Below are 57,671 nucleotides of genomic sequence, written 5' to 3' on the forward strand. Positions count from 1 at the left end.
GTCGATCTGCTCGGTAATCCGCATCGTACCGATTTCGGAAGCGATGTTCGACCCGACCTTTCCGGCCAGGATCAGCGCCACGACCGTCGAACTGAACTCCAGCAGCATCGACTCCCGCGCGGCATATCCGATCAGGTATTTCGGAATGAACGGCGACTCGAGGTTCAACGCCATCTGGATCGTAATCACGGCCCCCATGAAAACGGAGATGATCGCCACGATCCCGATCGAATTCAGCCCCAAATCCTGGATTTCGGCCAGTATCCGCTTCCGGTAGATGGCCATCTTCTCGGGCTTCGAGAAAACCTTCCCCATCAGCACGAAATAACGGCCTATCTGTTCAAACAGTTTTTTCATAATCAACATCCAAAATATCCGGCGACGGGTAACTTCCGCGACGGTTTCCACCGGCAAAATCGTCGCGGCGAACAGCCCGGAAGCCTAATTCGCCTCCTCCTTCACCTCCTCGTAATCGACGTAATCGCCGACGTTCCGGTTCACTTTTTTCTGCGCGGAAGCGGTTTGCCGCACGGTCACGTCGCCTTCCGGCTTCGGACGGCTGCTGCGGCCGAAACCCGTCCCCCACGTATAGGTACGCGAAAACCCGCCGCCACCTTCGGCGAACTCCCGCTGTTTCTTGCGGATCCAATAATTCAAAAACAACCGGCCGAGCAATCCGAACAGGTAAAACCCGACAATGATAAAAAACAATACCGTCAGCATAGCTCGTCAACCTAAAAATTCTCCGGAGCAAAAACCCTGCAAAGAATGTCCCCGGAATTTACAAAAGTAACATTTTAATTCCGGATTGCATAAAATTGCCCTCTTTTTGACACAATACGAAGTTGAAGGCACATTTATTGCAGATTACGCGGAGGTTTCGTATATTTGCATGACAGATCGAAAAAACCGGGACGCCAAGGCGCGCCTTGGTTTGTTTGTTTTCTATTGTGTGATTAAGAACCGTAAAAAAATGATGGAATTGTCTGAATTAACCGCCATATCGCCCGTCGACGGCCGTTACCGCAGCAAATGCGAAGTGCTGGCCGACTACTTCTCGGAGTTCGCGCTGATCCGCTACCGGGTGATGGTCGAAGTGGAATATTTTATCGCCCTGTGCGAATTGCCGCTGCCGCAACTCGCCGACGTGGACGCGTCGGCGTTCGAAGGGCTGCGCGACCTGTACCGCGACTTTTCGGAAGCGGACGCGCTACGCGTCAAAGAGATCGAGAAGACGACCAACCACGACGTGAAAGCCGTCGAATACCTCGTAAAAGAGAAAATGGAGCAGCTCGGTATCGGCGCGCACAAGGAGTTCGTGCACTTCGGGCTCACGTCGCAGGACATCAACAACACGGCGATTCCGTCGACACTGCGCGACGCGACCAACGACGTCTACTATCCGCTGATCGAACAACTGGTGGCCAAGCTCACGGCATTGTCGAAGGAGTGGGAAGAGATCCCGTTGCTGGCGCATACGCACGGGCAGCCCGCCTCGCCTACGAAACTCGGCAAGGAGATTTGCGTATTCGTCGAACGGCTGAACAAGCAAATCGCGCTGTCGCGCGCGATTCCGTCGCCGGCCAAGTTCGGCGGAGCCACCGGGAATTTCAACGCGCACGTAGCCGCTTACCCGGGCATCGACTGGATCGAATTCGCGAACCGTTTCGTCAACGACATCCTGCACCTGGAACGTTCGCAGGTCACCACGCAGATCGAGCACTACGACAACATCGCCGCGATCCTCGACAACTTCAAGCGGATCAATACGATCCTGATCGACCTGTGCCGCGATATGTGGACGTACATTTCGATGGAATACTTCAAACAGAAGATCAAAGCGGGCGAAGTCGGCTCGTCGGCGATGCCGCACAAGGTAAACCCGATCGACTTCGAGAACGCCGAAGGCAACCTCGGCGTGGCGAACGCCGTATTCGAACACCTGTCGTCGAAACTGCCGATCTCGCGGATGCAGCGCGACCTGACCGACTCGACCGTACTGCGGAACATCGGCGTGCCGATGGCCCATACGGTCATCGCCTTCAAGTCGATCCTCAAAGGGATGGACAAGCTGATCATCAACCTCGACGCGATCAACGAAGACCTCGAACACAACTGGGCGGTCGTCGCCGAAGGCATCCAGACGATTCTGCGCCGCGAAGCCTATCCGAACCCGTACGAGGCGCTGAAAGCGCTGACCCGCACCAACAAGCCGATCACCGAAGCCGATATCAAAGCGTTTATCGAAGGATTGGACGTGCCGGCAGGAGTCAAGGAAGAGCTCCGCAGGCTTTCGCCGCAGACCTATACCGGCGTGTGCAAATACTAAAACCGTTTTTACGCGACGCAATGTCTCACTCAATAAAATATCGAATACGATGAAAAAGTACAAATGCCAAGTATGCGGGTACATTTACGACCCGGAAGTGGGCGATCCCGACAACGGAATCGAACCCGGAACCGCTTTTGAAGACCTGCCCGACGATTGGGTATGCCCGTTGTGCCAGGAAGGGAAAGAAGTTTTCGAGGCCCTGTAATCCGCCACATGAAATTTCAGGCGGGACACGCTCTCCGGAGCGCGTCCCGCTTTCGTTTCCGGCAACCGCCGGAATCCGCCGCAACGCGTCGTACCGCAGTCCCTTCCTCTTCGGGGAACGGTTTTTACAAAAAATGGTTATTTTTGCGGGATAAAAATCCGACCATGAAAATCCATCGCCGCAACTCCCGCACTTTCCTGCTGATCATTCTCGGCATGCTGTCGGCGTTCGGCCCGTTCGTTACGGATTTTTACCTGCCGGGACTCCCGTCGATCGGCGACTACTTCGACGTGCCCGCATCGATGGTGCAACTGAGCCTGACGTCAAGTATGCTCGGCCTCGCCGGCGGCCAATTGCTGGTCGGCCCGATCAGCGACAAGTACGGCCGCAAACGGCCGATCCTCATCACGCTCGGCCTGTTCGTCGCGGCGACCGTCGCCTGCCTGTTCGCCTGGGACATCTATTCGTTCGTCCTGTTCCGACTGTTCCAGGGAATCGCCGGAGCAGGCGGGATCGTACTGTCGAAATCGGTCGCGGCCGATCTGTACGAAGGCAAGGAACTGCGCCGCTTTTTCTCGATGCTGATGGTCGTCAACGGGCTGAGCCCGATCCTCGCGCCGGTATTCGGCGGATTCCTGCTGAACTTTACCGACTGGCACGGCATTTTCGTGACGCTGCTCGTAATCGGCATCCTGCTTTTCGCCGTCAACCTGCGGATTAGCGAATCGCTGCTGAAACACCGACGGATACAAGGCAGCGTCTGGGGCACGTTCCGAGCTTTCGTTCCGATCCTCAGACACCGCCGGTTCATGTATTACGTACTGACGCAGGCTTTCGGGATGGGCGTATTTTTCACCTACATCGCCTCGTCGCCGTTTATCCTGCAACAGCATTATGGCCTCAGCCCGATCGGATACAGCGTCTGCTTCGCTACCAACGCAGCGGGCATCATCGTCGGCAGCTGGCTGGCCGGCCGGTTCCGCAGGGGAAGCAACGCGCTGTCGGCAGGCCTGTGGGGCCTGGTCGGTTCCGGCGTCCTGTGCGCGACGACCCTGCTGTGCGGACTTCCGTTCGGGTTCCTGGAGTCCACGCTTTTCCTGCTGATGGTCGCCATCGGCATGATCCTGCCGACCTCGACGGCCCTCGCGCTCGACATCGAACGCGAACACTCCGGCAGCGCTTCGGCCGTGATCGGGTTTTTCCAATTCCTCTCCGGCGCGATCGTTTCGCCGCTGACCGGTCTGGGCGATATCCTGTTGCTGACCGGTCTGCTGACCGTATGCTGTAGCGTCGTTTCGCTCTGTTTCGGAGCGCTGGCTTGCCGCCCCTCCCGAAACTGAACATCCCTTTACGCCCCTTCCCGGAAAATCCGTTTTGAGAAACGGTACAAAAAGCGTATTTTAGCACACGAATCAATCTTTTCAGCAATGAAAAACTTTTCGGCGATCCGTTCATACGGACTTTTAGGCATATTGCTGCTGCTCGGAACGGGCGCAGCACAAGGACAATCCTTCGGCGCAGACAAACTCAAATGCGAGCAGGAGACCGACCCGATCGGCATCGAAACCCAAACGCCGCGTTTCAGTTGGCAGTTGTACGCCCCGACGCGGGGCGCCGTACAGACCGCTTACCAGATCATCGTTTCGGACACGCCGGAAGCGGTCGAACGCGGCACGGGCAACGTGTGGGACAGCAAAAAAATCGCTTCGTCGCAATCGCTACTCGTCCCTTACGCAGGCGAACCGCTTGAAGCGGCAAAAAAATACTACTGGAGCGTCCGCGTATGGGACGGCACGAAAAAAGCGTCCCCGTGGGCGCGCACCGCATCTTTCGCAATGGGACTGCTATCGCAGGCCGACTGGTCGGGAGCACGGTGGATCGCATTCGAACCCGACATCGACAGCCTGACGGTGACCGACGGACTGGGACGTCACCTGCCGGTGATCGGCCGCTACAAACTGCCGCAAATGCGGCGCGAATTTCCGGTGAACAAGCCGGTGCGCCGCGCGACGGCCTACGTTTGCGGGCTCGGTCAGTTCGAACTGTTCCTCAACGGCACCAAGACCGGAGATCATTTTCTGGACCCGGCCTGGACGAAATTCGATAAAGAAGCGCAGTACGTGTCGTTCGACGTGACCGACCGACTGAAACAGGGGAAAAACGCCATAGGCGTGATGCTCGGCAACGGTTTTTTCAATATCCCGAACGAACGCTACACGAAATTCGTCGGATCGTACGGCGCTCCGAAAATGCTTCTGAAGATGGAAATCGAGTACGAAGACGGCACGTCGGACACGATCGTATCGGACGCGTCGTGGAAAACCACGCAAAGCCCGATCACTTTTTCGAGCATCTACGGCGGCGAGGATTTCGATGCGAACCTCGTGCAGCAAGGTTGGAAAGAGGCCGGATTCGACGACAGCGGATGGCAGGATGCGGTTCTCACGAAATTCGACAGCCCGCTGCGCTCGCAGCGTACCACGCCGCTGAAAATCCGCCAGGCATTGCCGACCGTGCGCAAATATGAAAACAGCCGGGGCAATTACCTGTACGACCTCGGGCAGAATGCGTCGGGCATCGTCCGCTTGACGGTCAAAGCCAACGGCAAACATACGGTACGGATGTTCCCTTCCGAATTACAAGGCGGCGACAGCACCGCGAACCAACGTTCGTCGGGAGGCCCTTATATACTCAGCTACACGACGCTCGGTACCGGCGAGCCGGAAACCTGGCAGCCGCAGTTCACCTACTACGGTTTCCGCTACGTAGAAGTCGAAGGAGCCGTTCCGGCCGGCGAGCCGAACCCGGACGGACTGCCCGAAATCGTCGAACTGACCGGTCTGCATACGACCAACTCCGCCGCGCCGGTCGGCGCGTTCGCCTGCTCGAACCCGTTGTTTAACCGGATTTACGAGTTGATCGATTGGGCGATCCGCAGCAATTTTTCGAGCGTGTTCACCGACTGCCCGCACCGAGAGAAACTGGGATGGCTCGAACAGTCTCACCTGATCGGACCGTCGGTGCAGTTCGGCTACGACATCTCGCGGGCATTCCCGAAGATCGTCGGCGACATGGCGACGGCGCAGCACGCGGACGGCATGATCCCGACCATCGCCCCGCAATACACGGTCTTCTCGGAAGGTTTCCTGGACACTCCGGAATGGGGAAGCGCCTACATCCTGATCCCGTGGTACCTTTACCAATGGTACGGCGATACCCGCCCGCTGGAAGAGAATTACGACAAAATGGCTCGATACGTAGACTACCTGTCGTCGAAAGCCGACGGTCATATCGTCGCCTACGGCCTCGGCGACTGGTGCGATATCGGCCCCGGCGAACCGGCGCACTCGCAACTCACGTCGAACGGAGTCAGCGCGACGGCCATCTACTACTACGACATCTGCACCATGAAACGGGTCGCCGAACTGTTCGCAAAACGGAGGACGCCGCTCGTTACGACGCGCTGGCCGCACAGGTCAAGCAGGCGTTCAACGACAAATATTTCGATAAAAATACGAAAAAATACGACCGAAACAGCCAGGCGGCCAACGCCATGGCGCTCTACATGGGACTGGTCGAACCCGAAAACAAACCGGTCGTACTGCAAAACCTGATCGACGACATCCGCAGCCGCGGCAACGCGCTGACGGCCGGTGACGTCGGCTACCGCTACGTCGTGCAGGCCCTGCTCGACAATGGGGCGTCGGACGTGCTGTTCGACATGAACAGCCGCTACGACGTGCCGGGATACGGCTACCAACTGGCCTGCGGCGAAACGGCGCTGGCCGAATCGTGGATGAGCAAGGACTACCTGTCGCACAACCACTGTATGCTCGGCCACCTCTATTCGTGGCTGTTCAACGGACTGGGAGGATTGTCGCAGGCTCCGGGATCGGTCGGCTATAAAGAGGTTGTGATCGACCCGCAGGTCGTCGGCGACATCCGCAGCACCCGCGTCGCGTTCGAATCGCCGTACGGACTGATCCGCAGCGAATGGAACGATACGCCGCAGACGTTCCGGCAGACGGTCGAAATCCCGGGCAACGCCTCGGCGCTCGTCTACTTGCCTACAGCCGATCCGGAAGCCATTTCCGAAAACGGGCAGCCGCTGGACAAGATCGAAGGCATTACCGTCGAACGGAAGGGCGACCGCACCGTATTGCACGTCGGATCGGGCGTCTACAACTTCTCGGTACGGAAATAACCGCCGACCGATGAAAACGATCCCGGCCCTACTGACGGCAGGAATCCTGCTGCTGGCATACGACGGCATCCGGGCCGGAACGCCGGACGGAACTTGCGGCGCAACGGGGATTTCGCCGCAGGTCTCGGCTTTCGGCGATCCGCTGGTAGCGACGGACGCTCTCGGGCGCGAGTTGCCGAACTACGCACAGACCGGCGGAGAAAAGCCGAACCGCTACGTCGGTCTGTTCTACTGGCTGTGGCACGGGCCGTTGCGCAACGACACGCCGGACTACGACATTTCGAAAACGCTGCGAAAAGAGCCGGATCGCACGCAATGGCCGCACCTGGCTTACTATTGGGGGGAACCCGAGCTCGGATATTACCGCTCATCGGACGCGTACGTCATGCAGAAACACCTGAGCTTGTTCTGCCTCGTGGGCATCGACTTCCTGTTTCTCGACTTCACGAACCTGGTAATGGACAAGGACGAACTGCGCCTGCTGTTACGGCTGACGGGCAATATGAGGCGCAACGGATACGATCCGCCCCGGCTCGTGCCTTTTTTCAACACGAATCCCGTCCCGAAACTGGAGGAGTTTTACACGGAATTTTACCGCGACACCGCTTACCGGGACGCATGGTTCGTACTCGACGGGAAACCGCTGGTGCTGTCGCCCGTACAGCATCCCTCCGACCGGAAAATCAACGACGCCTTTACATGGCGTCGGATGTGGGCCGGCAAGGACGCCGACGGGTTTTGGCACTATTTCGACGACTATCCGCAGACGCCCGCCCTGCGCCCCGACGGGGCGGCCGAACAGATCGCCGTGGCCGCCGGCAAGGGAGCCCCGTTATGGGACTACCCGGCCTACGGTTCGAAAAGTTCCACGCGGGACAGCACGCCCGCATACGACCGCTACTGGAACAGCCCACGCTCCGGCGAAGGCCTGTTTTTCGAAGAGCAGTGGAAAGGGGCCGAACGTTTCCGTCCGCTGATCGTCTGCGTTACCGGATGGAACGAATGGAAAGCCGAGGCATGGCCGGCCACCGCCGAACTCGTGGCGGGCGGCATCACTTTCCAGAACCGGAAACTGGCCGAGGGCGAGACCTACTTCGTCGACGAGTTCAACGAGGAGTTCAACCGCGACCTGGAGCCGCAGGCCGGAAAAAATTCGGACAACTATTTCTACCAACTGGCCGCCCACGTCCGCCGTTACAAAGGGATGAAACCGCCTCCGGAAGCCTCGCCCCGCAAGACGATCGCGATCGACGGCCGCTTCGACGAGTGGGCCGACGTGCAGCCCCGCTTCGAGGATTTCGTCGGGGAACTTCAAATGCGGGACAACGACGGCGCGCCGCAGGGCATCCGCTACGTCAACCGTACCGCCCGCAACGACATCGCCGAATCGCGTGTGGCCTGCGACGACAAATTCATCTATTTTTATGTCAAAACCGTCGAACCGATGACCTGCTGGCGGGAGCCGAACTGGATGCTGCTTTTCATCGACGGCGACCGGGACAAAAAAACCGGCTGGGAAGGATACGATTTCGCCGTCAACCTGGAGATCCGGTCGCCGGAAAAAACCATGCTGAAACGGCGCGACGGCGACCGCTGGACGACCGTTGCGCCCTGCCGGTACCGGCAGCGAGGGAACGAGATGGAGATCGCCGTCCCGAAAAAGTTGCTCGGCCAAGGCGATCGGCCGGATTTCTATTTCCATTGGGCCGACAATATCCGGAAGCCGGACGACATCGCCGAATTTTTCCTGAACGGGGAATCCGCTCCGGAACGACGTTACAACTACCATTACAAAGCCAAATAATCAGTGGAAAAATGTACCCGATCAAAAAAATATTGTTGATATTTCTGCTGAGTACGCCGGTAATTGCCGTCAGCCGGACGGCAGAGCCATTGCAACCAAATTTTTACGAAGGAGATGCGGTCGCCGGAGCCCACCGGCTCCGGATGCAGTTCATCGTACAAAAAGACCCTTCGGGAAACTTTTCAGCGAAGATGAATGTCCCGGCACAGGGCACATTCGATTATCCGGCGACGGTCGGTTATGAACAAGACAGCGTGGTATTCAGGGTAGAGAAACCCGCAGATGCTTATTTTAAAGGCAAAATAAAGGCGGACAGCATCGTAGGCGAATGGCATAACTACGGTAAAAAATTCCCGCTGACGCTCCGCAAATCCGTCGACCGGATCAAACTGCGCCCGCAATACCCGCAACCGCCTTTCCCCTACGCCGAACAGGATGTCATTTATTACAACGGTGACTCCTCGATCCGCTACGGCGCCACGCTGACGTTGCCGGAAAAAGGGGAGCGATTTCCGGTCGCACTGCTGATCACCGGCAGCGGGCGGCAGGACCGGAACGAAACGCTGTTCGATCACCAGCCGTTCCGCGTAATCGCCGACTACCTGGACGCCGCGGAATCGCCGTACTGCGCGTGGACGACCGCGGATGCGGCCAGACGACCGGGGATCTGCGGCAGGCTACATCCGAGGATTTCGCCCGCGACGTACTGGAAGGCGTCCGTTATCTGAAAAACCGGCCCGAAATCGACCCGGCGAAGATCGGACTGGCCGGACACAGCGAAGGAGGACTGATCGCGCTGATCGCCGCGCAGGACAATCCGGACATCGCCTTTATCGTTTCGCTGGCAGGACCGGGCGTGCCGGGTATCGAAATATTCCTGTCCCAGCAGGAACACGCCCTGAAAAAAATCATACAGGATCAAACGACCATCGATTTGTCACAATCGTTGAACAGGATCATCTTCTCCGACCTGATTGCAAACCCGCAGCAAAAAGCGGAGGTTATTTACTCCCGAAGGCTGAAGGAATGGGTTTCAGGGCAGGACAGCAATACCGTGAAAAAGATGATGCCGACATTCAAAAGCGAACAAGATCTCGAACCGGACTCGCTGACGAAGGCTGTGGGTCGGATGAATCTCCCGTGGTACAGGTATTTTATGGCTTCCGATCCGGGCAAGCTGATCGGGCAGGTACGCTGCCCGATGCTGATTCTGAACGGGGAGAAAGACATGCAGGTCTACTGCGACCTGAATATGGACGGCCTCGAAAAGAGCTGCCGCGAAGCGTGTAAAACGAATGTGGAATTCCGCCGGTTCCCCGGGCTGAACCACCTTTTTCAGCACTGCGAAACGGGAGAACCGGACGAATACGGCAGCATCGACGAAACGTTCGCTCCGGAAGCGCTCGACCTAATCGCCGAATGGATCGGGAAAACGACCGGCAGTTCCCACTGACCTTCCCCCATAACAACGGAACGAGGGCGGAGAGTGCAGAAAACACTGTCTTCTAAAATATTCCCAGTAATTCAGGCAGGGCCGAAACTTCGTAGGTCGCGTCAATCTCGCGGACTTCGCCGAGCGGATTGAACCAGACGGAGTCGATGCCGGCGTTCGACGCGCCGAGGATATCGGTTTGCGGATCGTCCCCGATCATCACGGCCTCATCGGCCCCGACGCCCGCCGCACGGAGGGCATACCCGAAGATTACCGGCGACGGTTTGTTCGCACCGGCCTCCTCCGAGCAGACGACGCCCCGGAAATAACGGTAAAGGCCGCACTCTTTCAATTTGATATATTGCGTCTCTCTGAATCCGTTGGTCACGACGTACAGCGGATAGCGTCCGCTCAGCTCCCGGACTACCTTCTCGGCATACGGAATCAGATTCGTAAAAGTCGGCGCAAGGCGGACGTAATCGTCCCCCAACCGCCGCGCCAACTCCGTATCGTGTACGCCGATCGCAGCCAGCATCTCCTCGAAACGCGCATTGCGCAGGGTCTCGCGGTTCACTTTGCCGTCGCGGTACTCTTCCCACAGCCGGGCGTTGCTCGTTTCGTAATAACCGAAACAATCGTCGAAATCGGGGCAGAAACGCTCCAGCCGGTAACGGTCGTACAACACCCGCAGAGCCTCCTTCTGATTCCGCTCCACATCCCACAGGGTTCTATCCAAATCGAACAGCAAACAATCGTACCTTTTCACTTTATGATTAATTTTGCTCCAAAGATAACACAACCCGAACTCATGGACAAAACGACCGAATTGATCGAACTGCTCAAATCGCACGCCTCGCCCGACCACCTGGCAAAAATGAAACGTTTCGGAATCCCGGACGAACGGGCGCTGGGCGTCCCGGTGCCGCAACTGCGGAAGATCGCCAAGCCTTACAAAAGACAGCACGAATTGGCGTTGAGTCTTTGGGAGACAGGTTGGCACGAAGCCCGGTTGCTGGCTCCGATGATCGCCGATCCGGCCCGGACGACGCCGGAGCTGGCCGACCGCTGGACGGACGGTTTCGACGCTTGGGACATCTGCGATATGTGCTGCCAGAACCTGCTGCGGCATACACCGTTCGCATTCGACAAAATTTACGCTTATGCTCCCCGCGAAGAGGAGTTCGTCCGCCGAACGGCCTTCGCGCTGATCGCCACGCTGGCCGTCGGAGACAAAAAAAGCGGCGATGAAAAATTCATCCCGCTTTTCGATCTGATCGAAACCGCTTCCGCCGACCCCCGGAATTTCGTTCGCAAGGCGGTCAACTGGGCGCTACGGCAGACCGGCAAGCGTAACCTGCGGCTCCACACGCAGGCCGTCGCACTGAGCCGCCGCTTGGGGGCGTCCGCCGACCGGACGGCTGCATGGATCGGCCGCGACGCGCTGCGCGAACTCTCCGACCCGAAAATCATTGCCCGGATCAAGCCGTAGACAGCGGCGGCACGATACGGATTACTCCCCGAAATCGACCCGCACGTTGAACCATTTGCTCTTGTTGCGGTAATAGACGTTGAACCCCTGCTGGTCGAACCCGACCACGCGGTATTTGTCGTCGATCACGATCAACCCGTTTTCGCCGGTCAAGTTTTCGATCGTAAAAGGCTTGTTGGTCTTAAATTTCGCATATTCGGTAGAACTGCCGCCGAGGCTGACCTCGAGCACCTGAGTCATCTTTCCCTTGTGCCGATCGAGCAGCTCCTTGAAGGCGTTGAAATCGGGCAGCCGGTTCGTATAGGCGACGCCCGTAAGGTTCGTCTCGGCCGAACTGGACGAGAAATAACCGATCTTATTGCCTTCGGTGCGCTGGTTGGTCAGGTAGACGGCGTTCGCTCCCATCATCGCAGCCACCATTTTAAGCTTCCGGTACGCCCGGTTCTTCACTCGCTCCTGATTGGACAGTTCGGTGGTTCCCACCGCTTTGGCGCTGACATCCCCCACTTTGAAAAGCCCTTTCACCTCGCTTTCGACGGCCGTCACGGTCACTTTTTCGTAATCGTCGACGCCCTTGACCGCATTGAACGAAGTCGCCTCGGCAAAAACCTGAACCCGGCCGTTCTTAAAGACGATCTTCTGGACGGCATTTTTATAAATACTGTTCAGAAGCTCTTCCCCCGGATGCACGTACACCACAGAGCTCTCCTTGATCTCCTTGACGATACACGGGATCTTTTCGTTGTTCGAGAAAATCGTATCCGTCTGTCCGAAAGCCCGGACGGAGAAAAGCAGCAGGACGAACAAAAACGCACTCTTTGTCATATTCATATAGTTTAACCTTAATCAGTCTTTCAATTCGTCTCAGTCCTGAGGATCGATCTCGATCGTCCGCGAATCCTCGCCGGTCACTTCGATACGTACCGTCATCGCATCGTCCGGCAGCAGGCTTTCAATCTTTTCGGGCCACTCGACCAGGCACAGGTCGCCGCCGTAGAAATACTCCTCGTACCCGAAATCGAAAGCCTCCTCGATCCGGTCGATCCGGTAAAAATCGAAATGATACACCGGCGGAATCCCCTCTCCGCGATATTCGTTGACGATGGCGAACGTCGGGCTGGTCACCGTATCGGTTACGCCCAGCGCATCGCAGATCGCACGGATCAACGTCGTCTTGCCGGCTCCCATTTCGCCGCGGAAAGCCACGACGGAACGTCCGTCGAGCGACTCCAGAATCGCGGCCGCCGCCTTGGGCAGATCGTCCGTCGAACCTATCTTCAGTATCATAAAATCGTTTTATCAAAATTCAGCGACTCGCCGTTTCCGGTACTTTCCGGGATACGGGGCAAAGATAAACGTTTCCTTTCGAATTCCACAACAAACTCCGGTTTCCCGGAACATTCGTTTCGACTTTATTTCCGGGTCGCCGCTTCCAGCGCCTCGCGGGTCTGCCGGCAATACTCGTCGGGCGACACGCCTCCTTCGACGAAATGCCGAATCTTCACTTTATTGCATAACGCATGGAAATCGTCCAGCAGGGTCGTTATTTCGGGACGCACCCTCCAGCGGCCGTCCGCCTGTTCGAACACCCGGTCTTCGGCGGTACCGCGCGCCTTGGCGATCTCGAAAAGCGAAAAGGTCAGCGGCAAGCGAGCCACCCGCACCCGTTCGAGCACGTCGGGTTTCGATACGACCGCTTTTTCGGCTTCGTCGAACAGAACTTCGTAACGGGCAAAAAGCTCCGGACGCATATATCCCTTCTCGTAATGATCGTACGGCTTGCCGTAAATAGTCAGCGGCAGGCCCGACTTTTCGAGTTCGTCGTGCATCAGGTCGATATAAGCCGCAATATGCGGCCCCGCTTCCTCGTAATACCCGGACAGGAAATCGGCCAGTTCGGCGCGGATATCGACATCGGGATTCCACAGCAGCCGGGCCACCAAGTAAGGCCGCAATTCGCAGAATTCACCGCCTTTGCTGATATTGCCTTGCTGAAACTGGGCCGTCACGCCGTTGCGGACGAAATACTGCATGTTCGGCTGCAACGTGCGCAGGTTCGGATACGGGGCCATCAGATTCGAAAACTGAATCACGTAATCCCACATCAGGATACTTTTGGCGATTTTCCCCCACTCCTCGAAATCGGTGCGGAACGCCCGGCTGGTCGGATCGGTTTCGATCGGCCGATGGCGGTTGCACTCGATGTCGCACAGCATGATATTGACGTTGTCGGCCGGGCGAATTCCTTTCGGGGCCGTACGACTGTAACGGTAGGCAAGCGTCGAAATCATTTTGTCCGGGAACCGAGCGGCCACGCGGTTGGCGAAAGCGACGACCGAACCGCTCGGAGCGCCGGCCTGCTCGTCCAACTCCCGGCAGGAGGGACAGGCGCAGTTATAGCCGTGCTCGGCATAAGTGTCGTTCTGACTGACCGACCAATAAAGGGCGTCGGGCTGCTCGCGCATCCTGTCGCCGAGGTTTTCGACGACCGTCTCCAGCACGTCCGGGTCGGTCAAGCACAACTGCGCGCAAAGGTGACCGTCGGCCTGCATGCCGACCCGTTTGCCGTCGACCAGGGCGTAATATTCCGGATGTTCCGCAAAATACCGGTCGGGCGGCAGCAACTGCGCGAACGTATGCACCCACATGCCCCAGTCGGGTTTCATGTGATCGAGCTTATGCCAATCCGCATAGAACGGATCGTCGGCCACTTCGTAAAAGACGTTCCGGTAGAGGTTGACCGGCACCTGGCGGTCGGCGATCCCGGCTGCGACCGTCACCTTCGCGAGCGTCGGATATTTGAACACGGTCGGCGAATAACAGCGGTAACCGAGGTATTTGTCGAAAAACGTATAAACGCCGTACAACACCCCCTTTTCGCTGCCGCCGCGGATCGAGAGCGATTTGCGGTCGGTGCGGATCACGAACCCGTCCTGCTGCAGGCCGGAAGTATCGGCGGCGGAATTCGACCGCGACGTATTGCCGATCACGATCTCCCGCGCCGAAGGACGGCGGGCGTCGGTACAGACGGGCAGTTCGACCGAAGAACTCAGCGCGAACAGCCGCCGGAACTCGTCGGCCGCTTTTTTCTCGACCGGGGTGGCTTTTTCGGGAATGATAATTACATAACCGCTCTTACCGTGCGAGGCGAGCGTCAGTCCGCCGGCGCGGACGAAACCGGTTCCGGCCGCCAGCAGGCAAAAGACAAGCAGAATATTTTTCATAGCGGAAAAGGTTAGTGATTGTAGGCAAACCGACGACGCCCTCGGGCGCGACGCCGGCCGCCGTTTACAAAGCTACGAAAAATTCCGGACGAATCCGTTAAAAACGATCTGTTTCCGGGCGTCGCTCTCCGTAAATGCCGTCGGGCGCGGCGAGGTCGGCGAACAACCGCACCAGCCGGTCGACGACCGCTTCGGCGTAACGCGCCCCCTTTTCGGGCGAAGATTTCAGCGGATTGCCGATGCCCGTATCCTCCGACACCCGGTTCCAATCGCGCGGCACCCATGCCGTCCGGTCGTTCAACGACTCCACGGCGAACGGCTCCGAACGGCCGTCGCCGGCGCGTTCGATATCCACCAGTTCCGGATGGTAATGCATCATCAGCGAAGTCTCCATTTCCCCGGCGTGGTCGTCCCTTTCCTCGAAAAAATCCCGCTGCGGAACGATCCCGAACGAATCGGAAACAGCGATCAGGAAATCGGGGTATTCGAACGCCAGATCGCGCACCATGTTACGGAACGAATTGCCGCCATGTCCGTTCAGCACGATCAGCCGCGAAAGCCCTTGCCGCCGCAGCGAAGCGACGATGTCGCCCAACACGGCGCGCTGGGTTTCGTAGCGGGCATGCAGACAAAACGGCTTGTCCCACTGTCCCGGATTCTGCGCCCCCAGCGTAACGGGCGGCAGCACGACCGCGCGAACGCGGCGTTCGCGCCACAGCCTCGCCGCCGCGTCGACGGCCAGGCTCTGCGCCAGCAAGCAATCGGTCAGATACGGCAGGTGCAGGTTGTGCGGCTCCGTAGCGCCCCAAGGCAACACCGCCAGACGGTACGTTCCGCCCCTGAGGTCGGCATAGCAGCAGCGGGTAAGATCGACGCCGCGTTCATCGGGATTCTCCATAACGGCAAACGGTCGGTTATCGAGGTTTCAACACCAGGAACGGCACGATCATCTCTTCCATCGAAATGCCGCCGTGCTGGAACGTATTGTTGTAATAGCGGACGAACTGATTCGTATTGTTCGGATAAACGAAGAAATCGCGGTTGTAGGCGAAAATGTAAGTCGACGTGATGTTCGACTTCGGCAGGTGCGCCAGCTCCGGCTTGGTGATCGCAAAAACTTCTTTCTGATTGAAGCCGAGGTTGCGCCCGGTCTTGTAGCGCAGGTTCGACGAAGTCGCGCGGTCGCCCTGCACGCGCACCGGATTATCCACCTGGATCGTACCGTGATCCGACGTGATGATGATCGTATGGCCGCGCTCGGCCAGCAGCCGCATCAGCTCCAACAGGTCGGAATGCTCGAACCACGAGCGGGTCAGCGAACGAAAAGCCGCTTCGTCCTCGGCCAGGTCGCGGATAATCTGCGTCTCGGTGCGGGCATGGGACAGAATATCGAGGAAATTGTAGACGATCACCGAGAAATCGGCATTATGTACCTTGTCGATATTCTCGATCAGTCGTTTCCCGGAATCCGTCTTGACGATCTTGTCGAAAAACAGGCTGTATCCCTTCCCCTGCGACTGGATTTGGCGGCGCAGGAAATCCTCTTCGTGCTGGTTTTTACCGCCTTCTTCATCGTCGTTCAGCCACAGGTCGGGCATGATCTTGTCGATCGCGGCCGGCATCAGTCCGGCAAAGATCGCATTGCGCGCGTACTGTGTCGCCGTCGGCAGGATGCTACAGTAAAAATCCTCCTTTTCGACTTCGAACAGGCTATGCAACACCGGCTGGATCACCCGCCACTGGTCGTACCGGAAATTGTCGATCAGAAAAAACGTAGTCTTCGGAGCGGCGTCCACCACCGGGAACACTTTTTTGCGAATCAGGTTCTGCGACATCACCGGCGTATCGTCGTCGGGCTTCGCGAACCAGTCCAGATAACGGTTTTTGATAAATTTGGCAAATTCGTTGTTCGCTTCGTTCTTCTGGTAAGAGAGAATCTCGCGGACGCCCGGATCGGTCGATTCGGAGAGCTCCATCTCCCAGTTATACAGCTTGCGGTAGATCTGCACCCAATCGGCGAACGTCCGCGCATCGGCGAACGACGACGAAATGCGCCCGAACTCGCTGCGGTAATCGGCCGTGGTCTGTTCGGTGACCAACTGCTGGCTGTGGACGTTCTTTTTGATCGACAGCAACACCTGATTCGGATTAACCGGCTTGATCAGGTAGTCGGCGATCTTCGATCCGACCGCTTTGTCCATGATGTTCTCCTCCTCGCTTTTGGTAACCATGATCACCGGGGTCATCGGCCGCAACTCCTTGATCCGGGGCAGCGTTTCGAGCCCCGTCAGCCCCGGCATCATCTCGTCGAGGATCACCAGGTCGAACTGCCGCGCAGCCACCAGGTCGATCGCATCGTAACCGTTGTTGCAGGTCTCCACGTCATAACCTTTTCCCTTCAAAAACAGGATATGGGGTTTCAGCAGATCAATCTCGTCGTCCACCCATAAAATTTTAGCACCGCTCATAACTCCTCCGAATTTTACTAACAAAGATAATTATTTTCCAGCCAACCCACCGAATACAAAGTCCGTAATGCGGCCGTTTGTTTCGATTATAATGCAAAAATCAGCCGTTTATTGCCCGCTGAAAGACTATAAAACGTTTTGCCGCGTTATACTTACGGCAGGCGCCGAAAGACACGAATCTAACAGACAGCGACTTACCCTTCCACAGAACGGTTATTCGTCTCAGAATAAGATTTATAAACGAAAATCGGGCCGGCGTGATTTTTGGGCTGATTTTTGCGAAACCTCAGGGTATAGAAACGAAATAGGACAGAAAGAGTTAGCGCGCTCGGAAATCCAAAAAAAAAAGTTGTTTTTATCGTTGGAATCAAAAATTAAATGTATCTTTGCACTCCAGCGGGAGTTTTGAAAATAAGTTAAACTAAAAATACTTGTAATTATGACTAAGGCGGACATCGTTAATGAAATCGCAAAAAGCACGGGCGTCGAAAAGGCGCAGGTGCAGCAGATCGTGGAATCTTTCATGGAAAGCATCAAAGATTCGCTGACGGCCAATAAGAACGTATACCTGAGAGGTTTCGGCAGCTTCATCGTTAAGAAAAGAGCTGAAAAAGTAGCCCGTAACATCTCGAAAAATACGACGATCACAATTCCTGCCCACAACATCCCGGCGTTCAAACCGGCCAAGAGCTTTGCGGGCAAGGTGAAAGCTAACACCAAATAGTAACCTTATTTATTAAATTTTTCAATCATGCCAAGCGGTAAAAAAAGGAAAAGGCATAAAATGTCTACCCACAAACGGAAAAAACGTCTGAGAAAAGACAGACACAAAAAGAAAAAGTAGGTCGCATATTTTATGCATCTTTAGTATTATAAACCTAAAGAGCCCTTCGGGGTCTTTAGTTTATTGCATAATAAACAGCCAGTGATCACTTCTCCCCCACGACCGCCCGCGCAAAGGATCGCCAAGCGACGACGGCGGATCGTGACGAAACCTCAAACAACTGATGAATAAAGAATTAATAATCAATGTAACCTCCAACGAAATCACCATCGCCCTGTTCGAAGACAAACAGCTTGTCGAACTGAACAAGGAAAAATGCAAAACGGGATTTGCCGTCGGCGATATCTATCTGGGAAAAGTCAAGAAGATCATGCCCGGGTTGAACGCCGCGTTCGTCAACGTAGGATACGAAAAAGACGCATTCATCCACTACCTGGATCTCGGCCCTCAGTTCACCACCCAGCAGAAGCTGGTCAACATACTGACCAACAACAAGAAAATCCCGAACTTCGAAACCATGCGCCTCGACAAGGCGATGGGCAAGAACGGGAAAATATCCGGATTCATCGCCAGCGGACAATCGATCCTGGTACAAATCGCCAAAGAGGCCATCTCGACGAAAGGGCCCCGTCTGACCTGCGACATGTCGCTCGCGGGGCGCAACGTCGTACTGATCCCGTTTTCGAACAAGGTATCCATTTCGCAGAAAATCCGTTCGGCCGAAGAGCGCAAACGGCTCAAGCGCATCGCATCGGAAGTGCTGCCGAACAACTACGGCGTGATCATCCGCACCGCGGCGATGGGACAGCAGGACGAAGAGATCAAGCACGACATCCTGTCGCTGATCGAACGCTGGAAAAAAGTCATATCGGGCGTCCGCAACAGTACGGCTCCCGCCCTGATCCTCAACGAAGAGAACCGAACGACCACCATCATACGCGATCTGCTGAACGGTTCGTTCAGCAGCATTTGCATCGACGACCAGACCGTCTACGAAGAAGTGCGCGAATACATTCGCACGATCGCTCCGGAAAAGGAAAAAATCGTCAAGCTCTATAAAGGCAACGTTCCCATTTTCGACAATTTCGACGTATCGAAACAGATCATGTCGCTTTTCAGCAAATACGTCTCGCTGAAAAAGGGAGCCTACCTGATCATCGAACATACCGAAGCGCTACACGTGGTGGACGTCAACAGCGGCAACCGCGCCAAAGTGGACAACGACCAGGAGCAGACGGCCATGGACGTCAACCTGGCGGCGGCGGCCGAGATCGCACGGCAGTTGCGCCTGCGGGATATGGGCGGTATCATCGTGATCGACTTCATCGACCTGCACAAAAGCGAAAACCGCACGGCGCTGGTCGAAAAGATGCGCGAGATGATGGCGAACGACCGCGCCAAGCACACCATCCTGCCGCTATCGAAATTCGGCCTGATGCAGATCACCCGCCAACGGGTGCGTCCCGAGACGCACATCGACATGCGCGAAACCTGCCCGGCCTGCCACGGCACCGGACTGGTCACGCCGGCCGCGCTGCTCGATACGCAAATCGAAAAACAGATCGCCTACTACGCGAAAGAGAAAAAACTCGACTACATCAAGCTCCGAGTCAACCCGGTCGTAGCCGCCTTCCTGACCAAAGGGGTATTCTCGCTGCGGCTGCGCTGGATGCTGAAATACCGGTGCGCCATCCGCATCGTTAAAAACACGACCACCGGCATCATCGAAACCCGTTATTTCAACCGGAAGGACGAAGAATTGTTCTGAACCGCACCATGACCACCGACGAACTGCTGCAACTTTTTACCGGCGAAAAAGCTTACCGGCAACTGGCCGCGGAGATCCGTCCCGGCCGCAGCGTCGGACTGGCTTCGCTGGCCGGATCGTCGCTGTCGCTGGTCGCGGCAGCAGCCGTGCGGCAAACCGGAGGGCTGCACGTCTTCGTCATGGAAGACCGGGACGCGGCGGGCTACTTGTACAACGATCTGTTTCCGCTGCTGGGCGAAGAACGACTGCTGTTTTTCCCGACCGGCTACAAACGTTCGATCCAATTCGGACAGGAAGATCCGTCGGGGATCGTACAGCGAACGGCGGCGCTGAACGCCGTAAAAAACAACGACGGCGGCGCGCTGGCGCTCTGCACCTATCCGGAAGCGCTGGCCGAAAAAGTCGTCGGCCAGCAGCAGCTCCGCGAAAGCATCCTGACGCTGCGCAGAGGCGACCGTCTCTCGACGGCATTCGTCGAAGAAATCCTCACGACGAACCGTTTCGAAAGGGTCGATTTCGTTTACGAACCGGGACAATACTCGGTACGCGGCGGAATCATCGACATTTTTTCGTTTTCGTCCAACGTGCCGTACCGCATCGACTTTTTCGGCGATGAGATCGACTCGATCCGCCCGTTCGACATTTCGACGCAACTCTCGACCGGGAAACTCGCCGAAGTCGAAATCGTCCCGAACCTGAAGGACATCGCCAATGCGTCGGCCCGCGTTTCGTTCGCCACGTTCGCCGGACAGGCCGTCTACTGGATCGCCGACGGCGAATACACGCTGAAACGATTCAACGACATCCGCACCAAAATACTCGGCGACCTCGAAAATCCGTCCGAAATCGACCGGATGGTCACCAGTCGCAAAGAATTTTTAGAAAACAGCGGCAAGGCGACCTTCATCCTGCTCAACGACAACATCACCGAACGCGCCGCAGACGTCCGGATCGCCTTCAATACTTCGCCGCAGCCGCAGTTCAACAAGAATTTCGAACTGTTGGCCGAAGACATCACACGAAACCGCGAAAACGGATACGAAACTTTTTTCCTGACCGAAAATAAAGCCCAACTGGAACGCCTGGGCAATATTTTCAATTCGATCGGCGCCAAACAGGTCCGGTTCGGATCGGTGCCGTTGACGCTGCACGCCGGATTCATCGACCACATTTCGCAAAAGTGTTTTTATACCGACCACCAGATCTTCGACCGTTATCAGCGCTATCGCATCCGCGGCGAACTGGACCGCAGCGAAAGTCTGACGATCCAGGAGCTTAACTCGCTGAAGGTAGGCGATTACGTGGTACACATCGACCACGGCGTAGGACGCTTCGGCGGACTGACGCGCACGGTCGAAAACGGCAAGGTACACGAAGCGATCAAGCTGGTCTACCGCGACAACGACGTGCTGCTGGTCAACGTACACGCGCTGCACCGCATTTCGAAATACAAAGATAAGGAGAGCGAACCGCCGAAAATCTACAAGCTGGGATCGGGCGCCTGGCAGCGGATGAAGCTGAACACGAAAAAGGCGGTCAAGGACATCGCCCGCGAGCTGATCGCGCTGTACGCCAAACGCAAGGCGAGCGAAGGTTTCGCATATTCGCCGGACAGTTACCTGCAGCACGAACTGGAAGCCTCGTTCATCTACGAAGATACGCCCGACCAGCAGACCGCCACGCAACTGGTCAAGCAGGATATGGAGAGCCGCACGCCGATGGATCGGCTGATCTGCGGCGACGTCGGCTTCGGCAAGACCGAGATCGCGATCCGGGCCGCTTTCAAGGCAGTCACCGACTCGAAACAGGTCGCCGTACTGGTTCCGACCACGATCCTCGCCTTGCAGCATTACCGAACGTTCAACGACCGGTTGAAAGAATTCCCCGTGCGGATCGAGCACCTGAGCCGCGTGAAAAGCGCGAAAGAGGTGCGGCAGATCGCCGACGACCTGGCCGCCGGCAAGATCGACATTCTGGTCGGAACGCACAAACTGCTCGGCAAAAGCATCGAATTCAAGGATCTGGCCTGCTGATTATCGACGAAGAACAAAAATTCGGCGTAGCGGCCAAAGAGAAACTGCGCCACCTGAAAGCCAACATCGACACGCTGACGATGACGGCCACCCCGATCCCGCGTACGCTGCAATTCTCGTTGATGGGTTCGCGCGACTTGTCGGTCATTTCAACGCCGCCGCCGAACCGCCAGCCGATCGCCACCGAGAGCCACCTGTTCGACGAGGAGATCATCCGCGAAGCGATCGGATACGAGCTCTCCCGCAACGGGCAGGTCTATTTCGTCCACAACCGCGTCGAGACGATCGGCAACATCGAACGCCTCGTGAGGAAGCTGTGCCCGGAAGCGCGCGTTGGCGTCGGGCACGGGCAGATGAACCCGCAACAGCTCGAACAACTGATGATGGACTTCATTTACGGGGAGTTCGACGTGCTGGTAGCCACTTCGATCATCGAATCGGGAGTGGACGTGCCGAACGCGAACACGATCATCATTGACAATGCCCAAAACTTCGGCCTGAGCGACCTGCACCAATTGCGCGGCCGCGTCGGGCGGTCGAACCGCAAGGCGTTCTGCTACCTGCTGACGCCGCCGGACGAAATGCTGTCGTCCGACGCACGACGCAGGCTGCGGGCCATCGAAGAGTTCTCCGACCTCGGCGCGGGATTCAACATCGCCATGCAGGATCTGGACATCCGCGGCGCAGGCAACCTACTGGGCGGCGAACAGAGCGGTTTCATCGCCGATATCGGCTTCGAAACCTATCAGAAAATCCTGAACGAGGCGATCGCCGAACTGCGCGAAGAAGAATTCGCGAAAACCGGCGAAACGCCCGGCGAAACGGCGCCGCCGCAACCGGCCACGTACATCTCCGACACGCAGATCGACACCGACCGCGAAGCCTTTATCCCGGACGCTTACATCAGCAGTTCCGCCGAGAAAATCCGCCTGTACCGCGAACTCGACCACATCACAGACGACCGGCGGCTGGCCCTTTTCGAGAAAAATCTGATCGACCGTTTCGGCCCGGTTCCGGAAGCGACCCGCGAGTTGTTCGACATCGTTCGGATGCGGTGGGTATGCATCGAACTCGGGTTCGAGAAAGCGATCGTCAAAAACGGCATCATGATCCTGAAATTCATCGAAAACCAGCATTCGGCCTACTACAAAAGCACGGTATTCGGCAACATCCTGAAAATCGCGACGCGCCCCGACAGTAAATTTATTTTCAAACAGAACAATAATAAGCTGTCTATTGTAGTTAGAAATATAAAAAACATATCCGAAGCGACTGCGAACCTTTGCGAACTGGCAGCCAAAGTCCACGGGGAAGGGGTCGTTTAGCGGGATTTCGTACCGGAGCGGAGAGCGGCGGGAGGTTGCGGGAACGGTTTTTATCACTAATTTTGTACGGATGAATCTTGCTATCGACATAGGAAACACGCTCGCCAAACTGGCCATCATCGACGGTGGCCAGGTCGTCGATTTTCTGAAAACCGAACAGATCGACACGGCCTATATCGAAAAACTGCTCAAAGCGAACCCGGGCATCGACGCCGCGGTGATCGTCTCGTCGCGCGACACGGACGAGGAACTCGAACGGTTCCTGGAACAGCGCATGAAGCGGTTCCTGAGGTTCGACCAAAACGTCCCGGTGCCGATCGTCAACCGCTACGCCACGCCCGGCACGCTGGGCGCCGACCGGCTGGCCGCAGCCGTAGGGGCCAATACGATCTACCCGAACAGCGATATCCTGATCGTCGATTTCGGAACGGCCATTACGATCGACGTCGTCTCGGGCGGCGAATTCCTTGGCGGCAACATCACCCCCGGCGCGGCGATCCGTTTCAAGGCCCTGCACCACTTCACGAAAAAACTGCCGCTGTGCTCGCTGAACGATAACCCGACCGAACTGTTCGGCAACACCTCCGTAAGCGCCATCGAATGCGGCGTGGTCAACGGAATCGTTTACGAAATCGAAGGCTATATCCGCGACCTGCAACGCAAATACAGCGACCTGCGGATAATTTTCACCGGGGGAGACAGTAATTTCTTTGCCAAACGATTAAAAAATACGATATTTGCAACCTACGACCTTGTGGCTTACGGTCTGAACCGAATTTTAGAATATAATGCAGAATAACAAGCGAATTCTCCGGGTTGTCCTGGCATTGTTGCTGGCGTTGCCCGCAGCGGCGTGGGCTCAGAGCAGCAGTCTGAATACTTTCTCTCCTTATACGTTTTACGGAATCGGGGACTTCTCGACCCAGGGCCCCGGGTATATGCGTTCGATGGGAGGCGCCGGTATCGGATTACGCAACGCGCTGAAGATAAACTACCTGAACCCGGCCTCTTACAGCATTTTGAAACAAAAAACGTTCCTGTTCAACGTCGAAATCGAAGGAAACAACACCTACTCGAAAACTTCGGCAGCCAAAACCAGCCACAATTCGTTCAACGTAAGGGATATCGCACTTGCGTTCCCGATAGCCCGTTCGCTGGGAATCGGCATCAGCGTCACCCCGATGAGCAGCGTGGGTTACCGGATCGAAATGCGCGACACCGACCCGTTCTTCCTGGCCAATAATATGGACGTGCTGTATAACTACACCGGAGAAGGGAACGTCACGCAGGCCAAGCTGGGATTCGGCATCCTGCTGACCAAACGTCTGTCGGTCGGCGCCGACATGGTTTATTACCACGGGCGTATCTCGCGGTATTTCAACACCGACATCACTTCGCTGCTGTCCAACGAAACCTTCGTCAACGCCCACGGAACCGCGCGGGAATCCATTTCGCGGCTGGGGGCCAACATCGGATTGCAATACGACCTGATTCAGAGCGATAAACGCGTGCTGACCTTCGGAGCGACTTACCGGCCCAGGACGAATCTCAAGCCGACCACGAGCCGCTCGATCTACTCGACCAGCATTACGTCGGACAAAATTACCGATACGACTTCAAAAGAGAATTTCTCGCTGCCCAATACGTTCACTTTCGGCCTGAGCTACCAATCCGTACGGTTAAGCCTCGGCCTGGATTACTCCATGGAACAGTGGAACAACGTGAACACGAACGATCCGATGAACGGCATAGAATTCAAAAACAACCAGTACATCAAGTTCGGCGTTCAGTACATTCCGAATCCGATGGATGTCCGCCATGTCCTGAACCGGTGGTCTTACCGGCTCGGCTTCCGTTACAACGATTACTACATGCGGATCAACGGGCACAACGTCCGCGACAAGGCCATCACGCTCGGCGTGGGCATTCCGATCAAAGTCCAGGGACTGAGCGCCGTCAATGTCGGAGTCGAATTCGGCCAGCGCGGCAGAACCGCCGACGGCGCGATGGGAACGCGGCAGTTTCGGATGATCCGGGAGAATTACATCAAACTCTCCATCGGGCTGAGCTTGTTCGGCGAGGACGACTGGTTCAAGCGGTTCAAGTACCAATAACACCGGCCCCCGATCGAAATGATTCGCTTTTACCGAAATATCACGGCCGTCGCCGCACTTCTCGGAAGTGCGGCGCTGCTGTTTTCGTGCTCGCGGCAAACGGCCGTCGTCGAAGAGGAGAACAACCAGAATATGATGACCCAGCAGAGCGAGAACCTGACGGTCATCCAGACGAAGGAAGGCAACCTCTCCTTCCGTTTTTCCGCGCCGCTGCTCGAAGAGTACGAATATGCCGAGGAACCCTACATCGAATTCCGCAAAGGGATCGAGATCGAGACCTACAACGATTCGACCCAGACTGTCGAAGCGAAGCTGTCGGCCAATTACGCGATCTTCATGAAACGGCAGCAGCTCTGGGAAGCCAAAGGAAATGTCCGCGGCAGCAATGCCGACGGCAACCAGCTCGAAACCGAGCAGCTGTTCTGGAACCAGAAATCCAAACGGGTCTATTCCAACGTCGATTCGAAAATCACCCAGAAAGGGGACGTCATCTATGCCGACGGGTTCGAATCGAACGAGCGGTTCGACGATTTCGTAATGCGCAAAGTAAAAGGAAAAGTTACGGTCGATACGACTCCGAAGCAGGATTCCGTCGCCGGGACTCCGCCGGCCCCCGAGGCTCCGCAGCAACCGCCCGTAAAACCCGGTTATCCGGTTATCCGCGAAGGCGAAGCGGTGGCCCGCCCGCACGTCGAAGAGACGAAGGCGAAAGAATAAATCAGGAAAAATCTTCCTCCCGGTCCGCTTTGATTTTTCGACCGGAATCTCCCTTGCAGAAGACGGATCAGCCGCGGCGGATCAGATGAATAAACTCCTCCCGGGTCTGCATCTGCCTGAGGAACACGCCTGTAAATGCGGAAGTAGTGGTCAGTGAACTCTGTTTCTGCACGCCTCGCATCTGCATGCACATGTGTCCGGCCTCGATCACCACCGCCACCCCCAACGGATCGAGCGCCTGCTGAATGCAGTCGCGGATCTGGACGGTCAGTCGTTCCTGCACTTGGAGACGGCGCGCATAAGCTTCCACAACCCGGGCGATTTTAGAGAGTCCGGTAATATAGCCGTTCGGAATGTATGCGACGTGCGCCTTCCCGTAAAAAGGAAGCATGTGGTGTTCGCAAAGCGAATACAGCTCAATATCCTTGACGATCACCATCTGTTTGTACTCTTCGTGAAATTTGGCCGACAACAGGATTTCGCGCGGATCTTCATCGTAACCGCGCGTCAGGAAACACATCGCCTTGGCGATCCGTTCGGGCGTCTTGACCAACCCTTCGCGGTCGGTATCCTCGCCCAGCAGTTCGAGGATCGCTCGGTAATGTTCGGAAAGTTTCTCGATGGTTTCGGGATTGTACACCTCTTCTCTGGCGTAATTCTGTTCCATGATCCGTTGTTTTATGCGGAACAAAGGTAACACTCTTGCGGCAGATAACAAAAACGGAAACCGCAACGGCGGACTACTCGCCCCGTTCGAGCGCACTGTGCACGAAACGGATCTCGCTGTACGAATAATCGCTGCCGAGATTTTCCTGTATCAATGCGAATTTCTCTCCGGGATGCTCGTTCAGACAACGGGTAATCGCCCGGATCTTGTCTTCCGGCACGAATCGGTCGGCTTCGAGCGCGCCGCGCCGGATCAGGTCGGCAATATGCCCGTCGATCGTAGCTGCGCTCAATCCGCGTTCGGCGGCGATTTCGCGGCGGGTAAGCCCCTCTTCGAGCAATCCCAGCGTAACCAGCCGCGTGTCCTCCCGCTCTTTTCTCTTCGGTTTCGTCCCCCCTGCATCCGGCCTCACGGCGACCTCCGGAGTCGGGAAATCCATATCGGCTCCCGTTTCGGCCCGGAACTCCCGAACGAATTCCAGCACCGTGTCCCCGTATTTCTCCAGAAACTTATCGCCTATCCCTTTGATACGCGCCAGTTCGCGGAGCGAAGAAGGCAACAGGTTCGACACGCCGAGCAGCGCTTTCTGGCTCATCACCACGTATACCGGAACTTTTTGCCGGCCGGCCTCCTCTTTGCGCCAGCTCCGCAGCGTTTCGAAAAGCGCCGGATGCAGCACGTCGTCGGAAACCGTCACCTTCGCTTCCGCGCCGATCGAAATCCGGGACTCTTCCAGCGAAGCCTTCGCCTTCGCTTCCAGGTAACGGTGCAGGTCGAATCCGTCAGCGGTCGCCTCCAGCACGGCTTTTTTAATCCGCACCTGGTCCCCGGCCGCCGACAGCATCTTCGCAAAATCTTTCCGCAGCTCCTTGCTGTCGATCTCGACGTCGCAGGCCGCCAACAGCGGATCGATAATCTCGCCGCATCGGGCCAGGAAATAGTCCCGTCCTTTGCCGACCCGTTCGGCGAGCCGCGGATCGTCGCGGTAGCCTGCGCTCCCGCCGATCATACGGTCGATCTGTTTTTGGAAACGAATGCCGACATCGCTTATCTCGGTGCTGAAACGCACCGTATGCTGTTGCCACATGGCCGACAATTTCGGATAAAGCGCGCCCAGGTGTTCGTCGACGAACCGGCGGAGTATCCGCAGTCGTTTGCCTACCGCCGCGAAATCGAACAGTTCCAACAACAGCCGCCGGTAATAAGCTTCGGCCTGACGGGCCAGCAGCGCGCCGTCCGGCCGGTGTTCCGCGGCGTAATCCGTAAACGCGCGGACGGTAGGATCGCAGATCATGCAACGCGCGTCGAGCGGGGCGCGCAGCACCAACCCTTCCAAACTCTTGCAGCGACTGAGCGCCACGTACACCTGCCCGTGCGAAAAAGAGTCGGCCGCGTCGATCACCGCGCGTTCAAACGTAAGCCCCTGGCTTTTATGGATCGTAATAGCCCATGCCGCTTTCAGCGGATACTGAACGAAGCGGCCTTCGACCTCTTCGGTCAGCTCTTTCGTTTCGGGATCGATCTTGTATTTGGTATTCAGCCATTCGGCCGGTTCCACGGCGATCGGCTCGGCGGCCCCGTGCGGCAGCACCTCGACCGACCCGTCGTCCAACCCCGTCACGATACCGATTTTTCCGTTATAATACCGTTTCTCGGGCGACGGATCGTTTTTGATGAACATCACCTGCGCCCCCGCCTTCAACGTCAGCGACGCATCGGTCGGATAAAGGTATTCCGGAAACGTTCCTTCCAGCGCCGCCTGGTAAGTACAGGACGCGCCGGGCAGCGCGGCCATTTTCGCCTCGTTGATCCCATGCGCCGTATGGTTATGCGATGTCAACGTAATGTATCCGTCCTTTTCGTCCGGATCGAAAGCGGGCCGGTAACGGCGGTTCAGCTCTTCGAGCATCGCAGGATCGACGCGGCTTTCGCGCACGGCATTCAGCATCGTAATGAAGCGTTCGTCGCTCTGCCGGTAAATATGTTGCAATTCGATGCAGACGTACGACGTCTCCTTCAGTGCCCGGGATTCGAAAAAGAACGGCGACGCATAGAATCGACCGAGCAAGCTCCACTCCTCGTCGCGCACGACCGGAGCCAACTGCTGCAGGTCGCCGATCAGCAGCAGTTGCACGCCGCCGAACGGTTTGCCCGGATCGCGGTACCGCCTGAGCACGTCGCTGACCGCATCGAGCACGTCGGCGCGGACCATGCTGATCTCGTCGATCACCAGCAGGTCGATGCTGCGAATAATGGCTATTTTCTGTTTATTGAAACGGAACTGCTCCTGTCGGTTCTGCGGGTTCACGCCGCGGACGGATTCGGGAATATACGGTGCGAACGCCAACTGGAAAAACGAATGGATCGTCACCCCGCCGGCATTGATCGCTGCCACACCGGTCGGCGCCACGACGATCATCCGTTTCGGCGAGCGTTCCCGCAGCCTGTGCAGGAACGTAGTCTTGCCCGTCCCCGCCCGTCCGGTCAAAAACAGATTGACGGCGGTCTCCCCGATAAAACGGTCGGCCAGTTCCAACTGCGGATTCTCCATCGTTCCCCCATCGGGCATTCGCCCTATCTAACAGTTCATTACATTTTATCGCCGTAGGCCAGATCGCCGGCATCGCCGATCCCGGGAACGATATAGGATTTCACCGTCAGTTCGGCATCCACCGTTCCGCACCAAATCTCGGCCTCTTGCATCGAAAAATTCTTTTTCGCGAACTCGATCCCCTCCTCGCTGGCGATCACCGTAGCGACGATCGTCCGGCGGGGTTTCCCGGCCTTCTCCAGCAACGCCTGATAGGTCAGCGCCAACGACGCCCCGGTAGCCAGCATCGGATCGACGAGCAGCAGCGTCTTGCCGGTCAATTCGCAACTCGATATATACTCAACCTTGATATGGAAACTGCCGTCCTTGCTATACTTCCGGTAGGCCGACACGAACGCATTCTGCGCATCGTCGAAGTAATTCAGAAACCCCTGATGGAACGGGATCCCCGCCCGGAGGATCGTAGCGATCACCAGCTGGTCGTCCGGCAGCGACACTTCGGCTTCGCCGAGAGGAGTCTCCACGACGTGCTTCGTATAGTGCAGCGTCTTGCTGATCTCGTAAGCCATCACTTCGCCGGCCCGCTCCAGGTTGCGCCGGAAACGCATGCTGTCGCCCTGCACGTTCACGTCGCGCATCTGCGCGATAAATCTGTTGAAAATGGTGTTTTCCCGATCCAATACCCGTATCATCATCTGTCCGCCCTTTTTTTTATGTAGCTGTTTTGTGAATTTTCGCAATATCCTTTATTAAAATACATTTTTGTATTTCACAGAAATACGATCAATACAAAAAGTTATTGAACGGATAACGCCCTGCATGGATCTCGCGCACCATGCCGTACAGGTCGTGCCGGAACTTTTCGATATTGATTTTCTCGCGCGCCGAAAGGAAGATACACGGCGTGTTGGCTTTTGCGATCCAGCTTTGCTTCAGATCTTCCAGCGAAAGATTCTCACGCGTGGCCGGGGTCAGGTCGTCCTCGTCCTTGCGGACGAACGTGTAAGCGTCGATCTTGTTAAAGATCAGAAAAACCGGTTTATCGCCCGCCCCGATCTCCTGCAGGGTCTGCTTCACCACGTCGATCTGCTCCTCGAAATTCGGATGTGAAATATCCACCACATGCAGCAGCAGGTCGGCTTCGCGCACCTCGTCGAGCGTCGACTTGAACGATTCGACCAGTTGATGCGGCAGCTTGCGGATAAAGCCGACCGTATCCGACAGCAAGAACGGCAGGTTGTCGAAAACAACTTTGCGCACCGTCGTGTCGAGCGTCGCGAACAACTTGTTCTCGGCAAAAACCTCGCTTTTCGAAACCAGATTCATCAACGTCGATTTTCCGACGTTCGTATAGCCTACCAGCGCCACGCGCACCAGCGACCCGCGGTTGCTGCGCTGCACGGCCATCTGCCGGTCGATCTTTTTGAGCTGCTCTTTCAGCCTGCTGATCCGGTCGCGGATCACGCGGCGGTCGGTCTCGATCTCCCGTTCGCCGGCGCCGCCGCGCGTCCCGGTTCCGCCGCGTTGCCGTTCGAGATGCGTCCACATCCCGGTCAACCGAGGCAACAAGTACTGACACTGGGCCAGTTCGACCTGCGCTTTCGCATAGGCCGTGGTCGCACGCTGCACGAAAATATCGAGAATCAGACTTGTCCGGTCGTAAATCTTATTTTTGAAAATCCGGTCGAGGTTGCGCAACTGCGACGGAGTCAGTTCGTCGTCGAAAATCACGTAGGCGATCTCGTGCTCCTCGACGTAAGCCGCGATCTCGGCCAGTTTACCCTCGCCGACGAACGTTTTCGACGAAGGGTTGGCCAACCGCTGAGTAAACCGTTTGACCGAAGCGATCCCGGCCGTCTCGGCCAGAAACTCCAGTTCGTCGAGGTATTCCACGGCCTGCCGTTCCTGCTGCTGATCCCGGATCACCGCGACCAGCACGGCTTCGCGGGCGGGAACTATCGTTTCGTTTTCCTGTTTCATAAATTCAAAAAAGGCGCTTCGCCACGCGGCCGGAACACCCTCCCCCGTCTCTCGCGCACCAGACTCAATTTACCACAAATTTACAAAAAATACCGTCGAAAAAAAGCCTCCGCCCGTTTTTTTCGTCATCCGGTTTTGCAGATTTTGAAAATATGCCTATATTTGTCCCCCGAAGGGGGATTAGCTCAGTTGGCTAGAGCGCTTGCATGGCATGCAAGAGGTCACCAGTTCGACCCTGGTATTCTCCACCTTGACTTTTACAGGCTGTCGGCGACAGCCTTTTTTTATTTGTACAAACCCGTTGCGCTATGGAAAAGGAATGGTTGTTCGGCAAAACGCTCGGCGAGCTCGCCGAAGTCGCCGCTTCGTTCGGGATGCCGCGCTTCACGGCCACTCAGATCGCGGCATGGATTTACCGGAAGGGAGCGCTGTCGATCGACGAGATGACGAACATTTCGCTGAAAAACCGCCGGGCGCTCGAAGAGAGATATCAAGTAGGCCGCATCCCGTCGGCTGCCGTACAGCAATCTGCGGACGGCACGAAAAAATACCTTTTCCCGACGTTGCGGGATCGCTTCGTCGAATCGGCCTACATCCCGGACGGCCAGCGGGCGACGCTGTGCGTTTCGTCGCAGTCGGGCTGCCGGATGGGCTGCCGCTTCTGCATGACGGCGCGCCAAGGTTTCGCGCACAACCTGACCGCCGGCGAAATTCTGAATCAAATCCGGTCGATCCCCGAAAGCGCGCAACTGACCAACGTGGTCTACATGGGCATGGGCGAACCGCTCGATAACGCGGATAACGTACTGCGGTCGCTCGAAATCCTGACCGCCGACTGGGGTTACGCCTGGAGTCCGACCCGTATCACGCTGTCGACCGTCGGCGTCATCCCGGCCATGCGCACGTTCCTGGAGAAGACGAAAGTGCACCTGGCGGTGAGCCTGCACAACCCGTTCGCCGCCGAACGGCTCGAAATGATGCCGGTACAAAACCGGTATCCGATCGAAGAAGTGGTGAAGGAGTTGAAAAAATGGGATTTTTCGCACCAGCGACGCATCAGTTTCGAATACATCATGTTCCGGGGAATCAACGATTCCGACCGGCATGTAGCAGCGCTCGTCCGACTGCTGGCGGGGCTGAAATGCCGCATCAACCTGATCCGCTTCCACGCCATCCCCGACGCCCCGATGCAAAGCCCGGACGAGACGACCCTGGTCCGTTTCCGCGACGCGCTGACCCGCCGGGGGATCACGACGACGATCCGCGCTTCGCGCGGCGAAGACATCCAGGCGGCCTGCGGACTGCTGTCCACCCGCGAGCGGGAAAAACGAGAGGCCGGCTCCGGGCAGCGACCGACCGGAAACGCAAAATAACGAAGGAAATGCACAACTAAACGGACGGTTTTTCCGTTCTGTTATGGAACGACAATTGCAAACGACAACCGATACGAATCATTAAAAACCGAAAAATTATGAAAAAATGGATTGCAATGACGATGTTGGCGCTGTTCTCGGTAGCGGCATTCGCTCAGAATAACACGAAGGAGACAGCCCCGGCCGCCAAGGAGATCAAAGGAACGGTGTTCGAAAAAGGGACGCTGAAAGAGTTGCTGGCAAAAGCCGCCAAGGAGAAAAAATACCTGTTCGTGGATGTTTACGCCACCTGGTGCGGCCCGTGCAAAGCGATGGCCACGCAGGTCTTTCCGCAGGAAAAAGTGGGCAACTACTTCAATAAGACGTTCGTCAACGCCAAATTCGACGCAGAAAAGGGCGAAGGCATCGACGTCGCTAAAAAATACGGCGTGCGCGCCTACCCCACCTTCCTGATCCTCGATAAGGACGGAACGGAAGTAGGGCGAATCGTCGGAGGAGCCGACGGCGACATGTTCATCGAAAAAGTACAGGAAGCCCTCGACAACATCGGCAAGGAATAACCGCCGACAAAACCTTTTCCAGAAAGGCCGTCGCTTCGTGCGGCGGCCTTTTTTGTTTTCGAAGCGGAACGTTCCGGACGTTTCGACCGAAAAAACCGGGGCGAAACACACGGAATATTAAAAACGGGCAGACATCGCATCGTATCGCATATTTCGCTATTTTTGTGAAAAATTAACCCGATATGCTGAAACAACTGGCGGGACAGACGGCGATCTACGGGCTAGGGACGATCGTGCCCCGTTTCCTGAATTACCTGCTGTTCCCGTACCTGACCCGCGTGATGACCGTCGGCGAGTACGGAGTCGTCACCGACCTCTACGCGCTGATCCCGTTCGTGCTGGTGCTGCTGACGATGGGCCTCGAAACCGGTTATTTCCGCTTTGCGGGAAAGGCCGGCAGCGAAGCGGAAAAGCGGACGATCTTTTCGAACGTATGGGGCGCGGTGACCGCCGTCAGCATCGTTTTTTTCGTACTCGCGCTGCTGTTTACGCCACAACTGGCCCGGGTCATGGAATACACCGACCATCCGTCGTACATCCGGCTGGTCGCCGCCATCGTTATGCTGAATACCGTCACGGCGATCCCGCTGGCGCGGTTGCGGCAGCAAGGCCGGGCCAAACGGTTCATGATCCTGCGGCTGCTGTTCGTGATCGTCAACCTCGCGCTGACTTTCTTTTTCTACTCGGGACTGCCCGGACTGGCCGAACTCGGCATCTGCGCATCGTGGTACGACCCGCAATACGGGGCCGGATACGTGCTGCTGGCCGACCTGCTGGCCAACATCGTGCTGCTGTTCGCACTGATACCGGACTTCCGGGACGCCATGCCGCGCATCCGGTGGCGGCAGTTGCGGACGATTCTGGCGTACTCGTTCCCGCTGCTGGTCAGCGGCATCGCCGGCGTATCGAACCAGTTCATCGACCGGCAGATGATCAAATACCTGCTGCCTTCGGGCATCTCGATGGACGCGTTGGGCATCTACGGCGCCGTTTCGAAGTTAGCCGTCATCATCTTCCTATTCACCCAGATGTACCGTTACGCCGCGGAGCCCTACTTTCTGTCGGGGTTTAAAAACGACGATTTCAAACGGCAAAACGCAGAGGCCCAAAAATATTTCATCATCGTGTCGATCTTCATGTTTCTGGGCATCACGCTCTTCACGAACTTGTTCGCGCTGATGATGGGGAAAGACTTCCGCGAAGGGGTTTACATGCTGCCGGTCATCCTGCTGGCGAATATTTTCGCAGGGATCTGGCTGAACCTGTCGTTCTGGTACAAAAAGACCGGCGAAACGAAATACGCGATCTGGATCACCGGAACGGGGCTCGTTTTCACGCTCGGGTTGAACCTGGCGCTGACTCCCGTCTTGGGATATTTCGGAGCCGCGCTCGCCCGGCTGGGCTGCGAAACCGCCATGGTCGCCGTCAGCTATTACCTGAACCAGAAACACTATCCCGTCCCGTACGACTTGCGCCGGATCGGGACCTACTTCCTGGTCGGCGGGGCGATTTACGGGGCGTCGCTGCTCACGTCCGCGCTGCCCGCCGCGCTGGAGTACACGCTGAACCTCGCGATGCTGGCGGCTTTCGGACTCTATGCGATCCGTCTCGAAAAAATCGACCTGAAAGGTATATTACACTCGATCATTAAACGTTAACGACATGAAAATAAAAGTCATAAATCGATCGGCATTCGAACTGCCGCATTACGAAACGGTCAGCGCGGCCGGCCTCGACGTCCGGGCCAATACGACCGAAAGCATCGTGCTCGAACCGCTGCAAAGGGCTCTCGTTCCGACGGGCCTTTACGTCGAAATCCCGGACGGTTACGAGATCCAGGTGCGTCCGCGCAGCGGGCTGGCCGCCAAACACGGCATTTCAATAGCCAACGCGCCGGGGACAATCGACCCCGACTACCGCGGCGAAATCAAAGTGATCTTGGTCAACCTGTCGAACGAGCCGTTCGAACTGAAACCGGGCGAGCGGATCGCGCAACTGGTCGTCGCGCAATTCACGCGCATCGAATGGGAAAGCGTGTCGGAGCTGAGCGAAACGGAGCGCGGCGCCGGCGGATTCGGATCGACCGGACGCAAATAATAAACTCCGCGGTTTTTCGTATCTTTGCAGGGAGGGTTGCGCCGCCGCAGTCCGCGCAAACGCCACACCGGAGCGGAAACGGCCGCCGCGACGGAAAACCCGGTCATTTTCAAACAACGAAGCCATGCAGTTTAAAGAGATCACAGGACAGCAAGAAACCGCCGCCAAACTGGTTCAGGGCGTAACGCGCGGACGAATCAGCCATGCCCAGCTCTTCATTGGCGGCGAAGGCGTCGGCGCACTGCCGCTGGCGATCGCCTATGCCCAGTACCTAAACTGCACCGACCGCCGCGACGGGGACTCTTGCGGGCAATGCCCGTCCTGCCGCCAGATCGCGCAATTGGCCCATCCGGATGTCCATTTCGTCTTTCCGGTCAACACGCCGAAAGGAAAATCGTCGGGCGAGAAGCCGCTGAGCGACGCTTTCCTGTCGCAGTGGAGGCGGCTGTTCGAAAAAACCGGCGGGTATTTCAGCGAACCGATGTGGTATTCGGCCATCGAAATAGACAACAAACAGGGAAATATCAGCACGTTCGAAGCCGACGAGATCATCCGCAAACTGTCATTCAAAGCGTTCGAATCGGAATACAAGGCGGTCATTATCTGGCTGCCCGAGCGGATGAACACGCAGGCGGCGAACAAACTGCTGAAAATCATCGAGGAACCGTGGGAAAAGACCCTCTTCCTGATGGTCTCCGAATCGCCCGAACGGCTGCTGCCCACCATCCTGTCGCGGATGCAGGTCGTCGACGTACCGGCCATCGCGGACGAACGGATGGCGGCGTGGCTCGCCGCCCGCAAAGGGTTGCCGACGGACGATGCGGCCAAAGTCGCGCGGCTCGCGCGCGGCAGCATCCTCGAAGCGTCGCGGGTGCTGGAACAACGCGAAAGCAGCGACGAATATTTCGAACTGTTCGTGCGGCTGATGCGGCTCAGCTATGAAAACCGCCACATGGAACTGCTGGAATGGGCCGAAACGGTCGCCGCCCTGGGCCGCGAAGAACAGAAACAACTGCTCGAAAACGCCATCCGGCTGCTCCGCGACAGCTACATGCTGACGGCCGGCGTCGAACGGATCGCCTACCTGTTCGGCCGCGAATACGAATTTTGCAGGAAATTTGCTCCGTACGTCAACAACGGGAACATCGAGCAACTGATCGCCGAAATGGAACTGGCGATCCGACAGGTCGCCCAGAATGGCAACCCGCGCATCCTATTCCCGCACTTTGCATTAACAATCAGCAAATTGATCCGTAAAATCTGATGTCGAAAGCAGTCTTGATCACCGGCGGAAACCTCGGGTCGGTAGCGGAAAACCTGGAAGCGGCGCGGGAGGCGATCTCCCGCGAGGTGGGCGTCGTCGAACGATGTTCGTCCGTACTGGAGTCCGAAGCGTGGGGATTCGAAGCCGAGGAACGTTTTCTGAACCAGGTGCTCGTAGTCGCTACGGCGCTTCCGCCTGAACAACTGTTGGAGCGCTGCCTGCAGATCGAACGGCAGTTGGGGCGGGTTCGCCGGCCCGGGCTCGGTACGGTTCGCGCACGATGGATATCGACCTGCTGTTCTACGACAACCGGGTCGTCGACAGCGACCGGCTGACGATTCCCCACCCGCGGATCGCCGAAAGGGATTTCGTGCTGGCGCCGCTCGAAGAGGTACTTCCCGACTACGTGCACCCGGTGCTGAAGAAAACAATCCGGCAACTGCGCCGCGAACTGCTACAGGCCGCAAATCCGCCGGGCGCGGACGGCATGAAAAACTGACGAAAAATCACTACCTTTGTTTCCTATTCTCCGATTAAAATGAGCGTGACCGAAATAAATATCTGTAAAACAATCGCCCGCTTCGGGATCCTGGCTTTTTTCTGCTTCGGGATCCTGGCCCGCTGCGCCAGCGTCGGCACCCCGCAGGGAGGCCCGCGCGACTCGCTGCCGCCGAAAGTCGTCATGATGACCCCCGCTTTCGGGACGACCAATTTCAAAGACAAACGGATCACGATCCAGTTCAACGAATACGTCCAGCTCAAAGACCAGCAGAAGGAGTTTTTCACCTCCCCGTTCATGAAGAAAAAACCGACCCTCATGCTGCGGGGGCGGGGTATCCAGATCGACCTGAAGGAGGATCTGGATTCGAACCAGACCTATTCGCTGAACTTCGGCAAAAGCGTCGTGGACAACAACGAGGGGAATCCGTATACCGGCCTGCGCTACGTCTTTTCGACGGGCGACCACATCGACTCGCTGCTGATGTCCGGCTACACGACCGACGCCATGACGACGGATACGGTGGGCAACGTCTACATCCTCTTTTACGACGCGAAAACCGACTCGATCCCGCAGTACGATTCGACGCTGCTGAAAAGCAAACCGATCGCCGTCGGGAAATCTTTCCCGAACGGAATCTTCATCGCTGAGAACCTGAAACCGATCGACTACCGGATCTACGCGCTCGAAGACAACAACGGGAACCTCGAATACGAACCGGGAGTGGACCGCGTGGCATTCCTCGACTCGACCTACAACCCGCTGAACCAGCCGGGATTCGACATCTGGTACGACACCACGCGCCGCTACATGCAGGCCGACCCGCAGGTCATGATGCGGATGTTCATGGACAAACCGTTCAGACGGCAGACCTACACCGGATCGAAGCGCACGCACGGCAACCGGATCGTACTTACCTTTACGGCTCCGCATCCCGACATCAAAGAACTTTCGTTCGAAGGAATCGACCCCGGAAAGATCGTCACCGAATACGGAAATTCGAAGCGGGACACCATGGAACTGTGGTTCGACTCCAGATCCGAAGACCTGCCCGACACGCTGCGCGGCAAGCTGATTTACATGAAGCACGACAGCCTGTTCCGCTTGCAGCCCGACACCCAACTGCTGAAACTGGGCTGGAGGGCCCCGGTGGAAAAAAGAAAAGAGGAGAAAAAGAAAAAAGAGGACGACCTTCCGGAACCCAATCCGTTCAAAGTCCGCGTAGCGGGCGGAACGACGCTCAATCCGGAGAAAAACATCGTTTTCGAATTCGATTATCCGCTGACGGGAGTCGACAGCGCGGCCATGTCGTTGCTGAAACTCGGGGAAGGCGACCAGACGACGCCGGTCGGGCTGACTTTCCGGCAGGATACCCTGAAACTCCGGAAATGGACTCTCGCGGCCCCGTGGGAAGCCGATCAGAAATACCGGCTGCTTATCCCGGCCGGCGTATTCAAGAACACCAACGGCGAGAGCAACGATACGCTGCGATCCGAGTTTACGATCGAATCGCCCGAAAAGTACGCCACGCTGGTGCTGAATATCCAGGGTAAAACGCCCGAAAGCGAATACGTCGTACAGGTGATCTCCCCGCAGGGCTCCGTTCTGAAAGAGGTCGCCCATCTGAAAACGGGGAGCCATACGCTGCAATACATCGACGTAGGTACCGTAAAAATCCGTTTCATCGAGGATCTCAACGGGAACGGCCGATGGGACACCGGATCGCTGGTCGAAAGACGGCAGCCCGAACGGGTCGGGATGTACGTCGACGACAATAATTCGGAGGAAATCACGACCAAGGAGAACTGGGAATTGGTCTTCGACGTGGACATGAACCGGATTTTCGGCCCCATTACGATGGAAAGCATGACGGCGAAAATCAACCGGGACAACGAAGCGCGGCTGAAAGCGATCGCCAAAAAACGGGCCGAAGACGCCGCCAACCAGAAGAAACAGCATAACAGCGGCGGCGGCATGGGCATGGGCAGCATGGGAGGTATGGGCAGCATGATAGGCCGGTAACGAAAGCTGTCGCGGAACAAACGAATGCGGAACAAGAAACGAAATATGTGGAAAATAGCTAAACTGTCTTTACTCGTGATCCTGCTGGGATGCGGAACGCTCCGGGCCCAGCATTATATCGGCGTGCGCGGCGGATGGGGCGGCGGTTCCGCACGGTTCACCCCGTCCCGGGAGACGGGCACCGAATGGGGGCTCTATTCGGGCGGGATTTCGTATAAATTCTATACCGCGCAAAAATTCGTCGGGGCCATCCAGGCCGATTTGCAGTACATGGGACGCGGATTCATGTACGACCTGCAAAGCAAAGGCGACACGAGCTACCACCGCACGATCAATTCGTTCGAACTGCCGCTGATGTGGCAGCCGCATTTCTATTTCATGCAGCGGCACGGACGTTTCTTCGTCAACCTGGGCGTCTACCTCTCTTATTTCATGGACTCGAAATACTATTATAAATCGAAACGGGCGGGGATCTACGAACAGGGACCGTATACGATGAAACTGACCCGCGATACGCGGTGGGGATACGGACTTTGCGGCGGAGCGGGACTTTCGTTCCTGATCCGTCGGTTCGAGGTGGCTTTCGAAGGCCGCTACTATTTCGGTTACTCGGACGTTCTGCGGAACGGAACCAAATACCAGGGCAATCCGACCCATTCGCCGCTGGACAACATCAACGTTTCGATGGCCTTCTATTACCGCCTGAGCAAAGAAGGCATCCGCGCCGAGCCGAGCAAGGGCGTCGCGAGACGGATGCAGGAGGCCGAAATGCGCCGGGCCGAAAGACTGATCGAAAAAGCGAAAAAGCATGGGGACAGCCTGAGCGCAGCGGACCTTTCTGCCGACAGTCTGCCGTCCGGACTACGGCAAGCGCTCCCGGACACCCTGCAACGAATGCTTCCGGACTCCCTGCTGCGGCAAAAACCGGAAAAGCGGAAGACGAAACGGGAAAAAACGAAAAAGGAGTATCCCACACCCGCCGGAACGCCCGGACAAACGGCCGGCCAACCGACGGTAAAAGAGACCGAATCGATACAGGAATCACAAAAAACAGATAAAAAATGAACGACCGCATCGAATCCACCCGCCAGCAAAAAATCGGGCGGCAAATCCAACGCGACATCAGCGAAATTTTTTCCAAAGAGGCCGCTTCGCTGCTGTGCGGAGCCATGGTATCGGTAACGCTGGTACGGATGAGTCCGGATTTCGAACTGGCTAAGATTTACCTGAGCATCTTCCCGTTCGAAAAACATGCGGAGGTGATGGCCTCGCTGCAGGAAAACAACTGGCTGATTCGCAAAACGCTCGGCGCGCGGGTTAGGAACCAGTTGCGGCACGTGCCCGAACTGGCCTTCTACATCGACGACTCGCTGGAATACATCAGCGCGATCGACAAACTGCTGAAATAGAAAATCCGGATCATGCCCCGTCTACCGCTCTTTTTCGCACGGCGTTACCTTTTTTCGAAGAAATCGCACTCGGTGATCAACATCGTCTCGGGAGTGAGCGCCTTTTCCGTGGCGATCCCGGTGATGGCGATGGTGATTCTGCTGTCGGTATTCAACGGTTTCGAGGGGCTGATCAAAAGCATGTACCGGTCGTTCGACCCGGATATCCGGATCACGCCGGTACGGGGCAAGGTATTCCCGATCGACTCGCTGCCGCGCGAACGCTTTCTGGCAATCGACGGAGTGCGGGACGCGGCGTATGCGCTCGAAGACAATGCGGTCTTCGAGTACCGCGACCGGCAGGCTTTCGGCACGATGTGCGGGGTCGATTCGCTCTACCGGCAGGTGGTGCCGCTGGACAGCCTGCGAACCGAAGGCGTATTCCAATTGCAGTTCGGAGATTTCCCGGAAGCCTACGTCGGACAGGGCATGGCCTACGCGCTGGGCATCCGGGTCAACTTGAACAGCCCGATCTCGGTGTACGTCCCCCGGCGCGGGCGGGTTTCGCCGCTGCTGCCGTACAGTTTCTACAAAAAACAGAATATTTTCCCGTCGGGCGTATTCGCGCTGGAAGCCGAAGTGGACGGGAAATACGTGATCGTCCCGCTCCACTTCGCACAGGAACTGCTCGACTATCCGGGACAAGCTTCGTCGGTAGCCATCCGTCTCGAAGCGGACGCTTCGCCGCAGCGGGTGCAGCAACAGATCGGGCAATGGCTCGGCGACGATTACAAAATCCAGTCGCGCTACCAGCAAAAAGAGTCGTTCTACCGCATCATGATGTACGAAAAATGGGGGATCTATTTCATCATCCTGCTGGTACTGGTGATCGCTTCGTTTTCGCTGATCGGTTCGCTGGTAATGCTGATCATCGAAAAACGCAAGGATTCGCAGACGCTCGTCACGATGGGCGCCGATACGAAGCTGCTCCGTAAGATCTTCGTCGCCGAGGGGATGCTGATCTACCTGATCGGCGCCGGCGGCGGATTGCTGCTCGGCGTCGCGCTGGCGCTGGCCCAGCAGCATTTCGGGTTCCTCAAACTCTCCGGAGAGACGTTCCTGATCGACGCCTATCCGGTCGAAGTCCATCCGAGCGACCTGGCGTGGGTAATCGTAACGTTCGTTTCGGTCAGCTACCTGATTTCCGTGCTGACGGTGCGCGCGATGATACCGAAAAAAGAGATAAGTCAGAACCGACCATGATAAAACGATTGATCTGCCTGTTGTGCGTCGCCGTCACGGCGGCCGCCTGCAACCGGCCCCGCAACATACCGGACGAGAAATTGATCGCCATCACCCGCGAGATTTTCCTGGCCAACGCCTACCGCGACTCGCCGAAAAGCGGATTTTCGCAGGCGGACACGGTGGATTTCTACACCCCGATTTTTGAAAAATACGGATACAAACCCTCGGATCTCAGCTACACGATCAACAACCTTTCGCGGCGCAAAAGCGTCCGATTTACGGACATTCTGGAAGAAGTGGCCCGGCGGCTGGATCGGGAAGACTCCCTGATGAAAGCGCGGATCGCCACGCTGGACACCGTCGACAGCCGCACCATGAACCGCTACCGACGCGTCGTCTACTCCGACTCGACCCGGCGGCTCCGGCGCCTGTCCGATCCCGACAAACCGGACATCGTCCTTCCGGTACGTCCGGGACGCTACCAGGTCGCATTCAAGTACGACCTGGACACTTCGAGTCGTAACGGAAACCTCCGCTATACGCACTACCAGTTCGATACGACGGACGGCACGAAAGGCAGTTTCTACTACCTGGGGTATATCAAAGGGGCTCAGAAACAGGAAATTTTCAGTTTCGACGTCACCGATCCGAAAACGAACGAAGTACGGATCAGCCTGGCGACCTCCCCGTCCGACAAGGAAAAGAGCATCGCCCTGCGCATCGACTCGATGACGATCACCTACTTCCTGCCGCTGCGGGAAGCCGCCGATTCGCTGATCCGCGAAATATTCCGGTTCAACCCGAGCCTGGCAGCGTACAACTTACCTTCAAACGCCTCCCATGTCGCAGATAAAAAGGAGATTATCGGCGCACTTTATCCTGACACCACAGGGACTGCTGCGCAACGGGATTCTGTCGTTCGACGCTGACGGCGTCCTACGGGAAATCGCCGCCTCCGACGCGGTCGATTCGCAACAGCGGGTGGAGTTTTTCGGCGGCCTGCTGATCCCTGGCATGGTCAATGCGCATTGCCATCTGGAACTGTCGTACCTGCGCGGCCGGATCGCCCGCGGCTGCGGGTTCGCCGGGTTTGCCGACACGATCGCGCGGGCGCGCAACGAAACCGCCCCGCAACAACGTATCGAAGCGGCCGCTTATTGGAACGCCCGGATGGAACACGACGGCATAGTGGCCGTCGGGGATATTTGCAACGGCACGTCTACGTTCGAGCTGAAACGGAATAGCCGCATCCATTACCACAATTTCATTGAAGGTTTCGGCCTGCGCACGACCGACTTTTCATTCCTACGCCGAATCGCCGCCGAATCGGAAGCGCTCGGACTCTCCGCCTCGGTCACCCCGCACGCCACCTATTCGCTGCAGGACGCCGCGTTCCGGGCGATCGCCGCAGCGGGAAACCCGCTGTCGGTACACTTTATGGAAAGCCGCGGCGAACAGGAACTTTTCGAAGACGGGGCCCCTTCACGAACGGAACCTCCGGGAAGGCGTAACGATCGATTTCGCCGGATACGGATCGCCGGCCGGACGCATCGCAGGCTCGGTCCCGAAAGAAAAAAATATGCTGCTGGTGCACAACACGTTCGTCACCGAACAAATCGCAGACACTCTTCAACATCGTTTCGGGAACCGGCTCACATGGGTATTGTGCCCTCGGTCGAACGATTTTATCGAAAGGGCGACGCCTCCCGCCGAGTTACTCCATAGGTTATCGGGGCGGATCGCCGTCGGCACCGACAGCCTCGCGTCGAACGATTCGCTGTCGATGATCGACGAACTGAAAAGGTTCCCGGAAATCCCGCTGCCCGAACGGCTGCAATGGGCCACCCGCAGCGGCGCCGAAGCGCTCGGAATCGACGCATGGGCCGGCAGTTTCGACATAGGCAAACGTCCCGGAGCCGTACTGATCACCGGCATCGACTGGGACACCCTGACCCTGCTGCCGCACGCCGCCAGCCGCCGCATCCTGTAAACCCTTCCCCCAGGCCGTACCGCGCCCCGAATCGTCCGATCGGGACGAACGCGGCGAAAAATTAAGTATTTATACCCATTCAAAATAGGTCTATCCTCTCTGTTCCGTGCTACACATTGGATGTAAATTTGTTACGTGTAAAAATATGCACGTTATCGGACAAGAGTTATGGGGAAATATTTCGATATGCTGATGGAGGATGTCCGCATGAAAGAGGGCCTGACGGCCTGCATGAACTGCGGGATCTGTACGGGAGTCTGCCCCGCGGCCGAGTTTTACAACTACGACCCGCGCCAGATCGTCAACATGGTGCAAACCAAGGACGACGACGCCATCGAAAAGCTGCTCAAAAGCGATACGATCTGGTACTGCGGGGAGTGCATGTCGTGCCGCCCGCGCTGCCCGCGCGGCAATACGCCCGGATATATCATCCAGTCGCTGCGCACGCTGTCGCAAAAACTCGGTTTCTTCACCGAGTCCGAGAAAGGACGCCAGCAACTGGCCATCAAACGCACCATCGGGCAGAATATCCTGACGTCGGGTTACTGCGTCAAGCCGAATTTCGTCGATCCGGATCTACATCCCGAACAGGGGCCGGTATGGCGGTGGATCCACGACAACGACAAAGACGTCTTCGAACGTTTCGGCGACAACTACTGCAAGGTAGGCGTCGGAGCCGGACGCAAGATCGACGACCGCAGCATGGAGGAGATCCGCAGCATTTTCGAAGTGACCGGGGGTATGCGTTTTTTCGAGAACATCGAAACGTGCTCGGATAAAAAAGCGAAGGAAATGGGATACGAAAAAGCCGGGGACGACTATTTCCACGACGTATTCACGACTAACAGCGGCCAACACTCCGGAAAATAAGAGGCCGAAACAAAAAACGAACGCGATGAAAACACCCTGGAAAGAGTATCAGAAACAGATCGCCGACAACGATTACTACTATGCGCGCAGCTGCATCCGGCAGAATTTTTTTCCCGGATCGGAAGCGGCCTTTTTAAATATCCTGCGCAACGACCTGGGTCGGGACATCCACGAAGACCCGCGTCACACCTCCTGCACCGGCATCGGCTACCATACCGACATCGTGCCGCTCGAAACGATCATGACGGTCGTGGCGCGGCAGTTCTCGCTGATGACCGAATCGGGGTACGAGAATTTCGTCCCGTCGTGCATCACGTCGTTCGGCATCTATTCCGAAGCGCTCGAAATGTGGCACGACTTCCCGGAACTGGAAGAGAAGGCCCGCGACTACCTTTATAAAGCTACCGGCCGCGAATTCAAAAAGCCGAAAAACCTGGCGCACACGTCCGACGTGATTTTCCACCACCGCGAAGAGATCGCCGCGAAAGCCAAACACAAATTGGTCAACGTCGAAACCGGAAAACCGCTGCGCGGCGTCGAACACATCGGCTGCCACTATGCGAAGATTTTCCCGAAGGTCGGTATCGGCGGATCGGAATTCCCGTACGTGCTGGCCGGAATGATTGAGGCGTGGGGCGGCGAAGTGGTCGACTATCCGGAGCGGCGGCACTGCTGCGGATTCGGATTCCGCAATTACCTGGTGATGGCCAACCGCGGCTATTCGGTCGCCAACTCCAAGAAAAAGTTCGAATCGATGGCCCCGTACAAGCCCGACTTCATCCTGGCCAACTGCCCGGGCTGCGCGATGTTCCTCGACAAATGGCAATACACGATCTCCGAAATGGAGGGAACGTTTTACGGGCAGGACAACCGCGGCATCCCCGTGCTGACCTACGAAGAGTTGGCCGGGCTGGTGCTCGGATACGATCCCTGGGAACTCGGTATGCAGATGCATCAGGTTGCCGTCGAACCGCTGCTCGACAAGATGGGCGTCCAGTACGACCCGTCGGCGAAATACCTCGGCAAAAATGGAAAATACATCGGGCAACCGGCCCCCGCGGCGATCGGAAGCTACACGAAAAACATACTGTAACGGATTATGGGAAAAAAGGTAATTATCATCGGCGGAGGCGTCGCAGGGATGCAGACGGCCATTACGCTCAGCAAACTGGGCATCAGCCCGGTGATTATCGAGAGAGAGGAGACGATCGGCGGCAAGTTGAACCGCTGGGACCGGCTCTTTCCGACCATGACCCCCGCGAGCGAAGTACTCGGATCGCTTCGCGAACAGGTCGACGCTTCCGGCGCCGAAATCCTCACGTCCCGGGAGGTGAAGGAGATCGGACAGGAGGGTAAAAACGTAACGCTGAACGACGGCACCCGGCTTCGCTCCGACGCGGTGGTCGTCACTTCGGGTTTCGACCTTTTCCCGGCCGAACTGAAAGAGGAGTACGGTTATAAAATCTACGACAACGTATATACGACGGTAGACGTCGAACGGATGTTCCGCAACGGCGGCATCCGCACGGCCGACGGCCGGATACCGAAGACGATCGCCTTTCTGCATTGCGTCGGATCGCGCGACGAGAAGGTGAACCAGCGCCACTGCTCGCGGGTCTGCTGCATCACCGGCGTCAAACAGGCGATCGAAATGAAACAGGCGATCCCCGACGCCGAGGTATACAGCTTTTACATGGACATGCGAATGTTCGGCCCCGGCTACGAGGAACTCTACCGGCAGGCGCAGCAGGAGTTCAATATCCATTTCATCCGCGGCCGCATCTCCGAGGCGAGCCAAACGATCGACAACCGAGTGCAGATCAAGGCCGAAGACACGCTGATCGGCCTGCCGCTGAAAATGACCGTCGACATGCTGGTGCTGATCGTCGGCATGAAAGCCGGAGCATGCAACCTGCAGTGGAGCCGCTGCAACGGCGTCGACCTATACCCCAGCGGATTCGTCAAGCCGAAAGATCAGTTTACCGGAAGCGTCGACTCGGGGTCGCCGCATATCTTCTATGCCGGAACGATCACGGCGCCGAAAAACATCGGGGAGTCGATCAACGAAGCCGTCGCCGCCGCACACCGGGTGGCCGAATCGCTAAAAGAATAACGCCATGAACTGGGGATTTTCCATCAGCCAAACGCGCGGCGTAGACATCGACCGCAACGACATGCAGTACTCCCGCCGGCTGCTGGCCGAACATCCGGAACTACAGACCTGCATCGCGTGCGGCAACTGTACGGCGACCTGTACGGCCGGCAATCTGACCAAGTTCAACGTGCGTAAACTGCAAACGCTGGTGCGGCGCGGCGAATACCGCGGCATCCGCGAAGAACTGGCCAAATGTATGCTGTGCGGCAAATGCCGGCTGGTCTGCCCGCGCGGAATCAACATCCGGCAATTGGTGCTGACTCTGAAAAAAGAGGTGCCCGAAAAGTAACGGACCGTTTCCGCGAACCCGGACGAAGAAAAACGAAGTTGTAAACAACCGCACGCGGCACCGCGTGCACCGTTATCGGAATAAAACATGGAGCATTTCAGACTATTCGTCTTGCCGTTCTGGCTGGGAGCCTTCTTCCTGCTGGTAACGCTTCTGTATAAATATATCGGCTGGTTCGTCGGACTGACCGCGGCGGAGCGCCGTCTGTTCGTCCGGTCGCTGTTCACCCGCTCGACGTTCCGCTCGGTCGGGGAGGTTATCAGCGAATCGCTGCTGCACCGCAAGATATGGCGCACCAACAAACTGCTGGGTTACATGCACACCAGTTTCGCGCTGGGATGGTTTCTGTTGATCCTGACCGGCTGGATCGAAACGCTGGTCTACTTCAAGGGCGAAAACGTTCCGCTGTACGTCGATATCTTCTTCTCTTATTACGTACACCCTATTTTCGAGCATAATTTCAATTTCTCGCTGATCAAAGACGCGCTGCTGCTGCTGATCCTGATCGGTATCGGCCTGGCGCTGTTCAAACGAATCCGTTCGCGGATGATGGGTATGCGCCGAACGACCCGGCATACGCCGGCGACCGGATCGCCCTGTCGGCGCTGTGGCTGATCTTCCCGGCCCGGCTGCTGGCCGAGAGCATGACCAGCGGCGTAATCTGGAAATTCGGCGGCATCGTATGGGCGCTCGGCGAAGAGCACCACCTGATTCCCCCGGGAGTCGGCTGCGGCAGCTTCCTGACCAATTCGACCGGCGAACTGCTGGCCCGCATACTGCCGCCCGACGTGCTGATGGCCGGCGAACTGCCGACCTGGTGGTTCTACTCGATCACGCTGGGCGTCTTTTTCGTCGCGCTGCCGTTCTCGCGCTATATGCATATTTTTACCGAGATTCCGCTGATTTTCCTACGAAACGCGGGGCTGCGCAGCAAAGAAAAACCGTCGAGCTACGACCATTTCCAGACCAACGCCTGCTCGCGCTGCGGCATCTGCATCGACCCCTGCCAGTTGCAACGGGCCGCCGGGATCAACGGCGTGCAGTCGGTCTACTTCCTGCGCGACCTGCGGAGCGGCAACCTGACCGATGCGGTGGCCAACAACTGCTTGATGTGCGGTCGCTGCGAACAGGCCTGCCCGGTCGGCATCGAACAAAATACGCTGCGGCTGAACAGCCGCCAGCGGACGGCCGTACCGGTCGGCGAAAACCGTTACGGATATATCCGGGGAATCGACCGTTCGCAGGGAAACGGCAAAGTCGGCTACTTCGCCGGCTGCATGACGCTGCTGACCCCGAAGATCCTCCGCGCGATGGACGACATTTTCAAAGCGTCCGGCGATGAAGTGTGGTGGGCCGACAAAGAGGGGGGCGTATGCTGCGGCAGACCGCTGAAGCTCTCGGGCGAAGTGGACGCCGCACGGAAAATGATGGAATACAATACGGAACTTTTCCGCCAGCACGGCATCGAAACGCTGGTTACTTCGTGTCCGATCTGCCTGCGCGTTTTCCGCGAAGACTACCGGCTGGAAGGCATCGAGGTGCTGCACCATTCGGAGTACATCCAGCGATTGTTGAAAGCGCACCGGATCGACCCGAAAATCGGCGACCTGAATTTCACCTACCACGACCCCTGCGAGCTGGGACGCGGTTCGGGCATTTACGACGCTCCGCGCGAAGTGATCGCCGCAGTCGGTCGGCTGACCGAAGTGGCCGAAAATCGTGAAAAAGCGCTCTGCTGCGGTTCGAGCCTGGCGAACATCGCCATCGACGACGACGGACAGCGGAAAATCGGCGAAAGCGTCGCGGCAGCCTTTGCCGCCACCGGGGCCGATGCGGTCGTCACGGCCTGCCCGCTGTGTAAGAAAGGGATCGCCCGGGGCAATTCGATGCCTGTTTACGATCTTGCGGAAATCGTCGCCCAAGCATTATGATCCGAACGTTCCGGAGGATGCTGCGACAGGCGGCAGGAGTCTCCCCCCGTTACGAATCCGTCCCGACACTGTAAAACTTAAAAAAGAATATCGTCTCGCCTCGAGCGGAACTTTTTCATTCACCGCCGTACGGATAACTCGATCACGCTGTCGATTTCGTCGGCCGGTATCCCGGACAAATCCAGCGACACGGAGTCTGTGGCCACCGAAAAAGGCACTTCCGCCCGATCCGCAAAACGAACGGCCGAACGGACGACACCGCCGGTCAGCGGCAGGGAAAGCGTATCGCCGTCGCGTCGGAGAACATGCACGAAGAGCCGGTCGCCTTTGCGGGTGGAAACGCCCCACGCACCGGGAGCGATCTCTCCGGCCCGGGTTCCGTAGACGGTCTCCCCGTAAGTTTTCATCCACCGGCCGACTTCCCGGAGCCTTTCGAGGGAAGCCTGCGGTATCTCGCCGTCCGGCTGCGGGCCGACGTTCAGCAACAGATTAGCGTTACGTCCGGCGGCATTGACCAGCAGATGGATCAACGCAGCGACCGACTTATAGTTCCGGTCGGTAATGCTGTAACCCCATGTCCCGTTCATCGTCGCGCAGGTTTCCAGCGGCAAGGCGCTGATCGTCTGCCCAGCCGAGTGCCCGGCGGTATTCTGTCCCGGAAGATCCTGCTCGAACGCTTGAAAATCCTCTCCGGGGAACGGTTCGCGATGGTGATTGTTCCCGACCAAACAGCCGGGTTGCAACCGGTGGATCGTCGCGTAAATTTTATCCAGTTGCCAGTCGGCATCCGCCTTGTCCCACCAACCGTCGAACCAAACGGCTCCGACCGGCCCGTACCCGGTCAGCAGTTCGGTCAGTTGGTTATTCATGAAACCGAGGTAATCGTTCCAATCCCCGTGAGCCGTACGCCCGGTACCCTGCCCCGTAGTGCCCAACGGATAGTAATCTTCGCGCGTCCAGTCGAGCAATGAATAATAGAAATGCAGCCGGATCCCCTGTTTGCGGCACTCTTTCGCCAGTTCCCTGACAACGTCCCGTCCGTAAGGGGTGGCTTCGACGATGTTGTAATCCGAATACCGGGTGCCGAACATCGAGAAACCGTCGTGATGGCGCGAGGTAATGCAGATGTATTTCATGCCGGCATCTTTAGCTGCCTGCACCCACGCCTTCGCATCGAATTTCGACGGGTAAAATCCTCCCGCCAGTTTCGCATACTCGCGGCAATCGATGTTTTTGTTCGTCATCGCCCATTCGCCGTCGCCAAGCATACTGTAAATGCCCCAATGGATAAACATCCCGAAACGGCTATCCTGAAACGCTTCCCGGCTGCGGAGATTCTCCGGCGCGGCTGGTAACCGGACTGCGCGGCCAGCGGCCGGCCCCCAGCCATAAAACGACAAACAAGCAAACGTATTTCATGGGCGTATTCCTTAGTTTTATAAAAAACAATAACAAATATTAATGAAGTATAAATTTTAATATACAGAAATACACCCCCTTACAGATTACCTGTTCCGGAAGAAACCACCGTAACCTTAATCTTATCGATCCGTCTGCCGTCCATCTCTTCGACTTGCAGAACCAGATCGCGGCAGGTCAGCGTTTCGCCCCGGTGCAGAAAATCCTTCCGGATCTCCAGCATCAGCCCGGCGATCGTCTCCGCGCCGCCTTTCATGGCGTCGAGATAATCGTCGTCCAATTCCAACACTTCGAGGAAATCATTGATATGGGTTTTACCGTCGACAGGTACGTATTCGGAGAGAGCTTCGTATAAAAAGCCTGATCGCGGTCGGATTCGTCCGAAATTTCGCCGACGATCTCCTCCAGGATATCTTCCAACGACAGCAACCCCATCGTGGAACCGTACTCGTCGACCACGATCGCCATGTGGATCTTACTGTCCCGGAACTCCTCGAGCAATTCGTTGATTTTCTTGTGCTCCGGCACGAAATAAGGCTTGCGGATCAGATTCTGCCACTCGAAATCCCGCTCGTGCGAGACATACGACAGCATATCTTTTACATATAGCACCCCTTTGATATGATCGATACTCTCTTCGTAGACGGGAATCCGCGAGAAACCGGACGAAACGATCGTCTCGCGCACCCGATCGAAATCGGCCTCGATGTCGAGCGAAACGATGTCCAGACGGGGTTTCATGATCTCCACCACTTCGGTATGAACGAAATCCACGATCTCGGACAGCATCCGCTTCTCCTCGGGGCTCTGTCCGGAGGTCATCTCGATCGCATTCGACAGTTCGTCGATCGAAATGTTCTCCCGCTTCCGCGTCACGCTCCGGTTGATATAACCGCCCGAACGAATCAGCAGGAACGAAACCGGCCTGAACAGCGCCTTGAGCAACAGCAACGGTACGGCCATCATCCGCGCGATACGCACCGGATGGTACGATGCGAGGATTTTCGGCATGATCTCTCCGAACAGCAGCAACAGGAACGTAACGATCACCATCTTCATGACGAACTCCAGCCCCGCGGCGCCGGCGAACCCGACCAACGAGTCGATCAGTCCGTTGGACAGGATCACGATGCAGATATTGACCAGATTATTGACGACCAGAATCGTCGCCAACAGATACTCGTCCGCCGACAGCAACCGCAGGATCGCATTGCTCCTACGATCCGGGCTGTTCTTCAGCCGGACGACATCCCGCGGCGAAAGGGAGAAAAAAGCGGTTTCAGAAGCCGAAACCGACGCCGAAACGCCCAGCAACAAAATTACGACCAGCAGGATCACGGAATCCTGCAGCGTAAACGGGTTGAACGTCACGGCTTGGATAAAACACGCTGTCAAAATTACAGATATTTAGCCGGCCCGATCCATAACCGGAACGGCTTAGTCAAACAACGAACTGCTCTGCCCCTTGTCGCTCTGCTGTGCGGAATCGTCTTTCAACACGACCCTCGCGCTGCGGTTACCTTCCGCCGAAGTGTCTTTGACGAACTTGATATTCCGGCGAACGAAGGCGGGACGGTTCTCCAGTTCTTCGATATCGATATCGGAACCTTCGTCCTTCTTGGATTCGATGGCAGGTTGCGAAACCGGCGCGCTGAACGGTTTGGGCTGCGGTCTCGGCGGAACCGGGACGGGACGGTTCGGCACGATCCGGCGGGCGGCATCGGGCTGCCCCCCCGGCGCGGCGGACACCGGACGCACGGACGGCTCATGCGGCACGAACGCCGGTTTTTCGGCCGGCTCGGGCGACTCGGCAACCGGTTCGCCGGCAACCGCATCGTTCTCCGACTCGCCGCGAACGTTCGCCTTGCGAAGCGAATCCTTGTAATCCTGCAGAGGCGAATAGCTGACCATGTTCATCTGCGCATAATCGAATCCGGTCGCGATGATCGTCACCTCGATATCCTGTCCGAGAGCATCGTCCTTACCGGCTCCCCAAATAATATCGGCGTTGTTCCCGGCGCGTTCCTGAATGTACTCGGTAATCATATAGGTCTCCTCGAGCGTGATCTCTTCGTCGCCCGAGGTGATGTTGATCAAGATATTTTTCGCCCCGGCGATGTCGTTGTGGTTCAGCAACGGGGACTCCAGCGCCATGTTGGCCACCTTCATCGCCCGGTCTTCGCCGGAAGCGCGGCCCGAACCCATCAACGCTACGCCGCTGTCGCTCATCACGGTCTGCACATCGGCGAAATCGACGTTCACCGTATTTTCGCGCGTAATCACCTCGGCAATCCCGCGGGCTGCGGTAGCCAAAATATCATCGGCCTTGCCAAACGCCTCGGTCAGCGTCAGCTTGCCGAAGATCTCCTGAATGTTCTCGTTGTTGATCAGCAGCAGCGAATCGACGCAGCCGCGCAGCTCCTCGATCCCCTGCTGGGCCTGCCGCATCCGTTTCGGGCCCTCGGTCTTGAACGGAAGAGTCACGATGGCCACCGTCAGGATACCCAGCTCCTTGGCAGCCCGGGCGATCACCGGCGCCGCGCCGGTTCCAGTTCCACCGCCCATACCGGCCGTGATGAAGACCATCTTGGTGCCTTCGCGCTTGTAAATCTCGATGATCTCGTCGAGGCTCTCCAAAGCCGCCTGCCGTCCTTTTTCCGGATTGTTGCCGGCGCCCAGGCCGTTCTGTCCGAGACGCACCTTTACCGGGACGGGACTGTTGCGCAGCGCCTGCGGATCGGTATTGCACACCATGAACGAAACGTCGGCGATCTCCAGCTCGAACATGTGGTTGACGGCATTGCTACCGCCGCCGCCGACACCCGTAACCATGATGATCGAAGGCGACAGCTTCGGAATTTCAAAATCGATTATATCTTTTACGTCAGACATATACTAAATCTTTTACGCTTTTCACACTCGTTCCTCTACGACCGACGCGGGCCGAAACCGATCCGCCCGCGCCGATAAACCTAAATCTCGTTATCTTCAATCTCCTCGTCAAACATGTTGATCACTTTCTCCCTGAGCTTCGAGAACAATCCCGGCTTGCGCTTGGGTTTGTATTCCGGTTCGTAAGCGTCGTCCTGCAACCCGGCGCCTTCCTCTTCGTGCGGCCGGCTCCCGCTCCGGTAAAAATCGTTCAACTTCCGCTTGACCGGCGAAGCGGGCTCGGTAACCGGCTTTTCCTCCCTTGCCGGACGAACGACCTGCTGTTTCGACCGGGAAGTCTTGTTCTGGGCCCGTTCGTCGAATGCCCGCGCCAGGATGCCGACGGCAGTCGCCATGGCCGGCTGTCCGGCCGTTTCGAGACTCTCCCCGTCGAGCGTGCTCTCCGCCCCCGCTACGCGAGCATCCATCCCGGTGTAACCTTTAAACAAGGTTTCGACATGCTTCAACTGCGCGCCGCCTCCGGTCAGCACCACCCCGGCGGCAAGCCGATCCTGAAACCCGGATTTTTTCAGTTCCTCGACCACAAAGTCGATGATGTCGAGCATCCTCGCCTCGATGATCGCCGCCAGATTCTGAGACGAAATCTCTTTCGACGCCTTCGCGCTCAGTCCCGGCGTGGTAATGTATTTGTCGGGCTGCGCCGCATCGCGCATGGCTTCCCCGTAACGGGTCTTCAGGTTCTCGACATGCTTTTCGAGAATCCCGTACGAGCGGATATCCTTGTTGATCACGTTGCCGCCCATCGGGATGATCCCTACGTGACGGATGATATTTTTCTGATAAACGACCACGTCCGTCGTCCCCGCTCCGATATCCACCACGGCGACGCCTTCCTCCTTTTCGTCGGGCGTCAGCACGGCCTCAGCCGAAGCGATCGCATTCAGGAAAAGCCCGAGCGGAACGATATCCACCCGTTTGAGGGCCATCTCCAACCGGTTGATCGCGACCGAATCGCCCAATATGATGTTGAACGTCGACGCCAGTTTGTTGCCGAACGTCCCGACCGGATTGGCCGTCTCCTCCTCGTCGTCGACAATGTAGTTCTGCGGAATGATCTGCAGGATTTTCTCCCCTTCGGGAGCCGGAACGTTGCGCATACTGTCGTGCAACTGGCGGACGTCCTCCTGGCGGATCTCCCCGCCGCGGCTGGCAAATACGTAATAGGGCTGCTTTACGCTGCGGATGTGCTGTCCCGATATACCGGCATAGGCTTCGGTGATCCGGATTCCCTGGCGCTCTCCGATCGCATCGACGGCCTCCTTGATGCTTCTGGAAACCAGGTCGATATTTTTGATTTCGCCGCGGATCATCCCCGCCCCCTGCACGGCGGAAACTTCCCGGTCGATAACCCGGATCCGGCCGTCCTCGCCTTTCGTGCCGATCATCGCGACCACGGTATTCGTCCCTAAATCGATTGCAACAATATAATCCCCGTTTTCCACTTTCATTCCTGTTTATTCGATGCAGACAATCTGATCTTTATATTTCAAATTTATGTAGCTACAACAATTCCACCCCTCGTAGGCGACGGCATGCCGGTAAAAACTCAATAACTTTGCCAGTTTCTGTTCGTAACCGTCGACGCTGCCGAGCATGATCACCTGGTCGCCCGCCCTGGGCACGATCTCGATATCAGGATCGTACCCGTCCCCGGCCTGCGGGCCGACGACATGAACCTGAACGATAAACGCTTTCCAGAAGTCGTCACTATCCACGAATTTCACAAAATTAATCAGTTTCACCAAAAACGAGTAATTTTTCTGCACTTTTTTTTCGGGATTTCCGGCGAACCGGTCGAGCGGGCCGACATAGTCCGGTTTGAACGGGAACGGCACATAACCGGTAACCACCGGAACATAGACCACGAAATAGCGCTGCTGCGGCAGGACATAGCCGTCGTCGGTCACGTAGAAATTGTACCCGTTTTGCGTATTGAACCGCACCACCGGACGCCGTTGCGTCAATTCCACGTTCAGCCGCCCATCCATCGAAGTGTAGACGCGGGCCGTGCGGACGAACCCGCGCCGCCGGACGAAACGCTCCAGTTCGAGGGTATTGATCGACGACAGTTCGGTTCCGACCAACTTCATCTTTTCGGCTGCGAACCACGCCCTGACCATCGCCGGCGTAATGAAATTCCGCTCGGCGCTGTCCAGCACCGTCACCCGTACCTCCCGGCACAACTGTTCCTTTTTCCGCTGCGACGTATATCGCAACGAAAACGACAGGTAGACCGCAAGCAGCGTCCACGTCAGCAGATTCAGGGTGATAACCAGCGACCGTTTCACGATTCTCCGTTTTATCGGGTTCCTATTTTTCTGCGAACAAACCGGCGATCTGCGTGCAGAAGCGGTCGATATCGCCCGCCCCGAACGTCACCAGCAATTCCGGGTTCTTCGATTTCAGCACGTCCGTCAGATCCTCCTTGCGGACGACCCGTGCCGGACAACCGATCAGCGGCAGCAGCATTTCGGAAGCCACCCCTTCGATCGGCTCCTCGCGCGCCGGATAGATCGGCAGTAGCAACACCTCGTCGCACAAAGACAACGCCTCGGCGAACTCCCGGTAAAAATCGCGCGTCCGGGTGTACAGGTGCGGCTGGAACACCACCGTCAGCTTCCGCGCCGGGAACATCTCCCTGACCGACGTGATCGCGGCCCGCAGTTCGTTCGGATGGTGCGCGTAATCGTCCATATAAATATGCTTCGGCGTATTGACGTAAAAATCAAACCGACGCTTCACGCCGCTGAACGACGCGATCGCGGCCCGCAGCTTCGCTTCGTCGAACCCGGCCACCCACAGCATCGCCGCCGCCGCCACGCAATTTTCGACATTCACCCATCCCGGAACGCCCGGCGTGCAATCCCGGATCACGCGGTCGGGACAAACAAGGTCGAACGTGTGCCGCCCGTCCGGCTCAAGCCGGATGCGGTCGGCGTAAAAGTCGCAGGGCGTATCGTATGCATACCGGTAAACCCGGATTCGGTCGTTACGGATATTCAGTTCGACCCCCTGTTTGAGAATCAGCGCGCCGCCCGGTCTGATCTGCCCGACAAACTCCGAAAAAGCCTCTTTGACCGCTTCGTGCGTCCCGTAAATGTCGAGATGGTCGGCATCGACCGCCGTCACGACCGCGACGTCCGGATAGAGCTGCAGAAACGACCGATCGAACTCGTCGGCCTCGACGACCAACCGTTCCCCCGGGCCGAGCACCAGGTTACTACCGAAATTCTTGGAAATCCCGCCGAGAAAAGCGCTGCCGCCGCCCCCGGCCTCGCGATCGAACCACGCGGCCATCGTACTGGTCGTCGTCTTGCCGTGCGTTCCGGCGACGGCCATCAGGTATTTCCCCTCGGCCATCACGCCGAGCATCCGCGAACGCTTGACGATCTCGAATCCTCCATCCCGGAAAAATCCGAACTGCAAACTATCGGACGGGATCGCCGGCGTATAAACCACCAGCGTATCGGCCTTGTCCCGAAACGGCTCCGGAATCGTATCCGCCTCGTCCTCATAAGTAACGGTCGCTCCTTCGCACTCCAATGCCCGGGTCAGTTCCGACGCGGTGCGGTCGTATCCGGCCACCTGTTTCCCCTCGTGCAGGAAATAACGTGCCAGGGCGCTCATCCCGATCCCTCCGATTCCTAAAAAATATACTTTACTAAAGTTCATTATTTCCCGTTTACAACATCCATAACTTCATTCACAACCCGATCTGCGGAATCGCCGATCCCTAAAGTCAATATATTACGCTCCATTTCAGCGAGTTGCTTCGGATCGGCCAACAATTCCTCCACGACCGGAAAAACTCCGTTCACCGCATCTCGGTCGGGAATCATCCGGGCGGCCTGCTTCCCGACGAGAGCCATCGCATTTTTGGTCTGGTGATCCTCGGCCACATTCGGCGACGGCACGAAGATCGTCGCCGGCCGATCAGGCACAGTTCCGAAACGGTACAGGCTCCGGCCCGCGCCACGACGATGTCGGCCGCAGCATAGGCCAGATCCATCCGGTCGATAAAAGCCCCGCGCCAGATACCCCGGTCGGAGCGCCCCTGCATAAACTCCGTCATCTCCCGTTCGTAATATTTACCGGTCTGCCAAATCACCTGTATCTTCCCTTCGGCAACGATCCGATCCACGTTGGCTTTCATCATTTCGTTCAGCGTCCGGGTACCGAGGCTGCCGCCGACGACCAGCGTCACCGGCTTGCCCTCTTCCAAACCGAAATGCCGAAGCGCCTCCGCGCGCAGATCCGGATTGCGCCAAAAACGCCCCCGGAGCGGATTGCCCGTCAGGACGATCTTCTCTTTCGGGAAAAAGCGTTCCATCCCTTCGTAAGCCACGCAGATACGCCTGACGCGCGAGGACAGCATCTTATTGGTCATGCCCGCATAGGAGTTCTGCTCCTGAATCAGCGTCGGAATTCCCATCCGCTGCGCGGACCACAGCACCGGCGCGCTGGCATACCCGCCGAAGCCGACCGCTACGTCGGCCCCGAATTTTTTGACGATTCGCCGG

Annotated in this window: 52 protein-coding genes, 1 tRNA gene and 3 pseudogenes (2 of these 56 cut by a window edge); 36 read left to right on the plus strand and 20 right to left on the minus strand. The window is 57.2% G+C overall.

Annotated features, from left to right (window positions below):
* Nucleotides 1-357 carry the beginning of an ABC transporter permease gene (locus DW082_RS01465; protein WP_055203506.1) on the minus strand. It extends 387 nt beyond the left edge of the window, so only the first 357 of its 744 coding nucleotides appear in the window; its start codon is at nt 355-357; the stop codon falls past the left edge of the window.
* A gap of 84 nt (nt 358-441) precedes the next feature.
* On the minus strand, nt 442-723 hold the full coding sequence (locus DW082_RS01470) for a DUF4834 family protein (protein WP_055202541.1): 282 nt from the start codon (nt 721-723) through the stop codon (nt 442-444).
* A 250-nt stretch (nt 724-973) separates the two neighbouring features.
* Between DW082_RS01470 and purB the strand changes: the two genes are divergently transcribed.
* The 8 genes and pseudogenes from purB (at nt 974) to DW082_RS01500 (ending at nt 9,998) form a co-directional block, all read left to right on the plus strand.
* Nucleotides 974-2,329, plus strand: coding sequence for an adenylosuccinate lyase (gene purB, locus DW082_RS01475; RefSeq protein WP_101571768.1), 1,356 nt, complete (start codon nt 974-976; stop codon nt 2,327-2,329).
* 49 nt (nt 2,330-2,378) lie between these two features.
* Nucleotides 2,379-2,537 carry a rubredoxin gene (rd, locus tag DW082_RS01480; protein WP_055202543.1) on the plus strand — a complete coding sequence of 53 codons (159 nt, stop codon included), beginning with the start codon at nt 2,379-2,381 and terminating at the stop codon, nt 2,535-2,537.
* A gap of 164 nt (nt 2,538-2,701) precedes the next feature.
* Nucleotides 2,702-3,877, plus strand: coding sequence for a multidrug effflux MFS transporter (locus tag DW082_RS01485; RefSeq protein ID WP_101572051.1), 1,176 nt, complete (start codon nt 2,702-2,704; stop codon nt 3,875-3,877).
* Nucleotides 3,878-4,504: 627 nt separating this feature from the next.
* Nucleotides 4,505-6,339, plus strand: a pseudogene (locus DW082_RS01490) (family 78 glycoside hydrolase catalytic domain); the annotation flags it as partial.
* Between the two features lie 27 nt (nt 6,340-6,366).
* Complete coding sequence (locus tag DW082_RS14825; RefSeq protein ID WP_259335469.1) at nt 6,367-6,741, plus strand: alpha-L-rhamnosidase C-terminal domain-containing protein; 375 nt, start codon at nt 6,367-6,369, stop codon at nt 6,739-6,741.
* 10 nt (nt 6,742-6,751) lie between these two features.
* Complete coding sequence (locus DW082_RS01495; RefSeq protein ID WP_101571771.1) at nt 6,752-8,545, plus strand: hypothetical protein; 1,794 nt, start codon at nt 6,752-6,754, stop codon at nt 8,543-8,545.
* Between the two features lie 11 nt (nt 8,546-8,556).
* On the plus strand, nt 8,557-9,273 hold the full coding sequence (locus tag DW082_RS14410; protein WP_182424058.1) for a hypothetical protein: 717 nt from the start codon (nt 8,557-8,559) through the stop codon (nt 9,271-9,273).
* A complete protein-coding gene (locus DW082_RS01500) occupies nt 9,177-9,998 on the plus strand; it encodes a S9 family peptidase (RefSeq protein ID WP_182424059.1) in 822 nt (273 codons plus the stop codon). The genes DW082_RS14410 and DW082_RS01500 overlap by 97 nt, the downstream gene beginning before the upstream one ends.
* 52 nt (nt 9,999-10,050) lie before the next feature.
* Here the strand turns inward: DW082_RS01500 and DW082_RS01505 are convergent, their stop codons facing one another.
* Nucleotides 10,051-10,743: a YjjG family noncanonical pyrimidine nucleotidase gene (locus DW082_RS01505; protein ID WP_182424060.1), complete on the minus strand. Its 693-nt coding sequence runs from the start codon at nt 10,741-10,743 to the stop codon at nt 10,051-10,053.
* A gap of 42 nt (nt 10,744-10,785) precedes the next feature.
* Here DW082_RS01505 and DW082_RS01510 point away from each other — a divergent pair, with 42 nt between their 5' ends.
* Nucleotides 10,786-11,466: a DNA alkylation repair protein gene (locus tag DW082_RS01510; protein WP_055202554.1), complete on the plus strand. Its 681-nt coding sequence runs from the start codon at nt 10,786-10,788 to the stop codon at nt 11,464-11,466.
* A 21-nt stretch (nt 11,467-11,487) separates the two neighbouring features.
* Here DW082_RS01510 and DW082_RS01515 read toward each other — a convergent pair whose 3' ends face one another.
* From DW082_RS01515 to DW082_RS01535, 5 genes are all read right to left on the minus strand, one after another.
* Nucleotides 11,488-12,291: a hypothetical protein gene (locus DW082_RS01515; protein ID WP_145996519.1), complete on the minus strand. Its 804-nt coding sequence runs from the start codon at nt 12,289-12,291 to the stop codon at nt 11,488-11,490.
* 39 nt (nt 12,292-12,330) lie between these two features.
* Nucleotides 12,331-12,753 carry a tRNA (adenosine(37)-N6)-threonylcarbamoyltransferase complex ATPase subunit type 1 TsaE gene (gene tsaE / locus DW082_RS01520; protein ID WP_055202558.1) on the minus strand — a complete coding sequence of 141 codons (423 nt, stop codon included), beginning with the start codon at nt 12,751-12,753 and terminating at the stop codon, nt 12,331-12,333.
* Nucleotides 12,754-12,878: 125 nt separating this feature from the next.
* Nucleotides 12,879-14,690 carry a DUF4838 domain-containing protein gene (locus DW082_RS01525; protein ID WP_101571778.1) on the minus strand — a complete coding sequence of 604 codons (1,812 nt, stop codon included), beginning with the start codon at nt 14,688-14,690 and terminating at the stop codon, nt 12,879-12,881.
* Nucleotides 14,691-14,787: 97 nt separating this feature from the next.
* Entirely contained in the window at nt 14,788-15,588 is an 801-nt protein-coding gene (locus DW082_RS01530; RefSeq protein WP_118457026.1) for a creatininase family protein, read from the minus strand.
* A gap of 16 nt (nt 15,589-15,604) precedes the next feature.
* A complete protein-coding gene (locus DW082_RS01535) occupies nt 15,605-17,158 on the minus strand; it encodes a PglZ domain-containing protein (RefSeq protein WP_055202564.1) in 1,554 nt (517 codons plus the stop codon).
* A gap of 439 nt (nt 17,159-17,597) precedes the next feature.
* Here DW082_RS01535 and DW082_RS01545 point away from each other — a divergent pair, with 439 nt between their 5' ends.
* From DW082_RS01545 to lptC, 6 genes and pseudogenes are all read left to right on the plus strand, one after another.
* Nucleotides 17,598-17,882, plus strand: coding sequence for an HU family DNA-binding protein (locus DW082_RS01545; protein WP_055202566.1), 285 nt, complete (start codon nt 17,598-17,600; stop codon nt 17,880-17,882).
* A gap of 283 nt (nt 17,883-18,165) precedes the next feature.
* On the plus strand, nt 18,166-19,710 hold the full coding sequence (locus tag DW082_RS01550) for an Rne/Rng family ribonuclease (RefSeq protein ID WP_101571782.1): 1,545 nt from the start codon (nt 18,166-18,168) through the stop codon (nt 19,708-19,710).
* Nucleotides 19,711-19,718: 8 nt separating this feature from the next.
* A pseudogene (gene mfd, locus DW082_RS01555) lies at nt 19,719-23,068 on the plus strand (transcription-repair coupling factor).
* Between the two features lie 70 nt (nt 23,069-23,138).
* The gene (locus DW082_RS01560; RefSeq protein WP_055202574.1) at nt 23,139-23,867 is read left to right on the plus strand and encodes a type III pantothenate kinase; all 729 of its coding nucleotides are present in this window, start codon (nt 23,139-23,141) and stop codon (nt 23,865-23,867) included.
* Nucleotides 23,857-25,182: a hypothetical protein gene (locus tag DW082_RS01565; RefSeq protein ID WP_101571786.1), complete on the plus strand. Its 1,326-nt coding sequence runs from the start codon at nt 23,857-23,859 to the stop codon at nt 25,180-25,182. The genes DW082_RS01560 and DW082_RS01565 overlap by 11 nt, the downstream gene beginning before the upstream one ends.
* Nucleotides 25,183-25,200: 18 nt before the next feature.
* Nucleotides 25,201-25,899: an LPS export ABC transporter periplasmic protein LptC gene (lptC, locus tag DW082_RS01570; protein WP_055202580.1), complete on the plus strand. Its 699-nt coding sequence runs from the start codon at nt 25,201-25,203 to the stop codon at nt 25,897-25,899.
* 67 nt (nt 25,900-25,966) lie between these two features.
* On the opposite strand, the gene folE is transcribed toward lptC, so the two are convergent.
* The 4 genes from folE to hflX form a co-directional block, all read right to left on the minus strand.
* Nucleotides 25,967-26,566 (minus strand): GTP cyclohydrolase I FolE, encoded by a 600-nt coding sequence (gene folE, locus DW082_RS01575; RefSeq protein WP_101571788.1) that lies wholly within the window; start codon nt 26,564-26,566, stop codon nt 25,967-25,969.
* 73 nt (nt 26,567-26,639) lie between these two features.
* Nucleotides 26,640-29,135: a helix-turn-helix domain-containing protein gene (locus DW082_RS01580; RefSeq protein WP_228385748.1), complete on the minus strand. Its 2,496-nt coding sequence runs from the start codon at nt 29,133-29,135 to the stop codon at nt 26,640-26,642.
* Between the two features lie 20 nt (nt 29,136-29,155).
* On the minus strand, nt 29,156-29,812 hold the full coding sequence (gene upp / locus DW082_RS01585) for a uracil phosphoribosyltransferase (protein ID WP_055203514.1): 657 nt from the start codon (nt 29,810-29,812) through the stop codon (nt 29,156-29,158).
* A gap of 88 nt (nt 29,813-29,900) precedes the next feature.
* Nucleotides 29,901-31,097, minus strand: coding sequence for a GTPase HflX (gene hflX / locus DW082_RS01590; protein WP_101571792.1), 1,197 nt, complete (start codon nt 31,095-31,097; stop codon nt 29,901-29,903).
* A gap of 174 nt (nt 31,098-31,271) precedes the next feature.
* Here hflX and DW082_RS01595 point away from each other — a divergent pair.
* From DW082_RS01595 to DW082_RS01680, 21 genes are all read left to right on the plus strand, one after another.
* Nucleotides 31,272-31,345, plus strand: a tRNA-Ala gene (locus DW082_RS01595).
* 60 nt (nt 31,346-31,405) lie between these two features.
* Nucleotides 31,406-32,470: a 23S rRNA (adenine(2503)-C(2))-methyltransferase RlmN gene (gene rlmN, locus DW082_RS01600; RefSeq protein ID WP_101571794.1), complete on the plus strand. Its 1,065-nt coding sequence runs from the start codon at nt 31,406-31,408 to the stop codon at nt 32,468-32,470.
* A 98-nt stretch (nt 32,471-32,568) separates the two neighbouring features.
* A complete protein-coding gene (locus DW082_RS01605) occupies nt 32,569-33,030 on the plus strand; it encodes a thioredoxin family protein (RefSeq protein ID WP_055202588.1) in 462 nt (153 codons plus the stop codon).
* Nucleotides 33,031-33,212: 182 nt separating this feature from the next.
* On the plus strand, nt 33,213-34,688 hold the full coding sequence (locus tag DW082_RS01610) for an oligosaccharide flippase family protein (RefSeq protein ID WP_118457030.1): 1,476 nt from the start codon (nt 33,213-33,215) through the stop codon (nt 34,686-34,688).
* A gap of 4 nt (nt 34,689-34,692) precedes the next feature.
* Entirely contained in the window at nt 34,693-35,127 is a 435-nt protein-coding gene (dut, locus tag DW082_RS01615) for a dUTP diphosphatase (RefSeq protein WP_055202594.1), read from the plus strand.
* A gap of 124 nt (nt 35,128-35,251) precedes the next feature.
* A complete protein-coding gene (locus DW082_RS01620) occupies nt 35,252-36,391 on the plus strand; it encodes a DNA polymerase III subunit (RefSeq protein ID WP_118457032.1) in 1,140 nt (379 codons plus the stop codon).
* Complete coding sequence (gene folK / locus DW082_RS01625) at nt 36,391-36,726, plus strand: 2-amino-4-hydroxy-6-hydroxymethyldihydropteridine diphosphokinase (protein ID WP_259335455.1); 336 nt, start codon at nt 36,391-36,393, stop codon at nt 36,724-36,726. The genes DW082_RS01620 and folK overlap by 1 nt, the downstream gene beginning before the upstream one ends.
* Nucleotides 36,672-36,890, plus strand: a complete 219-nt coding sequence (locus tag DW082_RS14830) for a 2-amino-4-hydroxy-6-hydroxymethyldihydropteridine diphosphokinase (protein ID WP_259335456.1) — start codon at nt 36,672-36,674, stop codon at nt 36,888-36,890. The genes folK and DW082_RS14830 overlap by 55 nt, the downstream gene beginning before the upstream one ends.
* A 39-nt stretch (nt 36,891-36,929) precedes the next feature.
* The gene (locus tag DW082_RS01630) at nt 36,930-38,912 is read left to right on the plus strand and encodes an Ig-like domain-containing protein (RefSeq protein WP_118457034.1); all 1,983 of its coding nucleotides are present in this window, start codon (nt 36,930-36,932) and stop codon (nt 38,910-38,912) included.
* Between the two features lie 45 nt (nt 38,913-38,957).
* On the plus strand, nt 38,958-39,977 hold the full coding sequence (locus DW082_RS01635; RefSeq protein ID WP_182424061.1) for a porin family protein: 1,020 nt from the start codon (nt 38,958-38,960) through the stop codon (nt 39,975-39,977).
* On the plus strand, nt 39,974-40,321 hold the full coding sequence (rbfA, locus tag DW082_RS01640; RefSeq protein ID WP_182424062.1) for a 30S ribosome-binding factor RbfA: 348 nt from the start codon (nt 39,974-39,976) through the stop codon (nt 40,319-40,321). Before DW082_RS01635 ends, rbfA begins: the two co-directional genes overlap by 4 nt.
* A gap of 12 nt (nt 40,322-40,333) precedes the next feature.
* A complete protein-coding gene (locus DW082_RS01645; protein WP_101571808.1) occupies nt 40,334-41,563 on the plus strand; it encodes an FtsX-like permease family protein in 1,230 nt (409 codons plus the stop codon).
* Nucleotides 41,560-42,474 carry a DUF4296 domain-containing protein gene (locus DW082_RS01650; RefSeq protein WP_101571810.1) on the plus strand — a complete coding sequence of 305 codons (915 nt, stop codon included), beginning with the start codon at nt 41,560-41,562 and terminating at the stop codon, nt 42,472-42,474. The genes DW082_RS01645 and DW082_RS01650 overlap by 4 nt, the downstream gene beginning before the upstream one ends.
* Nucleotides 42,386-43,270, plus strand: coding sequence for an amidohydrolase family protein (locus DW082_RS14835; protein ID WP_259335457.1), 885 nt, complete (start codon nt 42,386-42,388; stop codon nt 43,268-43,270). The genes DW082_RS01650 and DW082_RS14835 overlap by 89 nt, the downstream gene beginning before the upstream one ends.
* A complete protein-coding gene (locus DW082_RS14840) occupies nt 43,161-43,535 on the plus strand; it encodes an amidohydrolase family protein (RefSeq protein ID WP_259335470.1) in 375 nt (124 codons plus the stop codon). The genes DW082_RS14835 and DW082_RS14840 overlap by 110 nt, the downstream gene beginning before the upstream one ends.
* Nucleotides 43,536-43,703: 168 nt before the next feature.
* A complete protein-coding gene (locus tag DW082_RS01660) occupies nt 43,704-44,405 on the plus strand; it encodes a 4Fe-4S dicluster domain-containing protein (protein WP_055202609.1) in 702 nt (233 codons plus the stop codon).
* A 25-nt stretch (nt 44,406-44,430) separates the two neighbouring features.
* Entirely contained in the window at nt 44,431-45,498 is a 1,068-nt protein-coding gene (locus DW082_RS01665) for a CoB--CoM heterodisulfide reductase iron-sulfur subunit B family protein (protein ID WP_055202610.1), read from the plus strand.
* Between the two features lie 6 nt (nt 45,499-45,504).
* Nucleotides 45,505-46,518 carry an FAD-dependent oxidoreductase gene (locus DW082_RS01670; protein ID WP_055202612.1) on the plus strand — a complete coding sequence of 338 codons (1,014 nt, stop codon included), beginning with the start codon at nt 45,505-45,507 and terminating at the stop codon, nt 46,516-46,518.
* Nucleotides 46,519-46,522: 4 nt separating this feature from the next.
* A complete protein-coding gene (locus tag DW082_RS01675) occupies nt 46,523-46,849 on the plus strand; it encodes a 4Fe-4S dicluster domain-containing protein (protein ID WP_055202614.1) in 327 nt (108 codons plus the stop codon).
* 87 nt (nt 46,850-46,936) lie between these two features.
* Nucleotides 46,937-47,464, plus strand: a complete 528-nt coding sequence (locus DW082_RS15275; protein WP_310648289.1) for a hypothetical protein — start codon at nt 46,937-46,939, stop codon at nt 47,462-47,464.
* A gap of 29 nt (nt 47,465-47,493) precedes the next feature.
* Entirely contained in the window at nt 47,494-48,780 is a 1,287-nt protein-coding gene (locus tag DW082_RS01680; protein WP_310648290.1) for a (Fe-S)-binding protein, read from the plus strand.
* A 119-nt stretch (nt 48,781-48,899) separates the two neighbouring features.
* Here the strand turns inward: DW082_RS01680 and DW082_RS01685 are convergent, their stop codons facing one another.
* The 8 genes and pseudogenes from DW082_RS01685 to murG form a co-directional block, all read right to left on the minus strand.
* Nucleotides 48,900-50,180, minus strand: a complete 1,281-nt coding sequence (locus DW082_RS01685) for an alpha-L-fucosidase (RefSeq protein WP_310648291.1) — start codon at nt 50,178-50,180, stop codon at nt 48,900-48,902.
* A 98-nt stretch (nt 50,181-50,278) separates the two neighbouring features.
* A complete protein-coding gene (locus tag DW082_RS15280) occupies nt 50,279-50,479 on the minus strand; it encodes a transporter associated domain-containing protein (RefSeq protein WP_310648292.1) in 201 nt (66 codons plus the stop codon).
* Entirely contained in the window at nt 50,452-51,594 is a 1,143-nt protein-coding gene (gene gldE, locus DW082_RS01690) for a gliding motility-associated protein GldE (protein WP_310648293.1), read from the minus strand. Before gldE ends, DW082_RS15280 begins: the two co-directional genes overlap by 28 nt.
* A 42-nt stretch (nt 51,595-51,636) precedes the next feature.
* Nucleotides 51,637-53,091, minus strand: coding sequence for a cell division protein FtsZ (ftsZ, locus tag DW082_RS01695; RefSeq protein ID WP_055202623.1), 1,455 nt, complete (start codon nt 53,089-53,091; stop codon nt 51,637-51,639).
* An 80-nt stretch (nt 53,092-53,171) separates the two neighbouring features.
* The gene (gene ftsA / locus DW082_RS01700) at nt 53,172-54,599 is read right to left on the minus strand and encodes a cell division protein FtsA (protein WP_055202625.1); all 1,428 of its coding nucleotides are present in this window, start codon (nt 54,597-54,599) and stop codon (nt 53,172-53,174) included.
* A 6-nt stretch (nt 54,600-54,605) separates the two neighbouring features.
* Nucleotides 54,606-55,439, minus strand: a complete 834-nt coding sequence (locus DW082_RS01705) for a cell division protein FtsQ/DivIB (protein WP_118457039.1) — start codon at nt 55,437-55,439, stop codon at nt 54,606-54,608.
* A gap of 22 nt (nt 55,440-55,461) precedes the next feature.
* Nucleotides 55,462-56,823 carry a UDP-N-acetylmuramate--L-alanine ligase gene (gene murC / locus DW082_RS01710; protein ID WP_118457041.1) on the minus strand — a complete coding sequence of 454 codons (1,362 nt, stop codon included), beginning with the start codon at nt 56,821-56,823 and terminating at the stop codon, nt 55,462-55,464.
* Nucleotides 56,823-57,671, minus strand: a pseudogene (murG, locus tag DW082_RS01715) (undecaprenyldiphospho-muramoylpentapeptide beta-N-acetylglucosaminyltransferase); it runs 266 nt beyond the window's last position. Before murG ends, murC begins: the two are co-directional and overlap by 1 nt.

The sequence above is a fragment of the Alistipes sp. AF48-12 genome (assembly GCF_003477565.1).
GTDB lineage: Bacteria > Bacteroidota > Bacteroidia > Bacteroidales > Rikenellaceae > Alistipes_A > Alistipes_A hominis.

Bases quoted from the DNA above. Each gene is read 5' to 3' on its own strand.
- DW082_RS01470 (WP_055202541.1), bottom strand. From the start codon at position 723: ATGCTGACGGTATTGTTTTTTATCATTGTCGGGTTTTACCTGTTCGGA.
- purB (WP_101571768.1), top strand. From the start codon at position 974: ATGATGGAATTGTCTGAATTAACCGCCATATCGCCCGTCGACGGCCGT.
- rd (WP_055202543.1), top strand. From the start codon at position 2,379: ATGAAAAAGTACAAATGCCAAGTATGCGGGTACATTTACGACCCGGAA.
- DW082_RS01485 (WP_101572051.1), top strand. From the start codon at position 2,702: ATGAAAATCCATCGCCGCAACTCCCGCACTTTCCTGCTGATCATTCTC.
- DW082_RS14825 (WP_259335469.1), top strand. From the start codon at position 6,367: ATGCTCGGCCACCTCTATTCGTGGCTGTTCAACGGACTGGGAGGATTG.
- DW082_RS01495 (WP_101571771.1), top strand. From the start codon at position 6,752: ATGAAAACGATCCCGGCCCTACTGACGGCAGGAATCCTGCTGCTGGCA.
- DW082_RS14410 (WP_182424058.1), top strand. From the start codon at position 8,557: ATGTACCCGATCAAAAAAATATTGTTGATATTTCTGCTGAGTACGCCG.
- DW082_RS01510 (WP_055202554.1), top strand. From the start codon at position 10,786: ATGGACAAAACGACCGAATTGATCGAACTGCTCAAATCGCACGCCTCG.
- DW082_RS01515 (WP_145996519.1), bottom strand. From the start codon at position 12,291: ATGACAAAGAGTGCGTTTTTGTTCGTCCTGCTGCTTTTCTCCGTCCGG.
- tsaE (WP_055202558.1), bottom strand. From the start codon at position 12,753: ATGATACTGAAGATAGGTTCGACGGACGATCTGCCCAAGGCGGCGGCC.
- DW082_RS01525 (WP_101571778.1), bottom strand. From the start codon at position 14,690: ATGAAAAATATTCTGCTTGTCTTTTGCCTGCTGGCGGCCGGAACCGGT.
- DW082_RS01530 (WP_118457026.1), bottom strand. From the start codon at position 15,588: ATGGAGAATCCCGATGAACGCGGCGTCGATCTTACCCGCTGCTGCTAT.
- DW082_RS01535 (WP_055202564.1), bottom strand. From the start codon at position 17,158: ATGAGCGGTGCTAAAATTTTATGGGTGGACGACGAGATTGATCTGCTG.
- DW082_RS01545 (WP_055202566.1), top strand. From the start codon at position 17,598: ATGACTAAGGCGGACATCGTTAATGAAATCGCAAAAAGCACGGGCGTC.
- DW082_RS01550 (WP_101571782.1), top strand. From the start codon at position 18,166: ATGAATAAAGAATTAATAATCAATGTAACCTCCAACGAAATCACCATC.
- DW082_RS01560 (WP_055202574.1), top strand. From the start codon at position 23,139: ATGAATCTTGCTATCGACATAGGAAACACGCTCGCCAAACTGGCCATC.
- DW082_RS01565 (WP_101571786.1), top strand. From the start codon at position 23,857: ATGCAGAATAACAAGCGAATTCTCCGGGTTGTCCTGGCATTGTTGCTG.
- lptC (WP_055202580.1), top strand. From the start codon at position 25,201: ATGATTCGCTTTTACCGAAATATCACGGCCGTCGCCGCACTTCTCGGA.
- folE (WP_101571788.1), bottom strand. From the start codon at position 26,566: ATGGAACAGAATTACGCCAGAGAAGAGGTGTACAATCCCGAAACCATC.
- DW082_RS01580 (WP_228385748.1), bottom strand. From the start codon at position 29,135: ATGCCCGATGGGGGAACGATGGAGAATCCGCAGTTGGAACTGGCCGAC.
- upp (WP_055203514.1), bottom strand. From the start codon at position 29,812: ATGATGATACGGGTATTGGATCGGGAAAACACCATTTTCAACAGATTT.
- hflX (WP_101571792.1), bottom strand. From the start codon at position 31,097: ATGAAACAGGAAAACGAAACGATAGTTCCCGCCCGCGAAGCCGTGCTG.
- rlmN (WP_101571794.1), top strand. From the start codon at position 31,406: ATGGAAAAGGAATGGTTGTTCGGCAAAACGCTCGGCGAGCTCGCCGAA.
- DW082_RS01605 (WP_055202588.1), top strand. From the start codon at position 32,569: ATGAAAAAATGGATTGCAATGACGATGTTGGCGCTGTTCTCGGTAGCG.
- DW082_RS01610 (WP_118457030.1), top strand. From the start codon at position 33,213: ATGCTGAAACAACTGGCGGGACAGACGGCGATCTACGGGCTAGGGACG.
- dut (WP_055202594.1), top strand. From the start codon at position 34,693: ATGAAAATAAAAGTCATAAATCGATCGGCATTCGAACTGCCGCATTAC.
- DW082_RS01620 (WP_118457032.1), top strand. From the start codon at position 35,252: ATGCAGTTTAAAGAGATCACAGGACAGCAAGAAACCGCCGCCAAACTG.
- folK (WP_259335455.1), top strand. From the start codon at position 36,391: ATGTCGAAAGCAGTCTTGATCACCGGCGGAAACCTCGGGTCGGTAGCG.
- DW082_RS14830 (WP_259335456.1), top strand. From the start codon at position 36,672: ATGGATATCGACCTGCTGTTCTACGACAACCGGGTCGTCGACAGCGAC.
- DW082_RS01630 (WP_118457034.1), top strand. From the start codon at position 36,930: ATGAGCGTGACCGAAATAAATATCTGTAAAACAATCGCCCGCTTCGGG.
- DW082_RS01635 (WP_182424061.1), top strand. From the start codon at position 38,958: ATGTGGAAAATAGCTAAACTGTCTTTACTCGTGATCCTGCTGGGATGC.
- rbfA (WP_182424062.1), top strand. From the start codon at position 39,974: ATGAACGACCGCATCGAATCCACCCGCCAGCAAAAAATCGGGCGGCAA.
- DW082_RS01645 (WP_101571808.1), top strand. From the start codon at position 40,334: ATGCCCCGTCTACCGCTCTTTTTCGCACGGCGTTACCTTTTTTCGAAG.
- DW082_RS01650 (WP_101571810.1), top strand. From the start codon at position 41,560: ATGATAAAACGATTGATCTGCCTGTTGTGCGTCGCCGTCACGGCGGCC.
- DW082_RS14835 (WP_259335457.1), top strand. From the start codon at position 42,386: ATGTCGCAGATAAAAAGGAGATTATCGGCGCACTTTATCCTGACACCA.
- DW082_RS01660 (WP_055202609.1), top strand. From the start codon at position 43,704: ATGGGGAAATATTTCGATATGCTGATGGAGGATGTCCGCATGAAAGAG.
- DW082_RS01665 (WP_055202610.1), top strand. From the start codon at position 44,431: ATGAAAACACCCTGGAAAGAGTATCAGAAACAGATCGCCGACAACGAT.
- DW082_RS01670 (WP_055202612.1), top strand. From the start codon at position 45,505: ATGGGAAAAAAGGTAATTATCATCGGCGGAGGCGTCGCAGGGATGCAG.
- DW082_RS01675 (WP_055202614.1), top strand. From the start codon at position 46,523: ATGAACTGGGGATTTTCCATCAGCCAAACGCGCGGCGTAGACATCGAC.
- DW082_RS15275 (WP_310648289.1), top strand. From the start codon at position 46,937: ATGGAGCATTTCAGACTATTCGTCTTGCCGTTCTGGCTGGGAGCCTTC.
- DW082_RS01680 (WP_310648290.1), top strand. From the start codon at position 47,494: ATGACCAGCGGCGTAATCTGGAAATTCGGCGGCATCGTATGGGCGCTC.
- ftsZ (WP_055202623.1), bottom strand. From the start codon at position 53,091: ATGTCTGACGTAAAAGATATAATCGATTTTGAAATTCCGAAGCTGTCG.
- ftsA (WP_055202625.1), bottom strand. From the start codon at position 54,599: ATGAAAGTGGAAAACGGGGATTATATTGTTGCAATCGATTTAGGGACG.
- murC (WP_118457041.1), bottom strand. From the start codon at position 56,823: ATGAACTTTAGTAAAGTATATTTTTTAGGAATCGGAGGGATCGGGATG.